Here is a 55,192-nt window from a genome sequence, read left to right as displayed (position 1 = left end):
GCACGAATGAGGAAAACCTCGAAAGCATTGCTGAGAGCGTCAAGGCTGCCGTCGCCGCCGGCAAGGAGGCATTGGTCGACTGCGAACATTTCTTCGACGGTTACAAGGCAAACCCCGCCTATGCTATCGCCTGCGCCAAGACCGCCTATGAATCCGGCGCACGCTGGGTCGTGCTCTGCGATACGAATGGTGGTACGCAGCCGCCGGAAATCCGGACCATCGTCCACGCAGTTATTGCGGCGGGCGTTCCCGGTCACTGTCTTGGCATCCACGCACACAACGACACCGGTCAGGCGGTCGCCAATTCGCTTGCGGCCGTGGAAGCGGGTGTGCGACAGATTCAGGGCACGCTGAACGGCATCGGCGAGCGCTGCGGCAATGCCAACCTCGTGACCCTAATCCCGACGCTGGCGCTGAAGGAAGCGTATTCATCCCGGTTCGAAACCTCGATCGACGCCGAGCGATTGTTGAATCTCACACGACTGTCGCACGCTTTCGACGAGCTGTTGAACCGCTCGCCCGATCATCAGATGCCTTATGTCGGCGCGTCTGCCTTTGCGACAAAGGCTGGCATTCATGCTTCGGCTTTGCTCAAGGATCCGCGCACTTATGAGCATGTGACGCCTGAAAGCGTCGGCAATTTCCGCAAGGTCATGGTCTCCGACCAAGGGGGCAAGGCGAACTTCATTAACGCACTGAAGCGGCGCGGCATCGAGGTCGGCAAGGACGATCCGAAGCTCGACCGCCTGATCGCGCTCGTCAAGGAGCGTGAGGCATCGGGCTATGCCTATGAGGGCGCCGATGCGAGCTTCGAGCTGCTTGCTCGGCGGACCCTCGGAACCATCCCGGAATTTTTCTCGATCGAGGGGTTCCGCGTGATGGTCGAGCGCCGCTTCGATTCCCACGGGCGCGTTAAGATCGTCTCGGAAGCGGTGGTGAAAGTCGTTATCGACGGGCAGACGATCATGTCGGTGGCAGAAGGCGACGGTCCGGTCAATGCGCTCGACCTCGCACTGCGCAAGGACTTCGGCAAATACCAGCACGAGATCGACGATCTGGTGCTGGCCGACTTCAAGGTCCGTATCCTCAACGGCGGTACCGAGGCGATCACCCGCGTTCTCATCGAATCTACCGATAGTGACGGTGTTCGCTGGTGGACGGTCGGCGTGTCTGAGAACATCATCGATGCGTCGTTCCAGGCGCTGATGGACTCGGTGATCTACAAGCTGATGAAGAACCGACAACTAGCCGGCAAGATCGCCGCCGAGTAGGCGTCAGGCACCGAAGACGAGGCCCCAATCCGCCTCCGAATACCACTCCTTGCCCTGTCGCGCGGTCTTCCAGCGCAGGGCGCGGACCTGTTCCACACCGCCCTTGTAGAAGGCGGCCTCCAGCCGCCGGTAACTATCGAACCCACCCTTTACGGCTTCCGCCCAGACAAACGCGACGGGCCCAAGATATTCGGCAGCGTAACCAAGGTCTTCGCGGCGGAACAGGAAGAAGCCAGCGTAAGAACCAAGACCGGTCGGCCCCGCCGCATCGACATCAGGGACGCCCAGCGGCAGGATCAGCCGGCCGCCGACACTCAACCGCTCCACCCAGGCTTCGGCTGGAAAGTGGATGGCAAAGTTCACATAGACGGCATCTGTCGGCTCGCGCGGCCATTCGACCCCATTGCCATGGACAACGCGAACATTCGGATAGTCGCGGAGATTTTCTTCTGCCCGCATCGCCAGTTCGCCATCAAATTCGACGGCGGTGACATGACCGCCGCTGCCCACAAGCAGGGACATGATTGCCGTGTAGTAGCCGCTGCCGGCGCCAACATGACAGACGACATCCCCCTGGCGGAGCGCCAACTTGTGGATTCCCCGGGCGTGAAGGCTCGGGCTGCCGTTGTTGATATGCCGTTCATGCTGAAGCGCAAACAGCACGTCCTGATAGACGACTGAGGGATCTCCCGACGCATCGACATAGCCTCCCCATCCCGCCATCTTCCATGGCGGCGGCCCTAGGAACCGCTCGCGCGGTACCGCTGCAAAGGCCTGTAGCAGCGCGTCGTCGTCTTGCACGCCTTCCTTCGCAAGTACCCGGGAGGCAAATGCTCTGCGGCAGTTCGCAAGAGCTTCTTCGTCCATGGTCTTCACCGTCGCGATGGGCCAGCATCTATTCACCGAAATGAATTGGCCTATTCACGTCCGTTACGTTAAGCGGATCCATAACAAGAACAAATATGGAAACACTCGATGTCCGCCAATGCAAGCGCTCCGATCGTCAAGAACGAAGACAGTCCACGTGGCTTCGCCTTTGCACTGACGGCGTATCTTCTGTGGGGTTTCCTTCCGATCTACATGAAGGCCGTCGCTCATATTTCGCCGGCGGAGGTCATCGCTCATCGCATCCTCTGGTCCTTGCCCTTGGCGGGTCTAGTGCTCATCGTCCTCGGCCGAACGCAAGATATCCGCACGGCCTTGCGGTCGCCGCGGATGCTGGCCATGGCGGCGCTCACTGCTGCGCTGATCACCGTCAATTGGGGCACCTATGTCTGGGCGATCGGCAGTGGCCACGCGATCGATGCGGCGCTCGGCTATTTCATCAACCCGCTGTTCAGCATCTTCCTCGGCGCGGTCGTGCTGAAGGAGCAGCTGCGCCCGGCGCAAATCGCAGCTATTGCGTTGGCTGGCCTTGCGGTCATCGTGCTGGCGCTTGATAGCGGCGGCATTCCCTGGATAGCGCTGACGCTGACGATTTCCTGGGGTCTCTATGCGCTGTTTCGCAAGACGTTGCCGCTGGGCCCGAACCAGGGTTTCTTCCTCGAGGTTCTGATCCTCAGCGTCCCGGCCCTGTTCTACGTTCTCTATCTGGAGCTCGGCAGCGGTGAAGGACACTTCTATCGCACCGGCTGGGCCGATACCGCCCTGCTGCTCGGCTGCGGCATCGTCACCGCCGTACCGCTGATGATCTATGCCAATGGCGCCAAGCTGTTGCGCCTTTCGACCATCGGCATCATGCAGTACATCGCGCCGACGATGATCTTCCTCATCGCGATCTTCGTGTTCCACGAACCGCTCGGCACCGCGCGCATGATCGCCTTCCCACTGATCTGGGCGGGCTTGTTCGTCTACAGCTGGGCGATGCTCAAGGGGAGCCGGGAGCGCTAGCAGGATGCCGCGTCAGTTCAGACTTCAGCCCATCGGGCCTAAAGTCATCCTGATCTAGGGACGGCGTTACATCTTCGAGATCACCGCATCCTCGCCCTCGCGGTCCAGCGATGCGATTTCGGCCGCCTGTGCCATGATGCCGGGGATGATTTCGGATATGTCGTCTATAACGAGCGGCTGGACGCGATGGGCCGTGTGGACGAAACCTTCGTCTGTCATGTGGCGCATGAGCTCCATCATCGGATCCCAGAAGCCGCCGACATTGGCAAACACCATCGGCTTCTCGTGACGGCCGAGCTGCGCCCAGGTCATGATCTCGACGATTTCCTCCAGCGTGCCGATGCCGCCCGGCAGCGCGACGAAGGCATCGGAGCGCTCGAACATGGCATGTTTGCGCGTATGCATATCAGGCGTTACAATCAACTCATTGAGCTGGCCGAGGGAATGGCGCGTTGCCTCCATGTCGATCAGGAACTCGGGGATGATGCCGGTTACCTGACCACCGTTCGAAAGCACGCCGCTCGCCACAGCCCCCATTATGCCCTTGGTGCCTCCACCATAGACGAGGCGCAGGCCATACTCGGCGATTTCCTTACCCAGCGCACGGCCGGCTGCCATATGGCGGGGATCGCTGCCCGGTCGCGAGCCGCAGTAAACACAGATGGAGCGAATGGAATGAGATTGATCTGTCATACGGGCAAACAACTATTCTCTCTGGCTCCAGTCAAGAAAAATGACGGAAAACCTGCGTCTTACATTTGCCCGGCTACTTTGACTGCTTGTGCAAAGCAGCGGGAATCGCTAGCAATTTTAGGAAGTCCGGCAAGATTGCCGCCTGGGGAGACGTGATGATGAGAAACCGTGCCGGCTTGCTGGCCCTTGCAGTGCTTGTAGTCGCAATTCTTTTGATGGTCTTTTTCGTCATGCCCCGCATCGGCGGAGACGCCGCCAAAGTTGGTGACGCAATAAACCAGGCCGGCTCCGAAGTGAAGAAGACGGTCACCGAATCTGCCAAGACTTCACGCCCGTCAGCCCCCGACGATGCCGAAACAACCCAGAAAGTCGGTCGCCTTGCTTCGGAGGCAGGCCAGTCCATTTCGGAACTTAAGGCGCTCTTTGCAGACGGCAATGACCCGACCCAGGAAGTTTTCGAAGCGGCCAAGTCGAAGGCGACGACCTCTTTGCAGACCCTCGCCGATCTTGCAATCCCGGAAGGCACGAACCCGGTGACGGCGGCGGCCGCCACCAAGATCAAGGATGGCGCAGCCAAGGCACTGACCATCATCAAGGCACTGCCGGAAAACACCGCCAACGCGGCAGCCGCGATCGCGAAAGCCGAAGCAGCGCTGACCGCCTCGCCTGAGCTAACAGCACCCGCCAGCCAGCCTCCATCCGCGGCGTCCCCTGCCGAAAACGCCAACAACCTCCCGACCTTCGACGTGCTGCGCGTAGAGCCGGATGGCTCGACGGTTATCGCCGGCTCGGCCGAACCGAACAGCAAGCTTGAAATCATGGACGGGGACAAAGTCGTGACCACGACGGACGTCGGTCCGACCGGCGATTTTGTCGCGGTGCTCGACAATCCGCTTTCCGCCGGCGATCACCAGCTCGTCCTGCGAGCCACCGGCAAGGATGGCAAGGCGTCGACATCGGAAGAGGTTGCAACCGTATCCGTCCCCAAGGATGGCAAGAGCTCCGAGTTGCTGGCGATGGTTTCCAAGCCCGGCACCGCAAGCAGAATCATCACGGCACCCAAGCCGGATGCTGAGGTAGCCTCCACTGCGCCGTCGGGCCAGCCTGCAACTAACGCCAGCCAAGCGCCTGGCTCGACGGATATGGCGAGCGCGCCCGCAGCCGCTGGTGCGCAGCCTGGCCCCGCAACGGCTGCAGACGTTGTGGTCAGCGCTGTCGAGATCGAAGGCGACAAGATCTTTGTTGCAGGCACGGCGAAGCCCTTGGCGAACGTCGTCGCCTATGCCGATGACAAGCTGATCGGCAAGACGAAAGCGGGTCCCGACGGTCATTTCGTTGTCGACGGCGTGATGCCGCTCGCAATTGGCGATCACAAGATTCGCGTCGACGTTCTCGATGACGCCGACAAGGTCGCCGTTCGCGCCTTTGTGAACTTCAACCGCCCGGAAGGAAATCAGGTAACGGTTGCCGCGCAGGGCGCGATCCCTCAGGCCGGAAGCCCGACAGCGATGGTGCCGCTTGACGAGGGTGCGCTCGGAAAGCTGAAGAATGATGCCGCCAAGGCCTTCTCTCTTCTTAGTGGGCTCTTTGCCGATGGCAAGGTGCCAGGAGCAGAACAGCTCGCCGCAGCCCGCTCCGCCAACGAGTTTGCCCTCCGCGCCATCGTGGACTTTCGCACCGCAGCCGATGCCGCAGCCGACGTCAAGCAGCAGGCTTCGACGGCAGCAGAAGCCGCAGCGGGTGCCCTGAAGACGCTGCAGGCGTTGCCCACGGATGCGACGTCCGTCGGCGATGCGCTCGGCAAGCTCGGCGGCGATATAGCCCATCTGACGGGTTCTGCCACTGCGCCGGCCGCGCCGAATGCACTCGCAACCAACGAGATCGCAGGAGCTCAAGGCGGGCCAACGACAATCGAGCAGGCACCGCTCGCTCCGAGTAACGAGACGGTCATCATCCGCCGCGGCGATACACTCTGGCAGATATCGCGGCGCATCTACGGCGCGGGCGTGCGCTATACGACGATCTATGTCGCCAACGAGGACAAGATCACAAACCCGGACCGCATCTTGCCGGGCCAGATTTTCGGTCTTCCCAAGGATGCCCTGCCGAACGCGGAAGAGCTTCATCGCAAGCGGCTTTCGGGCGAGCACCTCTAAGGCGATCATGCCCTAATCGAGCGGCTGGACGGAGATCATGTCCGGCCGCTCTTTTCCTGCAGCGTCCATTTGTTGTATTGCTCCCGCCAACCCCTATATGGCGGTGACGACGATCATGTCCGGCGAGGCCTTTTTGGCATTTCCGCCGCTCCCAAATTTGTCGGCATCGCAGCGCCCTATCGGCGGGAGATTCGCATGGCAAATGACAAAACAGTCTCTGATTCCAACCTCCTGCGGACACTGTTCAATCTCTGGCCCTACATGTGGCCGACCGGTCGGACGGATCTCAAGATGCGAGTGGTCTGGGCGTCGGTCTATCTCCTTGTTTCCAAGTTCGTGCTGCTGCTCGTCCCCTACTTCTTCAAGTGGTCGACGGATGCGCTGAACGGGAAGATGGACCTGGCCGGCAAGGTGCCGGACCTGCTGATCGGCGCGACGGCACTGGTCATCGCCTACAACCTCACTCGCCTGCTCCAACTCGGTCTGAACCAGTTGCGCGACGCGCTATTCGCCAGCGTCGGGCAGCACGCGGTTCGGCAATTGGCCTACAAGACCTTCGTGCACATGCATGAATTGTCATTGCGCTTTCACCTCGAGAGAAAGACCGGCGGGCTCTCGCGTGTTATCGAGCGCGGCACAAAGGGAATCGAAACCATAGTCCGATTCACGATTCTCAACTCCGTACCGACGCTGATCGAATTCTTGCTGACGGCCATCGTCTTCTGGTGGGGCTATGGGTTTTCCTACCTCGCCGTCACCGCATTCACTGTCTGGGCCTATATCTGGTTCACGATCCGCGCCAGCGACTGGCGCATCGCCATCCGTCGCACGATGAACGACAGCGATACTGACGCCAATACAAAGGCGATCGATTCTCTCCTCAACTTCGAGACGGTGAAGTATTTCGGCAACGAGGAGATGGAGGCCCGGCGCTTCGACAGGTCGATGGAACGCTACGAAAAGGCGGCCACCGATGTCTGGACCTCGCTCGGCTGGCTCAACTTCGGTCAGGGGGTGATTTTCGGACTCGGCACGACGGTGATGCTCATCCTGTCGGCGCTCGCAGTCCAGCGCGGCGAGCAGACGGTCGGCGACTTCGTATTCGTTAACGCCATGCTGCTGCAGCTTTCCGTTCCCTTGAACTTTATCGGTTTCGTCTACCGCGAAATCCGCCAGGGCTTGACGGATATCGAGCAGATGTTCGATCTCCTCGAAGTCAAGGCTGAAGTGATGGATGCGCCCGATGCCGCCCCTCTGGACATCAATCAGGGCGCCATCTCCTTCAAGGACGTGCATTTTTCCTACGACCCTGCCCGTCCGATCCTCAAAGGCATTTCCTTCGAGGTGCCGGCTGGGAAGACCGTTGCCGTCGTTGGGCCATCGGGCGCCGGAAAATCGACATTGTCGCGTCTGCTTTACCGTTTCTACGATATCCAGAGCGGTTCGGTCTCGGTTGACGGCCAGGATATCAGGACGGTGACCCAAAAGAGCTTGCGATCGGCAATCGGCATGGTTCCGCAAGACACCGTCCTTTTCAACGATACGGTTGCCTACAACATCCGCTACGGGCGTCCATCGGCCACTGATGCAGACGTAAAGGCTGCGGCCGAGATCGCTCAGATCGCGCACTTCATCGATTTGCTGCCGGAGGGCTTTGATACCAAGGTCGGCGAGCGGGGCCTGAAGCTCTCGGGCGGCGAGAAGCAGCGCGTCGCGATCGCGCGGACGATCCTGAAGGCGCCACCGATTCTGATCCTTGACGAAGCCACGTCCGCTCTCGACACGACCACCGAGCGGGACATCCAGACCGCGCTCGATGTCGTATCCAAGAACCGCACGACGCTCGTCATTGCCCACCGCCTGTCTACGGTCATCAGCGCGGACGAAATCATCGTTCTGAAAAGCGGCGAGATCGCTGAACGCGGCACGCACGCCGCGCTTCTGCAAAAGAACGGCCTCTATGCCTCGATGTGGAACCGCCAGCGCGAAGCCACGCAGGCCGAAGAGCTTCTGAAGCAGGTCCGCGAGAGCGACGACATGGGCGTCGTGAACAGGCTTGCGCCCGCGAGCTAGCCTGGGTGAACGGCAATCCGGCCGCTTTACTATTCAGAAGCCTGTCACAGATGTGGGTCAAGGAGCCGCAGGATTGCCCCGGCGGCGGTTTCCCTGTAACCAGCGGTGAGAAAAGAACGCTAAAGCACGGCGCGATCTTTGAGATTCGCTTGTCGCGCTTTAGTTCTTTGTTTTCACGCATGTCTTTGGCCCGAAGCCGGCTCCCGCCTTTGGGAGACATGCTTTAGGAGAGCGGTATAAATGAGCTTGTTCAATACGGTGCGCAACACGATCGTTCCGGTACACAAGGAAGGTTATCCCTTCATCGCCGCCTTCTTCGTCGCATCGCTGATCCTGGGCTGGATCTTCAAGCCGCTGTTCTGGATCGGGCTGATCCTGACGCTGTGGTGCGCTTATTTCTTCCGTGACCCCGAGAGAATGACGCCTCAGGACGACGATCTCGTCATTTCCCCGGCCGATGGCAGGGTGTCGTCCGTCCAGTTGGTCGTGCCGCCTGCCGAACTGAACCTCGGCAGCGAGCCGATGCTGCGCATCTCGGTGTTCATGAACGTCTTCAACTGCCACGTGAACCGCTCCCCCGTGCGCGGGCGGATCGTCAGTGTCAACTACCGGTCGGGCAGCTTCGTGAACGCCGAGCTCGACAAGGCAAGCGAGGACAACGAGCGCAACGGCCTCGTGATCGAAACCAAGCATGGCCAGATCGGCGTTGTTCAAATCGCCGGACTTGTTGCACGGCGTATCCTGTGCTGGGCAAACCCGAACGAACCTCTGGATGCAGGCGAGCGTTTCGGCCTGATTCGCTTCGGCTCGCGCCTTGACGTATTTCTGCCGGCAGGCGCAGCACCCCGCGTGACACTCGGCCAGACGGCAATCGCCGGAGAAACGGTGCTGGCCGAATTCGGCTCAGCCAAGGGTCCGATCGTCAGCCGCCGAAGCTAACAGTACTGGAGAGCGACATGGAAACGCCCTTCCCGCCCTTCGAACCCAATGGCCCTCCCGATGATTCGGGCCGCGGACCGCGGCTTCGCGAAATCCCGCTTCGCCTCATCATTCCCAACCTCATTACGATATTGGCGATCTGCGCCGGCCTCACGGGAATCCGCCTTGCGTTCGAGAACCGGTACGAGCTGGCGGTCGGCATGGTTCTTCTCGCTGCATTCCTCGACGGCATCGATGGCCGCGTTGCGCGCCTGATGAAGGCGACGTCGAAGTTCGGCGCGCAAATGGATTCGCTGGCGGACATCGTGAATTTTGGCGTGGCGCCCGCACTGGTCGTCTATGTCTTTGCACTGGATCAGGCCCGCTCGATCGGCTGGATCGCCGCCCTGATCTATTCCATTGCGGCGGGTCTTCGCCTGGCTCGTTTCAACGTCATGGCCGAGCGCGAAAACAAGGCAACATGGCAGTCCGAATATTTCGTCGGCGTGCCTGCGCCAGCCGGCGCGATGCTGGTGCTGCTGCCCGTCTATCTCGGCTTCCTCGGCCTGACGGCGGATCGTACCTTCGCCTATATCTCCTCCGCCTACACGGTTCTGATCGCGTGCCTGCTCATCAGCCGTCTGCCCGTATGGTCCGGCAAGTCCGAGGGCAGCAGGCTGCGGCGTGATCTGGTACTTCCTGTCATGCTCGGCGTCGTTCTCTACGTTGCGCTGCTATCGAGTTTCACCTGGGAAGTCATGGTCGTGACCGCGGTTCTTTACCTCCTCACGCTGCCCTTCGGCGCCCGCAAATGGAAGCGCAAATACGGCACGCTGACGATCGAGGAACCCGGCGTCGGCGAAGACGATATCGGCCGTCACATCTGATATTTTCCGACTTTCCTTGCGGAAGAATGCCTGACTCAAGCCTCGCGAATTATGCATGGGATACATAATTCCTGATACGCGGCGCCTCTATTTTGTCGCTATTACAGGCAAAAGAGCAATAAAAATAAGAGTCTAGGGACAGCACGTAAGGAGAGTATTGTGACCCCGAAGAAGACAAGCGTCAAACAGCCGGCAAAGTCCGACCTCAGCGCTAACTACCGCCCGCTCGGCCTTAAGGCCGTCCTTGCGGCCGCCCTGATGCTCAAGAGCAAACCGCCCTTCGTCAAGAAGACTGCCTAGGGCCGGCGCCGCGGGCTGCTGCCGTCAGCCCGCTCTACCTATGCGGACTGATTGAAAATCCGACACGTACCATCATCGTGCGCGACCTGACTACGCCGATTTGTTAGGATGCGTTTGCATCAGCAAGCTCGGAGCTGCGATGACCGACTAAGTCCAAACAGGCTGGGCGCTCATTGGAACCTTACCGGTCTGGCTCATGTCGAAATGGTGCGCGGCAATTATGAAGAGGCGCTGGCTTGGGCGCACAAGTCCATGGCGGCCGACGCCTATTACAGTCCATGCTTTTGGATGCTAATTGCAGCCAATGCTCGGCTCGGGTGCATAGAGGACGCCCGGCGGTACCTTACAGGCCTGCTCGCGTTCTCGCCCGGTGTCACCGTCGCCCGTATCCGCGCCGGCCAAGCAGCCAAGAACCCTGACCGCGTCGAGCCGATCCTCGAGGGATTGTCGCTCGCCGGAATGCCGGAGACCTAAGCAGGGCTGCAGAAGCGAACGAGCAGGCTGATCGCCAGCAACGCCATGACAATGCCGATAATGACATCGAGAACTCGCCAGGCAGCAGGTTTTGCGAAGACCGGTTGCAGCAGGCGTGCGCCGTAGCCCAATCCGAAGAACCAGACGAACGATGCGGTCGCCGCGCCGAGGCCGAAGGCCAAGCGGTCCGCGCCGCTATAGGCCGCGGACAGGCTGCCGAGCAGAACGACCGTATCCAGGTAGACATGCGGATTCAGAAAAGTGAAGGCCAGGCATGTCGCGACGGCCGCCTTCAGGCCCAGAGCCTGCGGAGAACCCGCCTGCATCGCGCCCGGATGAAGTGCACGGCGGAATGCCATAACCGCATATGTGCCGAGGAAGATCGCGCCCCCTATCGTCACGAGCGAGATGAGCGTCGGCGAGCGGGAGACGAGGGTTCCAAGCCCGGCAACGCCGGCGGCAATCAGCACGGCATCTGATAAGGCGCAGATCAGGCACAGGATGAAGACGTGCGACCGCAGCAGTCCTTGACGCAGAATGAATGCGTTCTGTGCGCCGATTGCGATGATGAGCGAGGCCCCAAGGAAGAAGCCCGCAAGCGCGGCCGAGATGGAGATCATGTAATTTCCCGGAAAATGATGCGGTGGGAATGTCGGATTAGAAGAAGCTCAGCTGGCCGTCGTCCGGCTTTTTCTTTTCAGGCAGCGACGGCGGCTTCTCGACCATCACTCTGTCCTGCAGATCGGCTCCCATATTGGTCACTTTGTTGACCTTGTCGGAAACGGGGATTGCCTCGAAAAAATCCTCCTCGACCGGTTTCATCAGGTCGGCTACGTCGCGCGGTTCTTGCGTCTTGCAATCCAACCAGCGCGAAAAGTCCTCCGGTTTGATGACGACGGGCATGCGGTCATGGATGGAAGCGATGGCAGCATTTGCCGCAGTCGTCAGGATCGCGCCGGTGTCGACTTCCGAACCATCGGCAGAGGACCAGGTTTCCATCAGGCCCGCGAATGCGACGACGCCGCCGCGCCGTGGCTTGATCAAATAGGCCTGGGACTTCTCGCCGCTCTCCTTACTCGGGCGATGCCATTCATAAAATCCGGAAGCGGGCACGAGCACGCGCCGATGACGCATGGCCGCGCGAAACGACGCCTTGCCGATCGCTGTCTCGGCGCGGGCATTGATCAAGAGCGGAAACTGCTTAGGGTCTTTCACCCAGCCCGGCGTAAATCCCCAGCGCACGAGGACCGCGCGCCGCTCCGGAAGGTTGCTGCCCTTCTCCCGCGTTTCATCAGAAACGACCACGAGAATGGGCTGGGTCGGGGCAATGTTGTAGCGCGCCGGAAAGTCCTCGAGATCGATGATTCCGAGGATTTCCTTCAATTCTTCGGGGGATATCGTCAGCGCATAACGTCCACACATAGGCATGTCTTTGCACTCCGATCCATTGCGGTCAAGGCTAGCCTAACTCAGCCACGCGGCGCGAACAGGATCACTGCCGTGCCGCACAGGCACACGAGCGCACCGCCGATGTCCCAGCGGTCGGGCACCCGGCTTTCCACCATCCACAGCCATGTCAGGGAAGCCACGATATAGATACCGCCATAGGCGGCGAAGGTGCGGCCGGCGGCCTCGCTTGGCACAAACGTAAGGAGCCATGCAAAAAGCGCCAGGGACACCATGCCCGGTGCCAACCACCAGACGGGCTTTGCCATTCTCAGCCATGCCCAGAAAGCAAAGCAACCGGCAATCTCGAAGACAGCTGCAGCGGCATAGATGATATATGTCACGATAGCTCCTTCGAATCGCCAAACTCAATATCCGGCGGAACGACAGCGGCGCCAAGCACAGCCAACAACAAGATCAATGCGGCATCCCCATGAGTTCTATTCCGAAGGCGGCGTCCTCCGCTATCCTCCAGCGTGGAGACAGGTTCCTCCTCGTGCTCCGGCGCAATCCGCCGTCGGCCGACATGTATGCCTTCCCGGGAGGCCGGGCCGAACCCGGCGAAACGCCTGAGGAGACAGCCTTGCGCGAGTTCGAGGAGGAGACGGGCATAAAGGCGGAGAGCCCTAACCTTCTCGCGACATACGATCTGAAGACACACGCCGCCGACGGGGCTGTCGTCAGCCACTTCTTTCTCTCCGTGTTTCGCGTCGAGGCTGACCGAACGGCTGTCGCCATCGCAGCCGACGACGCCGCCGATATCGGCTGGTTCACTGTTGAGGAGATTCGCCGGCTACCCACCCCTCAAAGCGTGCTTGAATGTGCCGAACGCTTGGCGTCCGGCAGCGAATAAGCGGTGGAAACTCCTGCATGCGCCTTGTTCCTGTCACTGTCAGAGTATCAACTATGGACATGATTGCCGTTCGACGCGTGTTCCTGTCTCTTGCATTGTGCGCAAGCGCCGTCCTACCCGCCCGCGTATGGGCACAGGGTCCAGCGCCGACACCGCTGCCGGAGGAGAATGCGCCAAAAACAGTCACCGTGCCCTACGACGACAAGCTCTCACGGCTTGCTGAAGTGCTGGGCTCAGTGCACTACCTGAGGACTCTGTGTAAAGCGGAAAACGGCGGCGAATGGCGAGGGCGCATGCAGCAATTGCTTGATTCAGAAGCCAAAGACGAGCCGCAGCGCAAGGAACAGCTAACTGCGGCCTTCAATCGCGGCTACCGCGCCTTCGCGTCGGTTTATACGGATTGCACGCAGGCAGCCATCGTGGCAGAAGAGCGATACCGTGCCGAAGGTGCAACACTTGCCACAGAAATTACGTCGCGGTTCGGAAATTAACGGTTAATTAACCTCTTTTCACACCCGGCCGTGTCGTTTTGGGAAAAGGCTGATAAGGTTGTTAACTAGGCAGTAAGGCATGCAGTTTGAGGAAATGACAATGGAACCAAGCCTCAATGACATCGACGACATGATCGTTCATGAGAAGACTCAGGCGGCCTTGGAGTACCATAACGAAGCCTGGGCCGACGGCATGGCAGACGGAATCGAACCCGAGATCATCGCCGATACGGCAATCATCCACGCGCTGCGCGAAACCATTCGCCTACATGGCGAAAACAGTGCAGAAGCGCTGTTGGATTCCTTGCGCGAGCGCATGCTTGCCGGCGAGTTTTCTCCAAGCCGCACCTTGCAATAACAATCACAGAGAGCTTCATGCATACCGCTAGGGACAATGCTTCGCGGCCCGCGATGGTGCCGCTTTTGCTTGCAATCGGCCTTAGCGCCAGCAGCTTTTTGACCGGGACCTCGGCCCTGGCACTGTCCGAGCTGCAGAAGACCCCCGGCCAGGCGGAGCAGAGCGCTCCGGGCCAAAGCGGCGACAAGCCCGCAGCATCGCCAACCGCGCCCGGCGTTCCGATGCCCGACCCGTTGGTCAACTCGCAGGCCGGTCAGGGCAACGACAAGACACCCGGCGCCCAGGACAGCACGAAGCCTGTCGAAATCATCTACGACATCAGCAAAGTCCCCGAGCCCGTTCGCAAGATGCGCGAGCAGATCGTCGAAGCTGCCGCTTCGGGCGATCTCGAGCGGCTGCGGCCTCTGCTCGGCACCGGCTCAAGCCAGACCCAGGTGACTGTCGGCGAGCCGACCGACGATCCAATCAGCGCGCTCAAGGACCTTTCAGGCGATCCCGAGGGCGATGAGATCCTGGCAATTATGCTCGACATTATTTCCACCGGGTTCGTTCATGTTGGCCAAGGTACAGCTGACGAGATGTATGTCTGGCCTTACTTCGCCGAGAAGGACCTGAAGGCGCTGACGCCTCCCGAGCGGGTGGAATTGCTGCGCATCGTGACAGCAGGCGACCTGTCCGACATGCAGGAATTCGGCGGCTATAATTTTTATCGGCTGGGCATCACCCCCGACGGCAAGTGGAAGTACTTCACCGCCGGCGACTGAGGCTTGCGATCCCTTCACTGAAGACATACTTCTGAGCCAGAACGAACGCGACAGGTGCCGCCATGCCAGCCGTATTTCTGAAGAACCGCTCGCTCATCCGGGTCAGCGGCTCGGAGGCACAATCCTTTCTGCAGAATCTGATCACGACGGACCTCGCGGCGCTTTCGGCGGACGAAGCACGACCAGGTGCGCTCTTGACCCCCCAGGGCAAAATTCTCTTCGACTTCATGATCTGGCGAGACGGCGACGGGTTCGTTATCGAGACGGACAACGATCAGTGCGATGCGCTGCTCAAGCGGCTGACGGTGTATAAGCTCAGGGCTGCCGTCGAGCTGTCGCCGGCCGGCGAAGGCGTGACGGTTTCCTGGGAAACTGCAAGCAAGGGGCTGGCAGACAGTCGCTTTGCCAAGGCAGGTATTTCGGTCATCCGGCAACCGGGGCAGCACGGCACCGATGATCTCGAGGCTTACGATGCGTTGCGCATTGCGAACGGCATCGCCGTGTCCGGACAGGATTATGCCCTGCAGGACGCCTTCCCGCACGATGTCCTGATGGATTTCAATGGCAGCCTCTCCTTCAAGAAAGGCTGCTATGTCGGCCAGGAGGTCGTTTCGCGCATGCAGCATCGTGGAACGGCGCGCCGCCGCGTCGTCACGGTGAAGGCCGAGGTGGCACTGCCGCCATCGGGGACGGAGATAACCGCCGCCGGCAAGCCGGTCGGCACGCTCGGTTCGGTCGTCGGAAATGACGGCCTTGCGATCGTTCGCATCGACCGTGCCGGTGAAGCCATGGCGGCACACACGCCGCTGTTGGCGGGCGACACATCCGTTACCCTGGAATTGCCTGCCTGGACGGGGCTGATATTCCCGTCAACGGCGGACGAGGCGAGCGCGTGACGACAAAGGCGCCGCGCGCGTGGCAACGCATGCTCTCGGGCCGCCGGCTCGATCTGCTCGACCCCTCGCCGCTTGACGTCGAGATGAGCGATATCGCGCATGGGCTCGCGCGCGTTGCCCGCTGGAACGGACAGACTTCTGGAGATCACGCCTTCTCAGTCGCGCAGCACTGCCTTGTCGTGGAGGATATCTTCCGCCGTCTCAACGATGCGACAGCCGACCAATGCCTGATGGCGCTGCTGCACGATGCGCCGGAGTATGTCATCGGCGACATGATTTCACCCTTCAAGTCGGTCGTAGGCGGCGGATACAAGGCCGTCGAAAAGCGGCTGGAAGCGGCCATCCACCTTCGCTTTGGGCTGCCGCCTCACCCGACGCGCGAGCTTAAGGAGAGGATCAAGAAGGCCGATACCATCGCCGCCTATTTCGAGGCAACGCAGCTTGCCGGCTTTACCTCGGCGGAGGCGCAGAAATTCTTTGGTCAGCCACGCGGGATCACCAAAGACATGCTGTTGATGACGCCCTTGCCGGCTGTCGAGGCGCAGCGCCTCTTTTGCGAACGCTTCAACGCAATCGAGACCATACGGAGCAGCAAAGCATGACGATGATCGTTGTCGCGCCTCTTGCCCGGATCGCCGAGATGGCAGTCAGGCATGGCGCGCGCGAGATGATCAGCTTGATGGCAAAAGAGCACGCCTTTCACCGTCCCGCGGTGATCCAGGCGCACCGGCATCTTCTCCTCAATATGAATGACATCGCCTTCAAGGGAACCGGTAATCTCGTGGCGCCTGATGAAACCCATGTCCGGGAAATCATCGATTTCGTATGTGGTTGGGACCAAGGCGCGCCTCTACTGATCCATTGCTGGATGGGCGTGTCTCGCTCACCTGCAGCCGCCTTGATTGCCGCTCTCTCATTGTCGCCTGAGCAGAACGACGGTGCGCTGGTTCGCCGGCTGCGTGCCGCGTCACCCTATGCGACACCCAATGCCCGGCTCGTTCAAATCGGTGACGACATGCTCGGTCGCGGCGGACGATTGGTGGATTCGGTTCGCGCCATCGGCAGGGGCGCAGATGCGGACGGAAACGCGCCGTTTACGCTGAACGTGGAAGGGCCGACTACCGGAACGTTTTGAGTCGATACCGGTTAACCTCTTAGAGGAGGTTGATCTATGTCGCTGCAGAATTATCGCGATACGTTTGTAAGCTGTTTGGCCACGCTCAAGGGCCTGAGCAGCGCCTCGGACGCGTATATACGGTTTCGATGGCAGGCGATTTATCTGACGCGTGATCGATTTTCCTATTTCTTTCGCGGCGACCTGAATGTCGGGAAAACCAGCTTCTTCGGCCAGCAGATGGACATGACCACCGGCGCCACAACTCCAGTTCCGACAAGCTCGATCGCGCTCTACGGAGCAACATTTGGGCTCAACGAGACGATCGCCGTCTACAATGGGCCACAGAAGTCGGTGATCGACGTTGCTCATGCTTTCAACGAGGAAGGCATGGAGGATTATCAGGCCGAGTTCTTCTACGTCAGGATGAGCCTGATGCACGTGGGAGACGATGGCCGCATGGGCCTCGCCACCGATCGGCTGCGCGAGAACACAAACATCATATTCGTCGGACTGGAGGATCACGCAACAGCCGACGTGCTCGAAACGAGCAGTGTCGGACAGTGGATCGCGACAGATAAGCCCATGGCATCAAGCGAGTGGTACGCAGAGCGATACTACTATCACTGACCGACCAACGTCGCAGCAGAAATAGCCTACTTAATGACGCCGCATACTAGACTCTCGCCTGCGTCCCCTGCAGGTTGGCTACGATAATCATCGGAATTGGAATGAACGATCAAGGCTCTACCGCGGATGCCGTCGGTCTTGCCGTCGAGGGTGACCATGCTGTCGAACACCTGCGCCCGCAGAACGCCATCCTGGTCAACATACTGATTGGGCATGTCGCCGGTGTGGGGTCCCTTTGCGGACAGCAGACCGTGCTCAGCGTTAGTCGGATTGAAGTGCTTTCCAGCCGACTCGTGATGTCCCGCGGCGTCGCAATTACCGGTCTCGTGGACATGGAATGCGACCCATCTGTTGGAAGGCAATCCAGTTACTTCGACCTCGATCAAGACGCCACCGCTTGCTGCAGCCGTCAGAGTGGCCCGACCGCTTGCCTTTCCATCACCGCCCACGAAGTCCGCAGTGGCCGTTTGCTTATCCTGAGCCAACACGGCTGAAGAGACCGTAATGAACGCCAGAGCGGCAATCGAGAGGACTGTTGCATCGTCGTTTCCAACGTGCGAGGCGTGAAGCTGTTCCTGAATTGGCAACAAAGAAAAGCCGGCCTCGAGCGGCCGGCCTTGACGATTCACACGCGACACAATCAGGCGACGGTATCGAGATCGTACTGACCGTAAGTGCTCTTATACACATCGTAAGACGTGTTTTGCTGAGACTGCTGATGAAAATTGACGCTTCCGCTCTCGCGAGTGCCCATCATGAATGCAAGCACGCCGTCAGACAGCTTGGGTGCAAATTCCTGGATCGTATCTTCTTCGCCCAACTGCTTTAGAATGCCCGGCTTATCATCAGCCGCCCGCTCGCCCCGGCTCAGCACGCCGTCGCCATTTGTGTCCAGCCGCGACAGCGTCGCGAGATACGCGTAGGACGTGTCGCTAACCGATGAAACTTGGCTCATACAAACCTCCATTCACCGCCGTTTCGGTGATGTTTGTACGCAATACGAAGTGGGGAAAATCAAAGACTAATCAGTCGTTAAACTGATTTGCGCACTGCGTCAATAAGCTGTTAACATGCCATTAACCATGATTGACAAAGTGTGATCTTCACGCATCGGCGACGTGTGGTTCGGGCTCAGATGCCCTGCATTTGCGGGCATTTCGGCTGAAGCAGCTAAATATAGTGCCAGGGATATATTCGTTTGCGTTGCAATAGAATTTTAATGCGACCGACGGATTATCTTCGCCACGGCGGCACAACGCCGGTTGAGTTTAAGATTGTATAGACGATATTTTTTCGATTGTTTCAGAAGGTCCTTTCATGTCTGACGCGCCGCGTCGCAATTGCAGATTAGCAAGTGGTCCACTGGCCGCTCACGTTCCTTTCTCTCCCGACGTGGAGATTGCCGCAAATGGACGCTGAAGCCCTTTTTCGGCAACAGTGCACAACCGCTGTCAATGAGGACGGGTCTGCCAACGCCGAGCGCTTGATGACTCTTGTCGTCGAGACATATCGGCTGCAGACAGGAAAGAAGCGGGCCGCCGAGGATCGTTCTCGACTGCTCGTCAAGGAAAACGGTGAGCTGAAGGGCAGCCTCGTCGCCTCAAAGGAAAGTCTCGCGGAGCAAAAGCGCCTCTTCGGGATCGTTCTCGACAACCTGCCTCAGGGCCTGAGTGTCTTCGATTCAGAGCAGCGGTTGATCGTCTGTAACATCCGCTTCCGGCAACTCTTCGGGTTCAGCGCCGAGGAAGCCTCTCCTGGGGCTTCGATGGGATCGTTGATCGCAAAGATCCGCGGCACCGAGCGCGTTGAGAAAAAGGCTTCCCGTTTGCGGGACGCCACCTCGGAGGGCGGACACATCCGTCACCGCGAATGGATGATGGAAGACGGACGTACCATCCAGAGCGTTATCACGGTGCTGCCTGATGGTAGCAATATTTCCATCCACGCCGACATTACCGAAGACCGAAAGGCGGCCGAGCGCATAGCCTATCTTGCTCATCACGATCCGCTGACAGGCCTGCCAAACCGTATCAGCCTACGGGAACGCATCGACGCAGCGCTGGCCGGTCGCAAGCCGGACGAACACATCGCACTCGTGCACCTCAATCTTGATCGCTTCAAATCGATCAACAACACGCTCGGTGTCTCGGCCGGTGACAAGATCCTGCGACAGGTGGCCGAGCGCATTCGCATGTCGGCTGGCGCCGGCAATGTACTGGCGCGCCTTGGCTCCGACGAATTCGCCATTCTCCAATCCGGCCGGCAGCAGCCATGGAATGTCACGGCTCTTGCCGATCAGATCCGGCGGGAACTGTCAGAACCGTTCTTTCGCGGAGACAAGGCCGTTGAACTCAGCGTATCGATGGGTATCGCCATCAGTCCGCAAGACGGAACGGAGACGGATGTCCTGCTGAAACATGCCGGCGTCGCACTGTCGCACGCCAAGAGCAGCGGCGGCAACGGCGGGCGTTTCTTCACCGCCGAGATGGAAGCGCAAATCGAAGCGCGGCATGCACTGGAAGCGGATTTGCGGAAAGCAGTCGAGCGCGAGGAATTCGAGCTTCACTATCAACCGCTCTATGATCTCAGCCAGCAGCGGATCTGCGGTTTCGAGGCGCTCGTACGATGGAACCACCCGACACGCGGTCGGGTGCCGCCACTGGAATTCATCCCTCTTGCGGAAGAGGTCGGTCTCGTGGTCGACATCGGACGCTGGGTGCTGCGCCGCGCCTGCCGCGATGCGGTGCACTGGCCGAAAGATATCAAGGTTGCAGTCAACGTATCAGCCATTCAATTCACGAACAGTGATCTGCCGGCCGATGTCGCCGCGGCACTGGCTGAAGCGCAGCTTCCGGCCGGCCGTCTGGAAATTGAGATCACCGAAAGCGTGCTGATGGAAAATCTCGATGAGGCCCTGCCCATCCTGCACGTGCTCAAGCGAAGCGGCATTCGCATCGCCATGGACGATTTCGGCACCGGCTATTCGTCGCTCAGCTATCTCCAGCGGTTCCCCTTCGACAAGATCAAGATCGACAAGTCATTCGTCGACGGTATCGTCGAAGGCAAGGAAGCCTTTGCAATCATGCGCGCCATCATCCTTCTCGGCGACGCGCTCGGCATGCGTGTAACTGTGGAGGGAGTAGAAACGGCCGAGCAACTGGCCCTGCTCCAGCGTGAAGCCTGCGATGAGATCCAGGGTTATCACATCAGTCCGCCGCGGCCTGCAGCTGACGTGCCTTACCTGCTGGCCCGGCCGCCGCAGGAGCATGCCAGCGCCCGCGCGAGTTAGTGCGCTCGTTGCGACTCGTGGTTCCTGCGTTTATGAAGGACGCCTTCTTTTCAACGCGGTGATCCCATGTTCCAAGCGAAAGCTTTCGCTCCATTTGAAGACCTCGCCACCCTGCTCGGGCCGCATTCGTCGGAGAGCGATGACGGTTCGCATGACATCGCGCATGTCTTGCGTGTCTTCAAGAACGCCATGCGAATCCAGGCTCTTGAGGGTGGTGATGCAAGGATCCTGGCGGCTGCCGTCCTCCTGCACGACTGTGTTGCCGTGGAGAAGAATTCGCCCATGCGGTCGCAAGCGTCAGCGCTGGCGGCAGAGAAGGCATCGGCCGTACTCGCGGAGCTTGGCTGGGATCGTGACGATATCGCAGCAGTCGCACATGCCATTGTAGCGCACAGCTTCTCCGCAAAAGTCCCGCCGGAAACCCTGGAGGCCAAGATACTGCAGGATGCCGACCGGCTCGATGCGATAGGAATGGTCGGCGCGGGCCGATGCTTCTATATCGGCGGTCGAATGTCGTCGGCGCTCTATGATCCGTTCGATCCGGCCGGCAGCAACCGCGAACTCGACGACAAGAGATATGTGATCGACCACTTCCAGACCAAGCTATTCAAACTGGCGGATGGCTTTCAAACGAAAGCCGGCCGGGCGCTTGCGGCCACGCGTGACCAACGGCTGCGCGATTTCCTTGCAGCGTTCATGGACGAAATCTAGGAGCGTACGATGCATATCACCGAGCTTTTCATCTATCCGCTCAAAAGCGCCCGCGGCATTGCCCTACCATCAACCGAGATCGACGCCTTCGGCCTACCGGGCGATCGACGCGCGATGATCACCGATCGGGACGGACACTTCGTTACACAGCGCGAGTTGCCCGAGCTTGCCCGCATTGCCGTACAGCCCGGGTCTTCGGAGCTGCGCCTCACCATGGGTGGCCAGCAGATGGCTGTGCAAACCCCCAATGCCGCGCGGCGGATGAATGTCTCGATATGGAAGTCCATCGTCAACGCCGCAGTTGCCGATGACGCCGTAAATGACGAACTTTCAACCTGGCTTGGGCGAGAAGTGAAACTGGTGTTTTTCGATCAGGACGCTAGCCGTTCCGCAAGCGCGGAATGGGCTGGCGAAGGCTCGCCCGTCACATTTGCCGATGGCTACCAGATCCTGGTGACGACAACCGGCTCGCTGCGGGCGCTAAATGACGACCTTGAAAAGCACGGCGAAGGTCGTGTCGACATGGAGCGGTTTCGGCCGAACATCGTCGTCGCCACCGAGGAAGCCTGGCCGGAAGACCGCTGGGCAGCGGTCGAGATCGGCGGTATTCGTTTCGACCTCGTCAAGCCCTGTGCGCGCTGCATCATGACGACGCAGGACCAATCGACCGGATCGCGCGACGTTCCCAATCCGATGCCGGCCATGGGGCGCATTCGGATGTCTGCGGACCGGCGTGTACCCGGCCCGCTCTTCGGCTGGAATGTCACGCCTCGCGGAACCGGTCGGATTGCGGTCGGTGACCCGGTCAGGATCATAGAGGAGAGGCCCGAAGGCTGGTCTTTCAAGATCCGCGAGCGCGCCTAGGTCCGAAGCTGCGCAAGCGTCTCGTCTATTTCCGTCATGACCGCTGGCGATAGCGGGCCTTTGGCCAACGCGCCGGCGTTTTCTTCAACCTGGGCGAGGGTGCGGAAGCCTGGGATCGGCACAGTTCGAGGCGAGCGCGCCCATAGCCAGGCCAAAGCGCCCTGCGTGAGAGTTCGTCCGTCGGACTTCAGCAGCTCGCCAACCGCCTCCAGCCGTGCTGCGAACTCCGGCGCAATGCGCCCATCCTTGAAATAGATCATCCAGTCGAGGCTCGAGCCGCGAACATCCTTATCGCCGACCTTCGTGTCCGCGCGGAATTTTCCGCTGAGCAACCCCATCGCGAGCGGCCCGCGGTTAATCGAGATCAGTCCATGCCGTTCGATCACCGCGATCATATTCGGCACAGGCTCGAAGACGTTCATCGTATGCTGGACGGAAACGAAACCAGGGCGGTCGGCATGTCGCGCGGCACGATCGGGATAGTCCGTGCTCCAGCCGAAGGCGTCGACCTTGCCCTCGCTGCGCAGTTTCTCCACCGTTTCAAAGACACCATCCGACTGCTCCAGCGGAAAGTCGTTCAGATGAAACTGAAGCAGATCGAGGCGATCCCGCTTCAACCTGCGTAGCGATGTTTCGGCCGAGCGACGAATAAACTCCGGATCGGCGAAGGCGCCTGTTGCCTGCTTCGACTCGGGGTCGGTGGCAAAGCCGAACTTGGTCGCGATGACAATGTCGCTGCGATTGCCGATCGCACGCCCGACGATGTCCTCTGAATGCCCCGCCCCGTAGTTCGAGGCGGTATCGAAGAAACGAATGCCGAGCTCGATTGCGCGATGAATGGCGGCGATGGACTCGTCGTCATCGACCTCGCCCCAGCCGAGCGGCGTATCGCCGGCATAGAACGGTCCGCCGATTGCCCAGCAGCCCATGCCCAATCTGGGTATTTCATAATTGTTCCAGAGATTTATCGTGGTCGTCATATTGGGCTTGGTCAGCATCGTCTACTCCTCCGATCGCTGGCTGCATGCGATCGAAATAGGCAGGAGCGTGAGGCGCGTAAAGCACCTGCTCTGCACGACATTTTTCACCGATGAAAAACGATCGATCAGGTAGACAGTTCGTGCTGCGTAGCGGCTACCTTCAGTGCTTTCAGTGCCGCCTGTACGAAGCCCTCGCGCGCAGCTGCCGCCTCCACTCCGCGTGGCTCATAGACATGGCGATGGAGGAAGAAGGCAGTCAGGCGAAACGCGGCGTTGAGGCTATCGATATCGGCCGCGCGGTTTTCCTCGCTGTTCAGAAATGACGGCAGGAGCAGCATCTTGTCCGCCCAGGGAGCACCTGCTGTCCGGCTGACCGCCCTGCCCGACTTCGGCGATACATAGGCAAGGTCGGAACGTGCGCCCGTAGCAGCGCATTCGGTCAGATCGAGGCCGAAACCAAGGTCGTTCAGAACTGCGAGTTCGAAGCGGACGAAAAGCTCACCGGCATCGGCCGGGTTGTGGAGATTATCAAGGATGACCTCGAGTGCCTCGAAGAGATGCGGATGCGGATCGCGCTCCGGCAGCAATCGCAACAGCGCGCCCATCGCCTGCACACCATAGACGGCCGTCGCCGTTTCCATCAGGCGCGCGGCCCGCAACGTCAATGGCTCGACGCGAAACTCGCCAAGGTGTTCATCAAGGCGCGCGCGCCATGTGACCTCGACTTCGTTGCCGGGCTGAAGGACAGGTTGCATCGCCCGCGACCGGCCGGCACGGACCATGCCCAGATGGCGCCCGCGCTCACGCGTCATCACCTCGGCGATGACGCTCGTCTCGCCGTGGCGCTTGACACCCAAGATGATTGCCCGGTCGTACCACTGCATCGGAAGCGAACCTTAAACCTTACGACTCGATCCTACCGCAACACTGGTACTCTGTCATGAAAAGGCATTCAGACGCTGGCTGGGAAGAGCTTCTGAAGGAAGTCGCGCATCGCCGATTCGCCAAACGGTTTGACGAGCAGCGGCACATTCTGGAGATCTTCGGGAAAGTCCTTCGTGTCCGAATAGCCGCTCACAAACCCGAACGGGATATGGATGTTGGCCAAATGACGGGCGAAATCGAAGCTCATGACTTCGCCGAGGTTGACGTCCAGCAACGCGAAATCGAAGGTTTCGGTCCTGGTCGCCTCCATTGCCTGGTCGAGGCTGCTGACGATACCAATTGTTTCCACGCCCACCTGGCGAAGGATATCCTCGGCTTCCATGGCGATGATCAAACTGTCCTCAAGGACCAGAACACGGTTTGCCTTCATACCCAATACGCCCCTCGCTGAGTGTCATCTAAGACGCTCGGCATTGCATTTCCCGGATTTCCACTCTGACGCCCCATGGCTCATTGGCCGATGACCATTTACCGCTTAACTTGCATAGCCGCTTTTTCGTTTCGCGTCGATAAAAAGCAAAACAGGAAGAAAGATGGCACGGAGGAACTTAGGTCCAGATCGCGTGATGTGCATTTAAATAAGACACATCGGCGACGCGTATCATATGAATGGACGGACTTTCTCCCCAAGCCCCTCCCAGCCGGCAGCAGCCATCAGGCCGTCGCCGTCAATCACCTCGCAGATGCGCTCCTGCCAGCAGATGAGATTACGATTAGCAAGCTTTTTCAATGTCTTGTTGGTATGGACAATCGAAAGCCCCAACGTATCTGCGACGTGCTGTTGCGTGATCGGGATCGACGCCTCACCGTTGAACAGCTTCAGCCGTTTCCCGCGTTCAAACAAAAAGGCGATGAGGTAGGCGGCCCGTTCGAGCGCCGTCCGACGGCCAATGCTCAATAGGTGTTCGTCAAGGATGCGTTCCTCTTGGGCAGCAATCCAGGTGACGTCGAAGGCCAGGGACGCATGCTTGTTATAGAGGGTCATCAGCTTGTCGCGCTCGAAGACGCAAAGAGACACCGGCGACAATGCTTCGACTGAATGCTGCATCTCCCCCATGATCGTTCCCTGAAGACCGATCAGATCACCCGGCATTACATAGTTCAGGATTTGCCGGCGTCCGTCCTCCAGTGTCTTGTAGCGGAAGCCCCAGCCGGAGAGAACGGTGAATAGGTGTGCACTATGTGCGCCCTCGACGAGAATCGTGGCACCGGCATCCACGGCCAGCTCGCCTCTCTTGAACTTCGAGACGAATTCGAGCTCTTCGCTGCTGAACTCCCTGAACGTCGCGATAGCACGCAGCGGACAGCGCTCGCACGGCGTTTTGAACGAGTAAGTGGGGCGCTGGGTCGCCATACAGGCCCTTGTGCTCGACGGAACGGCGCCGCCGGGATTGGCGGCGCTTCACATAAGAACACGCGAACCCCGAGGGCTGTTCCACGCAGAGGCAATTTTTACCATAGAAACAACGCTGCGGAAGCTATCGCTCTACTTCGGGAAATCCAGCCCCATTTCACGGAAGCGCTCGGGGTCATCGCCCCAGTTTTCGCGAACCTTCACGAACAGAAAAAGATGGACCGGCTGCTCGAGGATTTCGGAAAGCTCCCGACGTGATGCCGACGAGATCGCCTTGATCGTTTCGCCGCCCTTGCCGAGCGCGATCTTCTTCTGGCTGTCGCGTTCGACGTAGATCACCTGCTCGATCCGCACCGAGCCGTCCTTGCGCTCCTCCCACTTCTCCGTCTCGACATGCGACGAATAGGGAAGCTCCTGATGCAGGCGAAGGAACAGCTTCTCACGGGTAATCTCCGCCGCAAGCTGGCGCATCGGAAGATCGGAAATCTGGTCTTCGGGATAGTACCAAGGTCCCTCGGGCAGCGTCTTTGCCAGATAGTCCATGACGTCATCACAACCGGAGCCATTCTCGGCCGAGATCATGAAGGTATGGGTGAAGGCAATCTTCTCGTTGGCAGCCGCCGCAAGCGCCAGCAGATCTTCGCGCTTGACCCGATCGATCTTGTTCAAGACAAGAATCTTCGGCTGATGCACCTCCTTGAGGCCCTCAAGAATGGCTTCCGCATCACCGCGCAGACCGCGTTCGCTGTCGATCAGCAACATGATCAGGTCGGCATCCTTTGCGCCGCCCCAAGCAGATGTCACCATCGCGCGGTCGAGCCGCCGGCGCGGCTTGAAGATACCAGGCGTATCCATGAACACAACCTGCGCATTGTCGTGGATCGCGATGCCGCGCACGATGGCACGCGTCGTCTGCACCTTATGGCTGACGATGGAGACCTTGGCGCCGACCAGGCGATTGACCAGCGTCGATTTGCCGGCGTTGGTCGGCCCGATCAGCGCGACGAAGCCCGACCGTGTCGCGCCCGCGGTTTCAGCGGCGTCATCCGCCATATCGTGTTCTTCCGTCATTTATCCCGTCAGTTTCCGGCAGAGGGTTTCTGCCAAATGCCTTCGCGTTCCAGCATTCGTGTGGCTGCGACCTGCTCTGCAGCCCGCTTTGAGCGTTCGATGCCCGTCTCGGGCTGAACACCGGCGACCTCCACCGTCACCGTGAAGCGCGGATCATGATCCGGTCCGGTGCGTTCTTCAACCCGGTAGATCGGCGTGATGCCGAATTTGGCGTGCGACCATTCCTGCAACTCGGTCTTTGCGTCGCGCCGAGCACCGTCGGCGCGTGCTGCCCGCTTTTCCCAGAACTTCAAAATGAAACGTCGGGCGACCTCCAGGCCGCCGTCGAGGTAGATCGCCGCGATGAGGCTTTCGACCACGTCGGCGCGCACATTCATCATGCGCTTGCCGGTCAGCTTCTTGACGTCGGCGCCGGTGCGAATGAACAGGTGCAGGCCGAGCTCGTCGGCAACCTCCGCGCAGGTATCGGCACTGACGAGCTGATTGAGGCGTACCGAAAGTTCGCCCTCGGTCGCCGCGCCAAACGTGCGGAAGAGCAGTTCGGCGACGCAGAGGCCAAGCACACGGTCGCCAAGAAACTCCAGACGCTCGTAGTTCCCGCCCTTCTGCGTTCGGGCACTCGCATGCGTCAAAGCCCGATCGAGCCGCTCTTTCTCGGCGAACTGGTGACCGATCAGGGTTTCAAGCCTTGTTCGATCCGCCGCCGAGAGCGTCTGCGCCTTACTCATTCAACGCCCTTGAAGAGACGATCCCAACGCATGTTCGTCGGCCACTTCCAGATCTCGCGGAATGAAGTGTCGTTGCCGAGCGAGAAGAAGATGACGCTGGCGCGACCGACCAGGTTCTCCGCCGGCACGAAGCCAACATCGAAGCGGCTGTCGAGCGAATTGTCACGATTATCGCCCATCATGAAGTAGTGACCTTCAGGAACGATGAACTCGCGTGTGTTGTCGCCGCGCGAAACCGGGGACTGATCCAGCGTATCGTAGCTAACACCATTATCCAGCGTCTCGCGGAACACGGGCACGTCCTGACCCGGATCCTGGGCGTAGTCGGAATTGAACGTGCCATCCGGTACCTTCGGCACCGGCTTGCCGTTCACGTAGAGCACACCTTCCGTGACCTGAATGTGATCGCCGGGAAGACCTACCAGACGCTTGATGTAATCGACGTCCGGGTTCGGCGGGAAACGGAAGACAACGATGTCGCCGCGCTTCGGCTCGCTCGCGAAGATGCGGCCGCTGAAGAGGTTCGGCGAGAAAGGCAGCGAGTACTTCGAATAGCCGTAGGCGAACTTGTTGACGAAGATGTAGTCGCCGACAAGCAGAGTCGGCATCATGGAGCCGGACGGAATGGTGAACGGCTGAAAAAATACCGTTCGGATAACCATTGCCAAAATCAGCGCCTGGGCGATGACCTTGATGTTTTCCCAGAGGGCGTTCGGCTTGGTTTCGACTTTTTCGGACACGCAGTCTTATTCCTTCAATGCACCCCAAGGGCGCAACTCTTGTTTGCTTCTCTCTAGCGGCTTCGGCCGATTGCGGCAATGGCGCCAACATTAAAAGCGACTCTACGTCGCTGGTCAGGCATTTTCGGGCAAAGCTTCAATGATGACGAAAGCCTGCGCCAAGGGATAATCATCCGTTATCGTCAAATGAATGGCAGCCTTGTGGCCCGCCGGCAGCAGCGATTGCAGCATCTCGGCTGCTGCGCCCGTCAGCTTCATCGTCGGCTTGCCACTTGGCAGGTTCACGACGCCGAGATCCTTCCAGAACACACCTTGCGCCATGCCCGTACCAAGAGCCTTGGAGCAAGCTTCCTTGGCGGCAAAGCGCTTGGCATAGGAGGCTGCGCGATTGGCCCGCCGATCAGACTTTGCCCGCTCGATCTCGGTGAAGCAGCGATTGGTAAAACGCTCGCCGAAGCGTTCGAGGGATTTCTCGACGCGCCTGATGTCGATGAGATCGCTACCGATACCGATAATCATACGGTTTCCTGCGCTGGATGTGACAGCCGTACACGGGCACGCATCATCAGGCGTTCGCGACGGCGCGCCTGAAAGCCCCTCACGATGTAGAAGGTCGCGAAGTAGACAATGACGGAAGTCAAAAGTGCCGGCGGGATGGAGCCAACCAGCATCGGCTCGAGAACGGGTCGCCAGAGCTCGCTGAAATGCAGCTCATGGAACAGGGCGCCGAGATCGATCGAGTGCCCCTGCATCGCATCCTGACGAGCAAGCAGCAGGTGACCGATCTCCCAGGTCGCCCCCCAGATGAACGGATAGGTCAGCGGATTGCCGAAAGCCGCGCAGCCAAGCGCGGCGGCGACCATATTGCCGGAGAAGAGATAACTGAGCACGAAGGCCATGACGAAATGAACGCCAATAAAGGGCGTCCAGGACACAAAGATCCCTGCGGCGACACCCATGGCAACGGCGTGCGGCGATGCTGTCAAGCGCAGAACACGCATCGTGAGATAGCGGAGCGGCCGAAAGAATCCCTTGCGAGGCCATAACAACTCACGCAGCTTTTCACGAAATCCAGCAGGTTTTCGACGTCGGAACAACATGGCGCGTATGTAGTGCAACCCGCACCAGCGTGACAAGAGCGTCAAACCATCTCAGTCATTATTTGATCACGGCGGACTGAGCGCTCACCAGGGGCGCGATATGCAATACGCCCCTTCCATTCTTCAAGTATAGACCCGATATTAACGGGCGCGGAAAAGGCCGCGGTCAACCTGACGCTGACGATATTCAAGATCGATACGGTCAAACGAACCGTTCAGGTAAGCCATTTCGCGCTCTTCAGCAGTCGGAGCGCGCAGTGCGCGGGCGATCTTCTTGATCGGTGTAAACATTTCTTTGCCTCATCTTCTGTTCATTTACTGATGACTGGAAGATAGGCGCTCGCAGCAGCAATTACCAACGCTCTAAGGTCGGCACAGCCATGCACTGTGCGCATAACTAGCCTTATATAAGTGCGACTTTGGTCACGAAACGATCATAAAATGTGCAGACAGCCCCACCAACCGGCTTGGCCGGCCTATTCGTAAAGTCGGCGAACCGTCGCGACGCACTCCAGATCCTTCAGCTGCGCCAGCAGCTGATTCAGTTGCCGAAGGTCCCAAACCTCAACATCGAGCGTCATTTCGGTGAAGTCGGTTGCTACGCGCACCGTGTTGAACACCCGAATATTGACGTCGACGCCAGCAACGGTCTGGGCGAGCTTAGCCAGGGTGCCAGGTTCGTTCAACGCGTTGACCATGATCCGCGCCACGAAGCGCGACTTGTTAGCCTCATCAAGATCCCAGCGAACATCGATCCAGCGGTCCGGCTGATCATCGAAACGCTGCAGCGTCGGCGACTGGATCGGATAGATCGTGATGCCGTTGCCCTTCTCCGTCGTATTCATGATCCCAACGATGCGGTCACCGGGTACGGCGCCCGTCGGCGCAAACTGCACATCGACATTGCTCGAAATGCCACGGATCGGCATGGTATCCATATCGATATCGGCTTTGAGGTCCGCGACCGCGCCGTCGACACCCGACTTCGCCTTGCCCGGTATCTTGAAGATCATGCCCGAGGCACTGCGAACATTGAACCAACCGTCGTCACCGCTCGGCTTGGCCGTCACGCGTTCTTCCAGATGGTCCGGATAAACGGCGCGCAACACGTCGAGCGACGACATCTCGCCACGACCGACAGCGGCGATGGCGTCTTCGACATCCTTCTGCCCAAGCCGATGGAGCGCGGGCTTCATCGCTTCGCGCGAGAAGATCTTGCCGGCCCGTTCGAAGGTGCGCTCCAGAATGCGATGGCCGAGGCCGGCATACTGCTTGCGGATGGCCAATCGGGTGGCGCGGCGGATCGCGGCCCTCGCCTTGCCCGTTACCACAATCTCTTCCCAGGCTGCAGGTGGCACCTGCACGCCGGAGCGAATGATCTCGACCTCATCGCCATTTGCCAGCCGGGTCACGAGCGGCATGATACGACCGTTGATCTTGGCGCCGACCGTCGTGTCGCCGATATTGGTGTGAACCGCATAGGCAAAGTCGATCGGGGTCGCGCCTCGCGGAAGCGCGATCAGCTTTCCCTTGGGCGTAAAGCAGAAGACCTGATCCTGGAACAGCTCGAGCTTTGTATGCTCCAGGAACTCCTCCGGGCTGTCTCCTTCGGCAAGCGCCTCGATCGTGTGTCGCAGCCATGAATAGGCGTTTGACTCACGCGACAGGATATCGTTGTCAGAGGTCGAAGCGGCATCCTTGTAGAGCGTGTGGGCGGCGATACCGAACTCCGCGATCTCGTGCATGCGCCGGGTACGGATCTGCAGCTCGATGCGCTGGCTGGACGGGCCGACGATCGTCGTGTGCAGCGAACGGTAGTCATTCTGCTTCGGCGTCGAGATGTAGTCCTTGAAGCGGCCAGGAACCACGCGCCAGCGGGTGTGAACGATACCGAGAGCCCGATAGCAAGCCGGAATATCATCGACGATGATGCGGAAGCCGTAGACGTCCGAAAGCTGCTCGAAGGACAGTGACTTCGACTGCATCTTGCGGAACACGGAGTAAGGCTTCTTTTGACGCCCCTTGACGATGGCGCCGGTCAGTCCGTTTGCTTCGAGCAGATCGCCCAGTTCGGTCTCGATCTTCTTGACCAGACCTTCGTTGCGCTTGGAGAGTTCCTCAAGCCGCCCAGTGACCGTCTCGTAGGCTTCCGGGTTGATGTGGCGGAACGAGAGGTCTTCCAGTTCCTCGCGCATATCCTGCATACCCATGCGCCCGGCGAGCGGTGCGTAGATATCCATTGTCTCCTCGGAAATGCGCGCACGCTTTTCCGGTGACATGTGATCCAGCGTGCGCATGTTGTGCAGTCGGTCTGCAAGCTTTACGAGCAGCACGCGCACGTCGTCGGAGATGGCGAGGAGCAGCTTGCGCAGATTTTCGGCCTGCTTGGCCTTCTTGGTGACGAGATCGAGCTTCTTGATCTTCGTCAGACCTTCGACCAACCGACCGATGTCTTCGCCGAACAGCTCGTCGATCTCGGCGCGCGTCGCCGTCGTATCCTCAATGGTGTCGTGCAGCAAGGCGACGGCGATCGTCGACTCGTCGAGATGCATGTCGGTAAGAATGGCGGCGACTTCCAGCGGATGCGAGATGTAGGGATCGCCGCTGGCACGTTTCTGTTGTCCATGCTTTTGCATTGCATAGACATAGGCTTTATTCAGCAGGGCTTCGTTGGCGTCGGGCTTATATTTCTGAACCCGCTCCACGAGCTCGTACTGCCGCATCATCCCGAAACCACTCCATTAAAAAAGAAAAGCGCGCCAATCACGGATTGGCGCACATGATATGCAATAATATGCCGAAGCAATAACGGCGCAAGGTTGACGATTAGTAATCGTCGCTCTTTTCCGGCGGCACGAGGCCTTCGATGCCAGCCAGAAGCTCTTCTTCCGACATCTGGTCGAAGGTGATCGTTTCCGGAAGATCCTCCTGCTCTTCGCTATCGACGGCAGCGACGCCGCCGGCTGCGATGAGGCTCGCCGCATCGGGCTCGGGCTCGTCGACTTCGACATGCTTCTGCAGCGAGTGGATCAGATCTTCCTTGAGGTCGTCCGGAGACAGCGTCTCATCGGCAATCTCGCGAAGCGCCACAACCGGGTTCTTATCGTTGTCACGATCGATGGTGATCGAGGCGCCCTGGGAAATCAGCCGGGCACGGTGGCTGGCAAGCAGAACCAACTCGAAGCGGTTCTCAACTTTATCGATGCAGTCTTCTACGGTGACACGGGCCATTGCCTGTCCTTTACGGTCGTGATCTCGGGATTAACACGCCCGATACAATTAAAACCGGACAAATTCAAGTTTTCATTGTGCGAAGCCCCAACGGGCGACGGCGGTGAATTTTGAAACCGAAAGCGGGTTTCCACCAAAAGTTGCTTGGAATATCACGAATCGTGCCCTAAATCTCTCTTATATGAATAGTTCATAAAGTAAGAATTGTTCCAAGCGGCCGCATAACCCATTGTTTCTTTGGATTTTGACGGAAGCACCGAGATTGCTCACATTGGATTGGTACGCGATGTTTGATCCACGCGAAAAAATTGCTCTTTTTATCGATGGCGCTAATCTCTACGCTGCGTCCAAAAGCCTTGGTTTCGATATCGACTACCGCAAGCTGTTGAAGGCATTTCAAAAACGCGGCTATCTCTTACGCGCCTACTACTATACAGCGCTAATCGAAGATCAGGAGTATTCCTCCATTCGTCCGCTGATCGATTGGCTGGACTACAACGGCTACAAGGTCGTCACCAAGCCGGCGAAGGAATTCACGGATTCGATGGGCCGCCGAAAGATCAAGGGCAACATGGACATCGAGCTTGCGATCGACGCGATGGAGCAATCGGAGACCGTCGACCATCTCGTCATCTTCTCCGGCGATGGAGACTTCACGACGCTCGTCGAGGCGCTGCAGCGCAAGGGCCGAAAGGTCTCGGTCATATCAACGATGGCAACACAACCGCCGATGATTGCCGACGACCTGCGCCGACAAGCCGATCACTTCATCGACCTTCTGTCCCTGAAGAGCGAAATCGGGCGCGATCCCTCGGAGCGGCCGCCGCGGCCCACCGAAACCGCCGCGCCAACCGATCTGGAAGCTTAGACCGATCAATGGAGTGCCATTATGTCCCGGCAGAAATGCCGCCGGGATTGGTTAGCCGTTATCCTTGAGAAGACGGCTCTTCTGCCGGTTCCAATCACGCTCCTTCTCGGACTCGCGCTTGTCGTGGAGCTTCTTGCCCTTGGCAAGCGCCAGTTCCATCTTTGCGCGGCCGCGATCGTTGAAATAGATCTTCAACGGGATCAAGGTCATGCCTTCACGGTTGATCCCTGCCCGCAGGCGATTGATCTCGCGGCTGGAAAGGAGGAGTTTGCGGCGCCGGCGCGGCTCGTGATTGAAGCGGTTTGCCTGCAGATATTCCGGCAAGTAGGAGTTGATCAGCCAGATCTCTCCGTCCTCGTCCGAGGCATAGGATTCCGCGATATTGGCCTTACCCTCGCGCAGTGACTTGACCTCGGTGCCCTTGAGCACGAGGCCGGCTTCGTAGGTATCGATGATCTCATAGTTGAAGCGCGCCTTGCGGTTCTCCGCAACGATCTTCTTGACCACGCGCTCGCTGCCTTTGGGGGCCATGACACATTCCAAATGCTTGAGGGCGCGACTGTCGCGCCCATATCTCTTACTTTGTATGTAGGGGAACATCGCCCGCCTGTGAAGGCAGTTCGAGCAGCTGCCTTAGTTCAGCAAGCCGGCATGGCGCATGGCGGCATCGATCGCCGCTTCCGTGGCAGGCTCTAGAGTCGATACCAGCGGCGAACGCACGTTGCGGCTCATCCGCCCCAGCTTTGCCAAGCCATACTTTGCTCCGCAGAGGCCGGGCTCCAGAAAGATTGCCTTGTGCAGCGGCATCAGGCGATCCTGATATTCCAACGCTTTCGCGTAGTCACGGGTAAGCGTCGCTGCCTGGAACTCCGCGCAAAGGCGCGGCGCCACATTGGCCGTCACCGAGATGCAGCCGACGCCGCCATGGGCGTTGAACCCGAGTGCCGTCGCATCTTCGCCGGACAACTGCCTGAACTCCTTGCCGCAGGTCAGGCGCTGCTCGGACACGCGCTCGATCTTGCCGGTCGCATCCTTGACGCCAACGATGTTGGAGTGCAGCTTGGCAAGCGCACCCATCGTCTCCGGTGTCATGTCAATCACCGAGCGACCCGGGATATTGTAGATATAGATCGGCAGCTTCACGGCCTCTGCGATCGCTGAAAAATGCGCGATCAGCCCCTTCTGTGTCGGCTTGTTGTAGTAGGGCGTGACGACGAGGATCGCATCCGCCCCCGCCTTCTCTGCGTGCTGAGCAAGTTCGATCGCTTCACGCGTGTTGTTGGAACCAGCGCCAGCCATCACGGGCACGCGCTTGGCTGCGGCTTCAATGCAGAGTTCCACTACCCGTTTGTGCTCGGCATGCGACAGCGTCGGAGATTCGCCGGTCGTGCCGACCGGAACGAGACCGCTGCTGCCTTCTTTGATCTGCCAGTCGACGTGGCTCGCGAACGAGGCCTCGTCCACCTGGCCAGCATCAGTGAAGGGAGTGACGAGAGCGGGAATGGATCCCTGGAACATGCAGAACTCCTCATGACCGAATTCACGCTTCGGCCGCATTCCTTGAATATTGGTGGGGCACCATAGTGCGGTGAAATCGCCGCGACAAGCGCGCATGGATCGGTTTAGGGCAAATTCCGATAGCAAATGTGAACGAAGTTTACTGACTTCAGTAAGCTTTCGTTAAGATGGCTCCCGCCAAATGGTTGGGTGTGTTTTCGTTGTGAGTGTCCCATGAAGAAAGCAGTCCTGATCCTGTCCGCCCTCGGCTTTACCGCCGCCGCGTGGAGCAGCGTCGCGTCTTCGCTTCCGAACGAGGACGCCCCCGTTCCCGATGTAAAGCCGATCGGTTTTGTCCCGCAAACATCGGTACCGGAATCGATCGTCACCGGTTCGATTCCGCGCAGCCAGGCAATCACACCCGTCAACAGTGATTTGAAGTCAGGGTTGGATGCGCTTTCGGGCAATGATCCACTGCAGGCCCTTTCCATTCGCGACCGCATGGGACGCGGGACGCTTGACCGCCATATTCTGACCTGGGCGATAGCCGTCTCCGGACAAAAGGGCATTCCCTCTACAGAGATTGCTGCCGCCGCACAGGAATTACAGGGGTGGCCGGGGCTCGCGAAATTGCGCGCTTATTCCGAACGCGCCCTCTACGACGAAAACCCTGGCCCAAGCTCTGTTCTGGCCGCCTTCGGGCAGACCGCGCCCGAGACGACTTCCGGCGCGATGATCCTTTCGCGTGCACTCGTTGCAACAGGCAAGCAGAGCCAGGCGGCTAAGTATATTCGCAAGGTCTGGCGCGGTGAAACGTTAGACAAGCCGACCGAAGATAAGATTCTGGCGGAGTTTTCCGGCTTGCTGACGCCCGCCGATCATAAGGCGCGAATGGACTACCTGATGTATCGCAATCGCGCGGCGCAGGCTAAGCGCTTTGGCGACATGGGTCAGGCACAATCGCTCTACAAGGCCTGGGCGGCGGTTATGAGCAAGGCGCCCAACGCCGGCGCGCTTCTTGCCGCTGTCGACGGCCAGTGGAAAGGCGATGCCGGTTATCTCTTCGCACGCATCGAATACCTGCGAAAACAGGACAAGTATGCGGAAGCCGCCAAGCTGCTGCAGAAGGCGCCACGCAATCGCGATGAACTGGTCAATGCAGGCGAGTGGTGGAATGAGCAACGAATCGTCAGCCGCGGCCTCGTCGACCAGGGGGAATTCAAGGCCGCCTATGGGATCGTTGCCAACTATGCAGCAACGACACCGACCGACATCGTCGAGGCCGAGTTCCATGCGGGTTGGTACGCGCTGCGCGGCCTGCAGGACCCCGCGGCGGCACAGGCGCACTTCCGCAAGATCCTCAACTTTTCCAATGGACCGATTTCCGTATCGCGCGCCTGGTACTGGATGGGACGGTCCGCCGAGGCCGGCGGACCCGGGAAGGCTTCCGAGTTCTACGCCAAGGCCGCCAGCTATCCGACGACCTTTTATGGGCAGCTCGCCAGCGACAAGCTCGGCCGCAAGACACTGAATGTGACCTACCCATCGCCCAGCCAGGCCGACCGGCAGCGCTATCTCGCACGCGAAGCGGTACAGGCCATCGCCCGCCTTGATGCGGCCGGCCATGGTTGGCGGGCGCAGAGCCTCTATCTGGCGCTCGCCGAGCAACTGCAGAGCCCCGGCGAACTTGCGGTTTTGAGCGCGCAGGCGGAGCGCTCCGGCGACCACCATCTGTCGCTGCAGGTCGGCAAGATTGCCTATTCGCGCGGCGTCGATGTCGCAGCACTGGCCTTCCCTCTCGGCGTCATTCCGACCAATGCCAACATTTCCGGTTCCGGCAAGGCGCTCGCTTACGCGATCGCCCGTCAGGAGAGCGCTTTCAATCCGGCCGCTGTTTCGGCCGCGGATGCGCGCGGGCTATTGCAGATATTGCCGGGAACGGCCAAGGCCGTCGCCAAGCGCCACAACATCTCGTATTCCAAGGACCGGCTGACGGCCGACGCCGGCTACAATGCGACACTCGGGGCACATTATCTCGGCGAGCAGATCGATGCCTTTGGCGGGTCCTATATTATGACCTTCATCGCCTACAACGCCGGTCCCAAGCGGGTACCCGAATGGATCGGGCGCTACGGCGACCCACGTGGCCAATCGATCGATGCCATCGTCGACTGGATCGAGCGGATACCCTTCCCCGAGACGCGCAACTATGTGCAGCGGGTGATGGAGAACTACGAAGTCTACAAGGCGCGGCTCGGCCAGCCGAGCGACATCGTCCGCGACCTGATCGGCGGTCGCTCCTCCTAGCCGCGATTTGCGAATATTGCCGGCCTCGCTAAGCTGTACCCACTACAGGCGGGAGGACGTGAGCGTGGATACGGCAAGAGACGATGGCTTCTGGGCAATAACCTACCGGAGCGATGATGGACTGACGCTCTATGCGCGAGACTATGGCGGCCCCGAGATCGTGGACCGCCTGCCGATTGTCTGCCTACCCGGATTGACGCGAAACTCGCGCGATTTCCACCAACTGGCGCTGCTACTGTCGACTGATCCAGGGACACCGAGACGCGTCATCACGCTCGATTATCGCGGACGGGGTCGCTCCGACCGGGATGTCAACAAGGCGAACTACAATCTCCGCGTCGAAAGCCAGGATGTCGCATCAGCCTGCCAGCATTTCGCCATCGATCGCGCCATATTCATCGGCACCTCGCGTGGCGGGCTGATTCTTCATCTTCTGGCCGAGATGAGGCCGGATCTGATTGCCGCGGTCATTCTCAACGACATCGGGCCGAAGATCGCGCCAAGCGGCCTCAAGCGCATTCGTGACTATCTCAATTCCACCGTGACGCCGCGCGACTGGCCGGAAGCCGTCGCGTTCCTCAAGGCCTGCCATAGGCAGTATTTCCCCGCCCTCCAAGAGCATGACTGGCAGGAGATGGCCGCGGCGATCTATCGCGACGCCGATGGCATGCCCGTCGCCGATTTCGATCCCGCCATTGCCGCTCAGTTGCAGAGGATTGATTTCGACCAGCCGCTATCGGATCTCTGGCGGTACTACGATCAATTGGCTGCAAAGCCACTGATGGTCATCAAGGGGGAATACTCGGATCTTCTCTCGGACGACACACTTGCCGAGATGAACGCCCGACATCCATCACTCGCGATACTGGAGGCGCCTGGCCAGGGGCACGCGCCGCTGCTTCATTTGGAGCCAATCTTCAGGCATATCCGGCGCTTCGTTGCAGAAGCATAGAGGCGACGCAACCAAGGAGTGCGCAACGTCCCACAAAAAAGCCCGGCTCGAAAGCCGGGCTCTCCTAGTTGACCGAAGTCAGACCAGATTAGAATGCACGCTGCAGGCGGAAGTAGCCAGTCGTAACGTCGTCGATGTCGTCGCCGTCGAGGTAGTTGACAGTGGCCTTGGCGTAGAAGTTGTCGGTGATCTGGTAATCAACCGTCAGACCAACCTTCCAAGCGTCGTCGCTGCCGAAGTCGGCATCGGTAGCGCCGTTAACTACGCCGTAGTTGCCGTACCACTGAGCACCGGGGGTGATCTTCAGCTTGTCGGTAGCCTGGATAGCGTATTCAGCAGCGATTGCCCATTCAGCAGCGTTGTAGTACGCACCCGGATCGCTTGCCCAAACAGCTGCGAGGCCGAACGTGCCCGGACCAACAGCAACCGTACCCATAGCGCGGACGGCACCAGCTTCGTTGTCGGTGTCGTAGCCGGCCGTGACCTGATACGAGAAGGCGCCAGCCTTGCCGCCGAGACCGACAGCAACGCCTACGTTGTTCGGGGTCTCGCCATTGTAGAACGGGCTGTCTTCCAGCTCGTCAACCGAGATACCAGCATAGAAGTCGCCGCTTTCGTACTGATAACGGATCGAGTTATGCAGGGTAACCGGGCTGCCGATGTCATCGGTTTCGCCAGACAGACCATCATCCCACCAGCTGTAGAACAGACCAGCGCGGAAGCCCGCGATGTCCAGGTAAGCCGAGTCGAGGATCGTGTCCTGGAAGGTAGCGTTGTCGGCATTTGCCTGCAGAACGATCACGCCGGTGAGCGGGCCGTACTCGGTGTCGCTCTTGGCCGTGAACTGAACCTGACCACGGGTAAACGCATCCCAGCTGGACGGACCAGATTCATCCGGACCAACGTCAACCTGGAAACGGATGTAACCTTCGATCTTCAGGCAGGTTTCCGTGCCCGGGATGTAGAAGTAGCCGGTGCCGTAAGCGTCGCAGACGCGGACGTATTCAACCGGTTCCGGCTCAGCAGCAACGATAGCGTCAGCAGCCTGAGCACCGGAAACTACTGCGAGAGCAGCAGCGGAGCCGAGAAGAAGGCTCTTGATGTTCATATTGACCTCCAATTCAAAGTTTCGATCGGGTCTGGGTTTTTCGCCGTTAGAGCAGCGTTCCCTGCCCCATCCCCATGTTTCAAGAAGTCGGACGATCAACCGCCCTCGCTTCCGAAGTTGAAAATACAAGACCGGGACTGTCACGCAATCACCAACTTGCCCGTTTGGGGTATTTGCGACAGCCTTCCGCATGCGCTGTTGCTGAAAGGTCACAAATGCGGCATGCGCCCCTCTCGTTTCTTTATACTTTATTAAGAAACCCCTGATTCTGCGGGAGTTTACGGGCGCTGAGCGGCGGCACGCGGCTGTGGATTGTGCCACATTGGAACCAGTTTCTCGCCGGATTCGCGTCTTTTGTGGAAGATGTGGATGACAAGGAGTTGGCGCCTGCCGCGGGCTGCACCTTCAATCGGAGCAGAATCAGTTTTGCTGACTAAGGATGATTCTCAGTTCGATTCTGCTGACGCGAGATTCGGCGCGCGGAGCGCGGAGGTGGCAGCCGTCGTGCAAAAGGATAGCGCCCTATGAGGACGATCATATCAAAACTGATTGTTGCCCGGCTGCTGGAGGGCGAAGGCATGAGCGATGTGTGCCGGGAGTTCGGCATCTCGCGCAAGACCGGCTACAAAATCTTCAATCGTTACAAGGATGACGGCCTGGAGGCGCTGACGGATCGGTCTCGACGGCCGGTGCGTTATGCCAACCAGCTGCCCGAGCCGGTGGAGGCAATGATCGTGCGGCTCAAGAAGGAGAAGCCGCATTGGGGTGCCAGGAAGATCAGAGAACTGCTGGTGAAGCGTCTGGCCGGCGATGTGCGCGTGCCGTCGAAGAGCACGGTGCATGCCGTTCTTGACCGGCACGGGCTGGTCGCCCATGCGCGCAAACGACAACGCCATCGAGCCGAAGGAACAGCCTTGTCTCAGGCATTGCTGCCGAACGATCTGTGGTGTGCGGACTTCAAGGGCGAGTTCAAGCTCGGTGACGGCCGCTACTGTTACCCGCTGACGGTCACCGACCAGGCGTCACGCTACCTGCTTGCCTGCGAAGCCTTTGAGTCGACGCGAGAGCGGGCTGTCTTCGACGCATTCCGCCGATTGTTTGCCGAACATGGCCTGCCAAGCGCGATCCGCAGTGACAACGGCCTGCCGTTCGCCAGCCCCAACGGTCTCTACAATCTGTCGAAGCTGTCGGTCTGGTGGCTGCGGCTCGGCATCGCGCTCGAGCGCATCCGGCCGGGCCATCCGCAAGAAAATGGCCGGCATGAGCGCCTGCACCTGACGCTGAAGAAAGAGGCGACCAGGCCACCTGGCAGAAATATCCTCCAGCAGCAGGCCCGCTTCGACGCGTTCGTCAGGGAATTCAATACCGAGCGGCCGCACGAGGCGCTCAACATGAAGGTGCCGGCAGAGCTCTACGTCGCTTCGTCGCGCCCCTATCAGGGCCTGCCGGAGATCGACTACCCCTTCCACGACCGTGACGCACTGGTGACCCATTGCGGCCGCATCTGCATCTACCGCAAGAAGATCAATATCTCGACCGTGCTGGCCGGACAGAAACTGGGAATCAAGGAGGTCGACGACGGTATTTGGCTCGTCAGCTTCATACACTATGATCTGGGATATATCGACCTGGAGCAGAGGTCCTTGGCACGAGGTTGTCACCCATTGTCTTAGGTACGCTCTGTTACCTATGTCTTCGGTATGGACAAAGATTGTGATGGCGGAGAGGAAGGGATTCGAACCCTCGATACGCTTTTGACGTATACTCCCTTAGCAGGGGAGCGCCTTCGACCACTCGGCCACCTCTCCGGTGGGAGCCTGATAGAGTCATTCGCCAGGTGACGCAAGCGCTTTTTCGGCTTTTTCACCTGATGCGGCAGCGAGCGGCCTCAGCTCAGCAACTGCTTGAGATCGGCGGATGCGTCGGCAAGGAGCGCCTTGTCGGGGTTGCCCCCCGATTCCAGCAGTTTCTTGCCCGTCACGTAGGCTTTCGCATCGTTGATCGCATCTACCGCAATGAGCACGCCGTCCTTGAAATACCAGATCGAATGAGCACCTTCGCGCGAACCCGGACGAAGCAATGTCTCGTCATAGCCGAGGTTGAAGCCGGCGATCTGCAGTTTCACATCATACTGGTCAGACCAGAACCACGGCTTGGGATCGTAAGGTGCATTGCCGCCGGCAATGACCGCTGCCACGGCTTCTGCCTGATCGACGGCGTTCTGCACTGACTCCAGGCGGATGCGGCCATCCTGCCAGGGAAGCGACGTGCAATCGCCGGCCGCAAAAATCGATGGGTCGGAAGTTCGCCCGAATTCATCGACGATGATGCCGTTTCCGACCTCGATTCCCGCATCCTTGGCGAGCTGGTCGTTCGGCGCGACGCCAATTCCCACGATGGCGAAATCGATATCGATGACCGATCCGTCGGAAAGCTCGGCGCCCACGACATGGCCGTCCTTGCCCAGGAGTCGCTTCAAGCCGGTTTTTTCGCGAATGACGACGTCATGCGCTTCGTGAATCACCCGCATGATGTCGGCGGTTTCCTTGGCGGCGACGCGCTGAAGGATCCGGTCGGCCATCTCGATCACCGTCACCTCCAAGCCGCGATGGCGGGCAACGGCTGCGGCTTCGAGGCCGATGTAGCCGCCGCCTATAATAAGGACGCGGCGTCCCGGGCGCATTTCGTCCGCCAAACAATCGGCGTCGCGCTTGTCGCGTGCGACATACACGCCAGCGAGATCTCCGCCGATGGTCGCCGGCAAGCTGCGCGGCGAGGAGCCGGTGGTCAGTGCCAAGGTAGCGTAGTCGAGGACGGAACCGTCCTGCAGCAGGACCTGCTTGCTGTCCGGCTTAATCTGCTCGGCCCATGTGGCAAGCCGAATCTCGACATCATTGTCCGGATACCAGTGCTCAGGGCGAAACAGCAGGCGATCGAACGCCATCTCGCCAAGCAGATATTTCTTGGTCAGCGGCGGACGTTGGTAGGGCAGCACGTCCTCAGCGCCGACGATGGTGATCGGACGCGTATCCTTCAATGCGCGCAGTTTCGCGGCCAGTGCAAAACCCGCCTGCCCGGCGCCGATGATCACCAATCTGTCCGTCACGTTCCCACTCCCAGCATCCATTCGCGCGTTCCAGCAAAGGCCTAGCCCCTGCCCCCAGCGCCGTCAACCGGTAGCGGATCGACCTCAGTCGATCTCGATCCAGCGGCGCTCGTGGAATGACTGTGCCATGGCGTGAACGGACTTCTCTATCCTAAGACCGTCTTCGAATGTCACGATCGACGACGGCTCACCGGAAATTGCGCGGATCAATTCGCGGCATTCTATGATTTTCAGGTCGTTGAAGCCAAGCCCGTGGCCTGGCGCCGGAATAAAGCGATCATAGGGTTGGTGAGCCGGGCCGGCCAGTATCTTGCGGAAGCCCTGTTCGGAGCCGCGGCCTTGCGCTTGATAGAGCTCGAATTCGTTCATGCGCTCTTGATCGTAGGTAATCGAGCCCTTCGAGCCGAATATCTGCAAAGCGATTCGTCCCTTTCGCCCCCAAGCGGCGCGGTTCACCATCAAGACAGCGGAGATACCTCGGCCGAGGCGCATCAAGACGTTGGCAGCGTCGTGATTTTCGACATCGCGGCGACCACCTTCCTTCACTGGCCGGCTACCGTACGGCTTCACCATATCGGTGATGACAGCCTCCACGTGACCGAACAGATACCAAAGTAGTGACAGCGGGTGTACGGCGAAATCATCCAGCGCGCCGTAACCGGCCGAGAGCTCGCTCTTCCAATAGAAGAAGACATCAGGATCAGCCATGAAGTCCTCGTCCATCTCGACGCGGATGTGATTGACGGCGCCAATCGCCCCTTCCTCGATCAGCGCCTTGATATGCCGCATCACCGGATTTTGGATGTAGTTGTAGCCGAGAACGGCAACCTTGCCCGAGGCCCTTGCCGTCTTCAGCATGCGTTCGGCATCGGCATAGGCCGGCGCCATCGGCTTCTCGCACCAGACATGCTTGCCTGCTTCGAGCGCGGCAATCGCCATCTCCGCGTGGAACTGGTTCGGCGTGGTGACGGAAACGACATCGACTTCGGGATCGGCGATCAGTCTGCGCCAATCGGCGGTCGCCTTTTCGAACCCAAATTCGAAGGCGCGCTTGCCAGCAAGCTCGGCATTGGCTTCCGCGAGGTGAACCAAGCGCGGACGCTCGACGTCGCCGAAGACGGTCTTTACCGCATTCCACGCGAGCGCATGGCATTTGCCCATATAGCCGGTGCCGATCAGGCCGATTCCCAGTGATTTCATCGTATCTCCTCCAGATGCCGGCCGGATTTTTGGAATATTTAGATCATTTTGACAAGCGCCCCTTCCCGCATACTTTTGCCGCAACGAGCGCCAAAACTGTTCAAAACGCTTGGATTTCAATGCAATAAAAACAATTGGGCTCGCGGGCGAAAATCATTTATGATCTTCGATATGGAATGTTTATTTCGTTCAACGGACCGCATGCATGGACAGTGACAGCAAAACGACCGCCAGGGTTCCGCGCGACTTCGAGAGCCTACGCAGCATCATCATCGAACGAAAAGCAACCATGCCGAAGCGACTTGCGCAGGTCGCGGCCTTTGCTCTCGGCAATCCTGACGAAATTGCGTTCGGCACGACGGCAAGCATCGCGGCGGCATCCGACGTGCAGCCGTCGACGCTCGTACGCCTCGCGCACCATTTGGGTTATGAGGGCTTCTCGGACCTGCAGAGTATCTTTCGCGAGCGCCTGCGCGACCGCACACTGACATATGAAGAGCGGCTTGTGACGCTGGAGCAGGCAAGCGGCGAGGACGAAGACGCTACCCTGCTTTCCGGCTTCATTTCGGCCGCAAGCCAATCGGTCAACCGGTTGGCAGCCACAGTACAGACGGACACCTTTACCAAGGCTGTCGATATTCTCGCGGCCGCCGAGACGATCTATCTGATCGCCAAGCGGCGTTCCTATCCGTTGACAGCGCATATGACCTATGCCTTCTCGAAGCTGAATATCCGGCACCAGATCGTCGCTTCGCCAAATGGCGTCGATCCGGAGATGGTGCAATTCGCGACGCAGAACGATGCTGCAATCGCCGCAAGCTTCTCGCCGTATGCCGCCGATAGCCTGAGCCAGACGGAAGCGCTGGCCGATCGCGGCGTGCCTGTCGTCGCCATCACCGATTCGGCGTTTTCGCCGCTGGCTGCCCGCGCTACCTGCTGGTTCGAGGTGGCGGAGGCGGACTTTGCCGGTTTTCGCTCGCTCTCCGCCTCTATGGCCCTGACGATGGCGCTGCCGGTTGCCATTGCCGAGCGGCGGCGGAAAAGAACTCACCCAAATCGGTGAAATGAAAAATGGAATAAACATTCCGAATTGACAACAATACGGAACCAATGTTTCATTACCTGCAATCGGCACGCACCAAGCCGTAGCTAAAATTTAGCGGGAGGACATCATGGCACAACCGAACCCGGGCTCGCAGCCGGAGCCACCGCTTGACGTGATCACCATCGGCCGCTCCTCGGTCGACCTCTATGGGCAGCAGATCGGCTCGCGGCTCGAAGACATCGGCTCCTTTGCCAAGTCTGTCGGCGGCTGCCCTGCCAATATCGCCATCGGCACAGCCCGGCTCGGACTCAAGTCCGGCCTGATCACCCGCGTTGGCGACGAGCAGATGGGCCGCTTTATCATCGAGCAGTCCGCACGCGAAGGCGTCGAGACGAAAGGCATCAAGACCGATAGGGAACGCCTGACGGCGCTGGTGCTTCTTGCCGTGGAGGCCGAAGGCGTGTCCCCGATGATCTTTTATCGCTCCGACTGCGCCGACATGGCGCTCGATGAAGGCGATATCGACGAAAACTTCATCAAGTCGTCGCGCGCAGTGCTGGTGTCGGGCACGCATTTCTCCCGACCGAACACGGAAGCTGCTCAGCGCAAGGCGATCCGCATCGCCAAGGCCAACGGCCGCAAGGTGATATTCGACATCGACTATCGGCCGAATCTCTGGGGTCTTGCGGGCCACGCCGAAGGCTTCGAGCGCTATGTGAAGTCCGACCGCGTCTCATCCAAGATGAAGGAAACGCTTCCGGATTGCGATTTGATCGTCGGAACCGAAGAGGAAATCCTGATCGCCTCCGGCGCAGATGACGTGCTCGGTGCGCTCAAGGAAATCCGTCGCCTGTCGCCGGCAACCATCGTTCTCAAGCGCGGCGCCATGGGCTGCATCGTCTATGACGGTCCGATCAGCGACAATCTGGAAGATGGCATTGTCGGCGAAGGTTTCCCCATCGAAGTGTTCAACGTGCTCGGCGCCGGTGACGCTTTCATGTCCGGCCTCCTGCGCGGCTGGCTGAAGAATGAGCCGCTGAAGACTTGTGCCACCTGGGCCAACGCGTGCGGCGCCTTCGCCGTCTCCCGTCTGCTCTGCTCGCCGGAGTACCCGACCTGGGCCGAGCTTGACTTCTTCCTGAAATACGGCAGCAAGCATCGCGCCTTGCGCAAGGACGAAGCGATCAACCACATCCATTGGGCCTCGACCCGCAAGGGCGATATTCCGCTTCTCATGGCGCTTGCGATCGACCATCGCTCGCAGCTTACCAGCGTCTGCGACGAACTCGGTGTCGATTACAAGAAGATCGTTGCCTTCAAGCGTCTTGCGGTGGAAGCTGCCGCCCGTGTTGCCGATGGCCGCAGCGGCTACGGCATGTTGATCGATGAGCGCTTCGGGCGCGACGCCTTCTTCGATGCGGTAACAAAGAACTTTGCGTGGATCGGTCGTCCGGTGGAACTGCCGGGGTCCAAGCCGCTGCGCTTCGAATTCAGCCAGGACATTGGCTCGCAGCTCGTCGAATGGCCGCTCGATCATTGCATCAAGTGCCTCTGCTTCTACCACCCGGATGATCCGGCAGCGCTGAAGACCGAGCAGCAGGAGAAGCTGCGCACGCTCTTTGAAGCCGCCCGCAAGGTCGGCCGCGAACTGCTCGTCGAGATCATCGCGAGCAAGAACGGGCCGCTGACAGACGATACGATTTCGACCGCGATGGAAGAGCTTTATGCGCTTGGCATCAAGCCCGACTGGTGGAAGCTGGAGCCGCAGGCTTCGACGGCCGCCTGGAAGAAAATAGACGCAGTAATCACCAAGAACGACCCATGGTGCCGCGGGATCGTGCTGCTCGGCCTTGAGGCCCCTGCCGATGAGCTGATGAAAGGCTTTGAGGCGACGCTGGCGGCTCCTTCCGTGAAGGGCTTTGCCGTGGGACGCACGATTTTTGCCGAAGCGGCTCGCGCCTGGCTTTCCGGCAAGATGAATGACGAGGAAGCGATCGCCGACATGGCCGGCCGCTTCCGCCAATTGACCGAGGCCTGGTTGAAAACGCGCGGCCTACATTAATTAGAGCATTTGGGAGGTGCCCCATGGGCAAGACTGTACGATTGACGATGGCTCAGGCTGTTACGCATTTTCTCAAGAAGCAGATGACGATCGTCGACAGCAAGAAGGTCCCGATCTTCGGCGGCGTCTGGGCGATCTTCGGGCATGGCAACGTAGCCGGCATCGGCGAAGCGCTTTACCAAGTGCGCGGCGAACTGCCGACCTATCGTGCCCATAACGAACAGGGCATGGCGCATGCGGCGATCGCCTATGCAAAGGCGAATTTCCGCCAACGCTTCATGGCTTGCACGACCTCCATCGGCCCCGGCGCACTCAACATGGTGACGGCTGCGGGCGTCGCCCATGTCAACCGCATCCCGGTCCTCTTCCTGCCTGGCGACGTCTTTGCCAACCGCGCGCCGGATCCGGTGCTGCAGCAGATCGAGGATTTCGGCGACGGCACTGTTTCGGCCAACGACGCCTTCCGTTCGGTTTCCCGCTATTTTGATCGCATCACGCGGCCGGAACAGATTATCTCGGCGCTGAAGCGCGCCATGCAGGTGCTGACCGATCCGTATGATTGCGGCCCGGTCACGCTCTCGTTGTGCCAGGACGTGCAGGCAGAAGCCTTCGATTATCCGGAAAGCTTCTTCGAGGAGCGCGTCTGGACCCTGCGCCGCCCGCGTCCGGACGTCGACGAACTGGCGAACGCCATCGCCCTCATCAAAAAATCCGAAAAGCCGGTCATCATCGCCGGCGGCGGCGTGCTCTACTCGCAGGCCACCAAGGAACTGACGGCGTTTGCCGAGCAACACCTGATTCCCGTCGTTGTCACGCAGGCGGGCAAGTCGGCGATCGACGAGCGGCATCCGCTGGCGCTTGGCTCGGTCGGCGTTACCGGCACATCAGCGGCCAATGCGATTGCAGGCGAAACGGACCTGATCATCGCCGTCGGCACCCGCTGCCAGGACTTCACGACGGGTTCCTGGGCGCTCTTCCAGAACGAGAAGGTGAAGATTCTCGGCTTGAACATTGCTACCTACGATGCCGCGAAGCACGACGGCCAGACGCTGGTGGCCGATGCCCGCGAAGGACTGAAGGCCGTCTCGAGCGGGCTCGCCGGCTGGAAGGCACCGGCTGCGCTGGCAGAGAAGGCCGAACGGGAAAAGAAGGTCTGGGCGGAAGCCGCCGCCAAGGCGATGGCGAGCACCAATGCCGCCCTGCCCTCCGACGCCCAGGTGATCGGCGCCGTCACCCGTTCGATCGACCTCGAAAAGGCAATCGGCCTATGCGCTGCCGGCGGTCTGCCGGGCGAGATGCACAAGCTCTGGCCGGCGACCGCACCCGGCAGCTACCATATGGAATACGGCTTCTCCTGCATGGGCTACGAGATTGCCGGCGGCCTCGGTGCCAAGATGGCGCATCCCGAAAAGGAAGTTTTCGTCCTTGTCGGGGACGGCTCCTACATGATGCTGAATTCCGAACTCGCGACCTCGGTCATGCTCGGCCTGAAGCTCAACATCGTCTTGCTCGACAACCGCGGCTATGGCTGCATCAACCGGCTGCAGATGGCGACCGGTGGCGCGAACTTCAACAATCTGCTGAAGGACGCGCACTACCAAGTGATGCCTGAGATCGATTTCCGGGCGCATGCCGAGAGCATGGGCGCCGTCGCGGTCAAGGTTGCGTCGATCGCCGAACTCGAGAAGGCAATCGCCGACTCGAAGAAGAACGATCGCACCTCGGTCTTCGTGATCGACACCGACCCGCTGATCACGACGGAAGCCGGCGGCTACTGGTGGGACGTTGCTGTTCCCGAAGTCAGCCCGCGCGAACAGGTCAACAAGGCACATGCGGCTTACGTCAAGGCGCGTGCCGCCCAGCGCATCGGCTAATCGATTGATTCCACTTTTCCGGAAGAGCGGGACCGCTCTTCCAACAATGCCTTGAGGAGACTATTGATGAAGGCCAAACTTGGCATGTCGCCGATCGCCTGGTGGAACGACGATCTTCCTGAACTCAGCGACGATGTGTCCCTGGAGGAATGCCTGCGCCAGTCGCGCAGCGCCGGCTTTACCGGCATGGAACAAGGCCGCCGCTTCCCCAACAATCCCGCCGAGATGCTGCCCATCCTGCGCGCCGCCGACGTGACGCTCTGCGGCGGTTGGTTCTCCGGCACGCTGGTTGACGAGGATCTTGCCGCCAACAAAGACCGCATCGCGCCGATGATCGAGCTGTTCAAGGCCGTCAACGCGCCCTGCATCGTTTATGGCGAGGTCGGGCGTTCGATCCAGGGCGACCGCTCCAAGCCGCTCGCGACCAAGCCGCGCCTCTCCGACGACGAGATGAAGGTGTACGGCCGCCGCCTCACCGAATTCGGCGAGTGGTGTGCCCAACAGGGCATGCCGCTTTCCTATCACCATCATATGGCGGCCGTGGTCGAGACCGAGCCGGAACTCGACGCCTTCATGCGAAACTCGGGCGAAGGCATTCCGCTGCTGCTCGATGCCGGGCATCTGGCCTTTGCCGGCGGTGATGTGCTGCGCGCCATCGACAATCACCACGCCCGTATCAACCACGTGCACGTCAAGGATATCCGCAAGGCCGTCGTCGATGGACTCGACCGCAGCAAGCAGTCTTTCCTCGATGCGGTGGCGCTCGGCGCCTTCACCGTACCGGGCGACGGCTCGCTCGATTTCGGCGCGATCGTCCAGCGACTGGCCAACTACGGTTATGAGGGCTGGTTTGTCGTCGAGGCCGAGCAGGATCCGCGCAAGGCTCCGCCGCAAAAGATGGCTGAGATCGGCCATGCCGAACTGATGCGCGTGATGACCGCCGCGGGCTACACCGTCGAAACGGAAGGCTTCCCCAAGGGATAGCGTTCTGCCTGAGATCATTGAGATCGAATGAAGGAAATCAGTTCATGCCGAACCTTCTCGTAAAACCCAAGGGTGACCACGGCCGCGTCACCCATGTCACGCCGGAAACCGCCGGATGGACCTATGTCGGCTTCGACCTGCATCGCCTCAAGCCCGGCGAGACCGTCTCTGGCGAAGCCGGCGACCGCGAAGTCTGCCTCGTCTGGGTGGCCGGCAAGGGTAAAGCAACCGCCGCAGGAGAGGATTTCGGTTCCGTTGGCGAGCGCATGAGCCCGTTCGAGGGTGCGCCGCATTCGCTCTATGTGCCGGCCGGCTCCAGTTGGTCGGTGACGGCCGAAACGGATCTGGAGCTTGCCGTTTGCTCGGCGCCCGGTGGCGGCGCCTACAAGGCAAAGCTCATCCCGCCGGGCGTTCACCCGCAATTCCAGCGCGGTAAGGACTCGAATGTGCGTCTCGTGACCAACATCATGCCCGAGGATGACAACTCCGCCCATTCGCTGCTGGTGGTCGAGGTCATCACGCCAAACGGCAACACGTCCTCTTACCCCTCTCACAAACACGACCAGGACAATGTGCCGAACGAGAGTCTGCTGGAGGAGACCTATTACCACCGCATGAACCCGCCGCAGGGCTTCGCCTTCCAACGCGTCTACACCGACGATCGCTCGCTCGATGAAGCGATGGCTGTAGAAAACGGAGACGTCACGCTGGTGCCGAAGGGCTACCACCCCTGCGCCACTATCCATGGCTATGATCTCTATTATCTCAACGTCATGGCCGGTCCGAAGCGGGTGTGGAAGTTCCACAACCAGCCGGAGCACGAATGGCTGCTGAAATAAGGCGGCGTACGATCGCTAAATAATCTGACAGCGGGCAAGCCGCGCAGATGGTTCACTGCCTCCATCGAAATCAAACCGATGGAGGGACTACCATGCACGGCTCAATCATTATTCTTCGTGCCCACGCTCGCCATACGCCGGAGACGGCCGGTCACGGCTCGTTGCCGCCCTGCTCTCTTTTTATCACTGGAGCGGAGGCAAGACCGTCGAGGTTTGCTGTCAGGAATGTGCTGAGGCCCTGAAGGAGGCCCCAGCCGCCGCAGCCGCCAGCACCCGTGCACGGCAAGGACTAAGTGCCTCGCTAGATGTCGAGCACGAGCTGCGGAACACCGTTCGACGTCTTCCGCGGCGATACGCCGTTGCCGTCGATCTGCGCATTTATGCGCTGACGGAAGGCGGAAAAGCTCTCGAAGGTCACGACGTCCACCGGTTCGTCGAAGTGGATGGTGATCTTGTGACGCCCGCCGCCGTACGCCGAAAGCGCCAGGATCTTGCCGGTGAACGGCTGGTTCAGGTAGCGACCGCGCACCAAGGAGCCAACGGAGATCGCGGCGATCGGCTCCTCGTTCGGCCGCGTCGCGAGTGCGGAAAGCGTGTTCCAGTCGCGAACACCATGCTGTTGGGCAACGAGTTCGAGCGCGGCACTGTGTGAGATCGCTGTGCCGCGTGCTTCCATCGCCTGGCGAAGGCGCTTGGCTTGCGACTTCAGTTCTTCAATTGTCGGATATGCAGTGGTCACGGATTCAGCCTTTCGGAAGGCATGCCATTTCGACCGTTACAAGGGAGCTCGCATTGCCTGCAGTCAGCATGCACCAATGGCTGTGACTGAATGATATCGGGGACTTCACCATGGACTTGTCGTCCGCGAGCGGCCGGCGCCTCGAGCCACGCCCGATATGCTTGAAGGGCGGCGGCGTGTCAAGCCGGACCAATCCGCATGCCCAATATTGAGCCATTTCCCTCTCCAGACAGGCATAAGCTTCGGATTGTAGGGAGATTATTCAGAAGTTGTCAGCAATCTTGCGCTAATCTCGAAGCGTACAACAAGCGGAGGCTACGATGGCCTTTCAGATGCACCTCGACACAGAGCACCCGCAGCCCGAGCAGGCTTACCGGGAATTTTCGCTCGACCGTCCCGGCAAGATCATTTTCGTCGGACATCACCTCAGCACCGGAACGCAGGTCCGCTGCCTGATCCGCACAATCACGCTTGCCGGCGCGGTGCTGGAAGTCAGCCCGAACCTCGAGGTACCGAACCACTTCTTCCTCGAGATCCTCGGCATACACGACGAGATCGGTTCGACGGTGGTCAAGCGCGAGGGAGAACTGGTGACAATCAGCTTCAACATGCTGATCAACCCGGAGTTCCTGCATCATGTCCTGCGGCTGAATTTCGAGAGCTGAGAAGCGGATACGAACGGCGAGGTCCGTATCCACATCCACCGCTTGAAGTCTTACTAGGCCACCAGATGTCGTTCAATCTGATCGACGGGCAAATTGATGTAATCTTTTGGGACTTCAGCCGAAATTGCAGCCTGAACGTCTGGAGTGAGATTGTCGCGCAGCGTGCCGAGTGCCCTTGGTGGCGCGACCAGAACGATGCGACGCGCCTGCTTTACGCGCACAAGCAGGTCCATCTTCGCGGCAACCCGCTTCAGAAACTCCGTTTCGGCCTGCTCATGCCAATCTGTTTGCTGCACGGCGCTGCCGCTCGAGCCATCTGCCGCATGCGTTCGACCGGGTTTGTCCGTGCCAATTTCCCGATCCGGCTCATTCGGCTGGGACAAGGTCTCCTCAACCTTCAGGTTCATATATTCCACATCACCTGCATTTTGCAGGATCAAGGCCTTGGCACCATCGCAAACGACCACCCACGATTTTGACGGAACTCTGACATCTATCATTTTGATTTCCTCGCTCTGCAATTTTGGAGCGTCGGGCGCGCCGCCGACAATTAGGCAAACGTGCAAGCCGACAAAGAGTTCGATGACATTTCGCGACAATTGCGGTGCTTGGAGTTTCAAGCGCCATTCGGTGCGTAAAGGTGATAAAGCCAGAAGGGAATCAATTAGATGAAGATTGCAGCACTCGCCTACGCGGGCTCTTTCATCAGCCTAATGGTCCTGGACGCTATATGGCTGGCGCCGTTGTCGGCGCAGCCGCCTGCGAAGGCTAGGGCGCGCAAGCAGGCGGAAAAAGGCTGCTTCACTAAAATTGTATTTTCTTCTTTGACAATTGCGCAAAGCATTCGTGTGAGGCTCCAATCGAAGAGGACCGGGATTACCTTGGTTCAAGGGAGACACGCGGGATGTCGATGCTTCGCGCCACACACCTTGCGACCGTGAAATCTGCGGTTTACGAGACGCGCTGGGAACAGTTCAACGTAAGGCGCCCAGCCCGAATCGTCGCGGTTCGACCCTGCCTGACCGGCATTTCCATCCGCAGTGCCGAGATCGTCGATATCTCACGCGGTGGCGCCACGTTTGTCGTGTCATCGACCGCAGGCCTGCCAAAGCACTACTACCTCAATATTCTTGGCCTTGCCTACCGGATTGGTTGCGCCGAGGTCTATCGCAATAACGAACGTATTGGCGTGCGGTTCATCAACACAATCGATCCCGAGGTTCTGCGTCGAGTCGTGCGCGCCGATTTCATGGCCGGCAATGTAGAAGCTCTCGAAGCTCGCGGATTCGTGCGTATGTAAATCGCCCCACCCGGGGAATAATGTTTCTTGCCTTGGCGGCAGCACGGCCTATTGTCGGTTCGATTTTTCACAGCATTCAGGAAATCGCTCCAGCATGTCCGCCTTCTTGCGCTTCACGCCGCTTGCTAGCGCCCTCCCCTCAACTGTTCCTTTTGTCGGCCCAGAAGCGATCGAGCGTCAGCGCGGCCTTTGCGTTAAGGCGCGCATCGGAGCCAACGAGAATGGCTTCGGCCCCGCTCCGTCCGTGCTCGCCGCGATGCGCGAGCAGGCTGGCGAGATCTGGAAGTACAACGACCCGGAAAATTACGTTCTCAGAGAGGCCCTTGCCAACCATCTCGGTGTCGGAATCGAATCTATCGCGATCGGCGGCGGCATCGACGAACTGCTCGGCCAGATCGTTCGGCTCGTGATCGAGCCGGGGGCACCTGTCGTGACATCGCTCGGTGGCTATCCGACGTTCAATTTCCACGTTGCAGGCTTCGGCGGACGGCTCGTCACGGCGCCATATGCCAACGATCGCGAGGATCTCAACGGCCTCCTGGAAGCCGTTAAGCGCGAGAACGCGCCCCTGGTCTATTTCGCCAATCCGGACAATCCGATGGGAAGCTGGTGGGATGCCGAAAGTATCGTCGCCTTTGCCCGCGAGCTGCCGGAAACCACGATGCTGATCCTCGACGAGGCCTACAGCGAAACCGGTCCGGCCGGATCTCTGCCCGCGATCGACGCGCTCATTGATCTGCCCAACATCGTACGCACACGCACCTTCTCGAAAGCCTATGGCTTGGCCGGCGCGAGGGTTGGCTACGTCATTTCGACACCCGGAACAGCCCGCGCGTTCGACAAGATCCGCAATCATTTCGGAATGAACCGGCTGGCGACGGTCGCAGCGCTGGCGGCGCTTAAGGATCAGGCCTATCTCGCCGAGGTGGTGGGCAATATTCACCGCGCGCGCGAGCGGATCGCCGGTATTGCCAGGGCCAACAATCTGCTTGCGCTTGCCTCTGCAACGAACTTCGTCGCGATCGACACCGGACGGGACGGAACTTATGCTCGTGCCATCGTCGATGGCTTGATGCAACACGGTGTCTTCATTCGCATGCCGGGTGTCGCTCCGCTCAACCGCTGCATCCGCGTCAGCGTCGGACCGGATGCTGACATGGCGTTTTTCGAGGAAGCGCTACCGCAGGTGCTTAAGACACTGGGCTAACTCAATGCAAGGAGCCGCGCCGGCCTTGTTCCTGCCGGTCACGGTTGCTGTTCATGGCATAGGCCTTCTCCAGAACCTGCCAGCCCCTCTTTTATGGTTGTTGTTGGTTTCGCCCGCGTTGGCGGGGAAACGGTCCTTAGTGGACCGTCATCCATTCGCGAGCAGCCCGTAGCGCCTCTACGATCTGCATTTTGTCCATGCTTGCGGCGACATCAGCGCGAAGCTCGGCGGCGCGGTCGTTGCCTTTTATCGCCGCGATGTTCAACCACTTATGAGCGGCGATCAGATCCACGGCGCAGCCGCGGCCAGTCGCATACATCAGACCCATTTCGCAGAAGATGTCGGCGTTGTTCTCGCCACCCATGGTGGCCATTTCAGCATTTTGCATTTCAAAGCGTGCCATCGGTTTTGTCCCTGTTTAGCCTGTTGTCGACTTACCCTGTTTTACCTTCGGGGCCCTGCCGTCTATCGCGGCTTTAGGACCCTTCGGTTCGGCGGGTTTGCCCCGCTCGTTTGATGGCTCCACTATGCCAACGCGCCTTCAAAAAACGCCTAAAATGCATGATTAATTTGAAACAAACAAAGTGCAAACGCTTGGTAAAATTGGATTTTTGTTAAACATCGCAATCCCTGCTGATTAAGGATTTTCGACACAATTTTACGGAATATTCAGATCTGAAAATTAACCTTCTGTTCACCACGAAATCAGCATCAAATAGCTGAAACGGAAGATTTCGGCGCTTCTGGCTCATGAAAAACGGTTGTCGCGGGCCGCAGAAACACATTTACGTTTACGTTCGCGTCATATATTTTCCCGCCGGGACATTAGGGAGGAACGAATGATCCGCACACTTATTCTCGCCAGCGCATTGATGCTTGCCGCCGGAGCCGCCTCTGCAGACGAACCGATCGTCGGCAACTGGAAGACGGCAGCGGGCGATACGGCCCATATTGCATCCTGCGGCGGCAGCTACTGCATCGTGCTGAAGACAGGCAAGTATGCCGGCAAGAAGATTGGAACGCTCGCAGGAAGTGGCGTCACCTATAGCGGCCAGATCACGGATCCGGCCAACGACAAGACCTACAGCGGATCGGGCAACGTTCTCGGAAACTCGCTGAAAATGAAGGGCTGCGTCCTCAACGTGCTTTGCAAATCGCAGACCTGGACACGCCTGTAGAGGGACGAGTCTCGAAAGGAAGCGCCCGGAAAAA

Annotated in this window: 59 protein-coding genes and 1 tRNA gene (1 of these 60 cut by a window edge); 32 read left to right on the top strand and 28 right to left on the bottom strand. The window is 59.5% G+C overall.

Going from position 1 to position 55,192, the window contains the following annotated elements:
• Positions 1 to 1,271 carry the 3' portion of a citramalate synthase gene (gene cimA / locus K9B32_RS16955; RefSeq protein WP_224564159.1) on the top strand. It extends 346 nt beyond the left edge of the window, so 1,271 of the gene's 1,617 nt are visible here — the last part of the coding sequence; its start codon lies off the left edge, out of view; the stop codon is at positions 1,269 to 1,271.
• Positions 1,272 to 1,274: 3 nt separating this feature from the next.
• Here cimA and K9B32_RS16950 read toward each other — a convergent pair whose 3' ends face one another.
• Positions 1,275 to 2,138: a protein-L-isoaspartate O-methyltransferase family protein gene (locus K9B32_RS16950; RefSeq protein WP_224564157.1), complete on the bottom strand. Its 864-nt coding sequence runs from the start codon at positions 2,136 to 2,138 to the stop codon at positions 1,275 to 1,277.
• A 108-nt stretch (positions 2,139 to 2,246) separates the two neighbouring features.
• Between K9B32_RS16950 and rarD the strand changes: the two genes are divergently transcribed.
• Positions 2,247 to 3,161: an EamA family transporter RarD gene (rarD, locus tag K9B32_RS16945; protein ID WP_224564155.1), complete on the top strand. Its 915-nt coding sequence runs from the start codon at positions 2,247 to 2,249 to the stop codon at positions 3,159 to 3,161.
• Positions 3,162 to 3,227: 66 nt separating this feature from the next.
• Here rarD and K9B32_RS16940 read toward each other — a convergent pair whose 3' ends face one another.
• Positions 3,228 to 3,854: a TIGR00730 family Rossman fold protein gene (locus K9B32_RS16940; protein ID WP_224564153.1), complete on the bottom strand. Its 627-nt coding sequence runs from the start codon at positions 3,852 to 3,854 to the stop codon at positions 3,228 to 3,230.
• A 155-nt stretch (positions 3,855 to 4,009) separates the two neighbouring features.
• Between K9B32_RS16940 and K9B32_RS16935 the strand changes: the two genes are divergently transcribed.
• From K9B32_RS16935 to K9B32_RS16910, 6 genes are all read left to right on the top strand, one after another.
• Positions 4,010 to 6,010 carry an Ig-like domain-containing protein gene (locus K9B32_RS16935; protein ID WP_224564151.1) on the top strand — a complete coding sequence of 667 codons (2,001 nt, stop codon included), beginning with the start codon at positions 4,010 to 4,012 and terminating at the stop codon, positions 6,008 to 6,010.
• 195 nt (positions 6,011 to 6,205) lie between these two features.
• Positions 6,206 to 8,083, top strand: coding sequence for an ABCB family ABC transporter ATP-binding protein/permease (locus K9B32_RS16930; protein WP_224564150.1), 1,878 nt, complete (start codon positions 6,206 to 6,208; stop codon positions 8,081 to 8,083).
• Between the two features lie 240 nt (positions 8,084 to 8,323).
• A complete protein-coding gene (locus K9B32_RS16925) occupies positions 8,324 to 9,022 on the top strand; it encodes a phosphatidylserine decarboxylase (RefSeq protein WP_224564149.1) in 699 nt (232 codons plus the stop codon).
• 17 nt (positions 9,023 to 9,039) lie between these two features.
• Complete coding sequence (gene pssA, locus K9B32_RS16920) at positions 9,040 to 9,888, top strand: CDP-diacylglycerol--serine O-phosphatidyltransferase (RefSeq protein ID WP_224564148.1); 849 nt, start codon at positions 9,040 to 9,042, stop codon at positions 9,886 to 9,888.
• 159 nt (positions 9,889 to 10,047) lie between these two features.
• A complete protein-coding gene (locus tag K9B32_RS16915; RefSeq protein WP_224564147.1) occupies positions 10,048 to 10,188 on the top strand; it encodes a hypothetical protein in 141 nt (46 codons plus the stop codon).
• Between the two features lie 204 nt (positions 10,189 to 10,392).
• On the top strand, positions 10,393 to 10,662 hold the full coding sequence (locus tag K9B32_RS16910) for a hypothetical protein (protein ID WP_224564146.1): 270 nt from the start codon (positions 10,393 to 10,395) through the stop codon (positions 10,660 to 10,662).
• Here the strand turns inward: K9B32_RS16910 and K9B32_RS16905 are convergent.
• From K9B32_RS16905 to K9B32_RS16895, 3 genes are read right to left on the bottom strand one after another with little or no spacing between them, the layout of a single operon-like run.
• A complete protein-coding gene (locus K9B32_RS16905) occupies positions 10,659 to 11,282 on the bottom strand; it encodes a LysE/ArgO family amino acid transporter (protein WP_224564144.1) in 624 nt (207 codons plus the stop codon). The genes K9B32_RS16910 and K9B32_RS16905 overlap by 4 nt on opposite strands.
• A gap of 37 nt (positions 11,283 to 11,319) precedes the next feature.
• On the bottom strand, positions 11,320 to 12,084 hold the full coding sequence (locus K9B32_RS16900; protein WP_224564142.1) for an SOS response-associated peptidase: 765 nt from the start codon (positions 12,082 to 12,084) through the stop codon (positions 11,320 to 11,322).
• Between the two features lie 47 nt (positions 12,085 to 12,131).
• Entirely contained in the window at positions 12,132 to 12,452 is a 321-nt protein-coding gene (locus K9B32_RS16895) for a YnfA family protein (protein ID WP_224564140.1), read from the bottom strand.
• Positions 12,453 to 12,541: 89 nt separating this feature from the next.
• Here K9B32_RS16895 and K9B32_RS16890 point away from each other — a divergent pair, with 89 nt between their 5' ends.
• The 8 genes from K9B32_RS16890 to K9B32_RS16855 all read left to right on the top strand — a co-directional run bounded on the left by K9B32_RS16890 (position 12,542) and on the right by K9B32_RS16855 (position 17,214).
• On the top strand, positions 12,542 to 12,961 hold the full coding sequence (locus K9B32_RS16890) for an NUDIX hydrolase (protein WP_224564138.1): 420 nt from the start codon (positions 12,542 to 12,544) through the stop codon (positions 12,959 to 12,961).
• A gap of 17 nt (positions 12,962 to 12,978) precedes the next feature.
• The gene (locus tag K9B32_RS16885) at positions 12,979 to 13,452 is read left to right on the top strand and encodes a TIGR02301 family protein (RefSeq protein ID WP_224564136.1); all 474 of its coding nucleotides are present in this window, start codon (positions 12,979 to 12,981) and stop codon (positions 13,450 to 13,452) included.
• A gap of 100 nt (positions 13,453 to 13,552) precedes the next feature.
• Positions 13,553 to 13,810, top strand: coding sequence for a hypothetical protein (locus K9B32_RS16880; protein ID WP_037082203.1), 258 nt, complete (start codon positions 13,553 to 13,555; stop codon positions 13,808 to 13,810).
• A 17-nt stretch (positions 13,811 to 13,827) separates the two neighbouring features.
• On the top strand, positions 13,828 to 14,574 hold the full coding sequence (locus K9B32_RS16875) for a hypothetical protein (RefSeq protein ID WP_224564133.1): 747 nt from the start codon (positions 13,828 to 13,830) through the stop codon (positions 14,572 to 14,574).
• A gap of 62 nt (positions 14,575 to 14,636) precedes the next feature.
• Positions 14,637 to 15,470: a YgfZ/GcvT domain-containing protein gene (locus tag K9B32_RS16870; RefSeq protein ID WP_224564131.1), complete on the top strand. Its 834-nt coding sequence runs from the start codon at positions 14,637 to 14,639 to the stop codon at positions 15,468 to 15,470.
• Positions 15,467 to 16,072, top strand: coding sequence for a YfbR-like 5'-deoxynucleotidase (locus tag K9B32_RS16865; protein ID WP_224564129.1), 606 nt, complete (start codon positions 15,467 to 15,469; stop codon positions 16,070 to 16,072). The genes K9B32_RS16870 and K9B32_RS16865 overlap by 4 nt, the downstream gene beginning before the upstream one ends.
• A complete protein-coding gene (locus tag K9B32_RS16860) occupies positions 16,069 to 16,605 on the top strand; it encodes a tyrosine phosphatase family protein (protein ID WP_224564127.1) in 537 nt (178 codons plus the stop codon). Before K9B32_RS16865 ends, K9B32_RS16860 begins: the two co-directional genes overlap by 4 nt.
• A gap of 36 nt (positions 16,606 to 16,641) precedes the next feature.
• Entirely contained in the window at positions 16,642 to 17,214 is a 573-nt protein-coding gene (locus tag K9B32_RS16855; protein WP_224564125.1) for a hypothetical protein, read from the top strand.
• Between the two features lie 26 nt (positions 17,215 to 17,240).
• Here the strand turns inward: K9B32_RS16855 and K9B32_RS16850 are convergent, their stop codons facing one another.
• Positions 17,241 to 17,738, bottom strand: a complete 498-nt coding sequence (locus tag K9B32_RS16850) for a superoxide dismutase family protein (protein WP_224564373.1) — start codon at positions 17,736 to 17,738, stop codon at positions 17,241 to 17,243.
• Between the two features lie 116 nt (positions 17,739 to 17,854).
• Positions 17,855 to 18,169, bottom strand: a complete 315-nt coding sequence (locus tag K9B32_RS16845; RefSeq protein ID WP_224564122.1) for a hypothetical protein — start codon at positions 18,167 to 18,169, stop codon at positions 17,855 to 17,857.
• A gap of 453 nt (positions 18,170 to 18,622) precedes the next feature.
• Between K9B32_RS16845 and K9B32_RS16840 the strand changes: the two genes are divergently transcribed.
• The 3 genes from K9B32_RS16840 to K9B32_RS16830 all read left to right on the top strand — a co-directional run bounded on the left by K9B32_RS16840 (position 18,623) and on the right by K9B32_RS16830 (position 22,078).
• Positions 18,623 to 20,503: a putative bifunctional diguanylate cyclase/phosphodiesterase gene (locus K9B32_RS16840; protein WP_224564119.1), complete on the top strand. Its 1,881-nt coding sequence runs from the start codon at positions 18,623 to 18,625 to the stop codon at positions 20,501 to 20,503.
• Positions 20,504 to 20,569: 66 nt separating this feature from the next.
• Positions 20,570 to 21,214 (top strand): HD domain-containing protein, encoded by a 645-nt coding sequence (locus tag K9B32_RS16835; RefSeq protein WP_224564116.1) that lies wholly within the window; start codon positions 20,570 to 20,572, stop codon positions 21,212 to 21,214.
• 9 nt (positions 21,215 to 21,223) lie between these two features.
• A complete protein-coding gene (locus K9B32_RS16830) occupies positions 21,224 to 22,078 on the top strand; it encodes an MOSC domain-containing protein (RefSeq protein WP_224564114.1) in 855 nt (284 codons plus the stop codon).
• Here the strand turns inward: K9B32_RS16830 and K9B32_RS16825 are convergent.
• The 12 genes from K9B32_RS16825 to rpoZ all read right to left on the bottom strand — a co-directional run bounded on the left by K9B32_RS16825 (position 22,075) and on the right by rpoZ (position 32,227).
• Complete coding sequence (locus tag K9B32_RS16825; RefSeq protein ID WP_224564112.1) at positions 22,075 to 23,076, bottom strand: aldo/keto reductase; 1,002 nt, start codon at positions 23,074 to 23,076, stop codon at positions 22,075 to 22,077. The two genes, K9B32_RS16830 and K9B32_RS16825, sit on opposite strands and share 4 nt — an antisense overlap.
• Before the next feature lie 107 nt (positions 23,077 to 23,183).
• Positions 23,184 to 23,942 carry a DNA repair protein RecO gene (recO, locus tag K9B32_RS16820; RefSeq protein WP_224564110.1) on the bottom strand — a complete coding sequence of 253 codons (759 nt, stop codon included), beginning with the start codon at positions 23,940 to 23,942 and terminating at the stop codon, positions 23,184 to 23,186.
• Positions 23,943 to 24,010: 68 nt separating this feature from the next.
• Positions 24,011 to 24,373, bottom strand: coding sequence for a response regulator (locus tag K9B32_RS16815; RefSeq protein ID WP_007790496.1), 363 nt, complete (start codon positions 24,371 to 24,373; stop codon positions 24,011 to 24,013).
• 231 nt (positions 24,374 to 24,604) lie between these two features.
• On the bottom strand, positions 24,605 to 25,357 hold the full coding sequence (locus tag K9B32_RS16810; RefSeq protein ID WP_224564109.1) for a Crp/Fnr family transcriptional regulator: 753 nt from the start codon (positions 25,355 to 25,357) through the stop codon (positions 24,605 to 24,607).
• 132 nt (positions 25,358 to 25,489) lie between these two features.
• Positions 25,490 to 26,428: a GTPase Era gene (gene era / locus K9B32_RS16805; RefSeq protein ID WP_037082192.1), complete on the bottom strand. Its 939-nt coding sequence runs from the start codon at positions 26,426 to 26,428 to the stop codon at positions 25,490 to 25,492.
• 8 nt (positions 26,429 to 26,436) lie between these two features.
• Positions 26,437 to 27,156 (bottom strand): ribonuclease III, encoded by a 720-nt coding sequence (gene rnc, locus K9B32_RS16800; RefSeq protein ID WP_224564108.1) that lies wholly within the window; start codon positions 27,154 to 27,156, stop codon positions 26,437 to 26,439.
• Positions 27,153 to 27,896, bottom strand: a complete 744-nt coding sequence (gene lepB / locus K9B32_RS16795) for a signal peptidase I (protein WP_007790507.1) — start codon at positions 27,894 to 27,896, stop codon at positions 27,153 to 27,155. Before lepB ends, rnc begins: the two co-directional genes overlap by 4 nt.
• Positions 27,897 to 28,010: 114 nt before the next feature.
• A complete protein-coding gene (acpS, locus tag K9B32_RS16790) occupies positions 28,011 to 28,415 on the bottom strand; it encodes a holo-ACP synthase (protein WP_224564107.1) in 405 nt (134 codons plus the stop codon).
• Positions 28,412 to 28,996: a DUF2062 domain-containing protein gene (locus tag K9B32_RS16785; protein WP_224564106.1), complete on the bottom strand. Its 585-nt coding sequence runs from the start codon at positions 28,994 to 28,996 to the stop codon at positions 28,412 to 28,414. Before K9B32_RS16785 ends, acpS begins: the two co-directional genes overlap by 4 nt.
• Before the next feature lie 141 nt (positions 28,997 to 29,137).
• The gene (locus tag K9B32_RS16780; RefSeq protein WP_007790517.1) at positions 29,138 to 29,287 is read right to left on the bottom strand and encodes a DUF3563 family protein; all 150 of its coding nucleotides are present in this window, start codon (positions 29,285 to 29,287) and stop codon (positions 29,138 to 29,140) included.
• A 185-nt stretch (positions 29,288 to 29,472) separates the two neighbouring features.
• The gene (locus K9B32_RS16775; protein ID WP_007790519.1) at positions 29,473 to 31,722 is read right to left on the bottom strand and encodes a RelA/SpoT family protein; all 2,250 of its coding nucleotides are present in this window, start codon (positions 31,720 to 31,722) and stop codon (positions 29,473 to 29,475) included.
• Between the two features lie 100 nt (positions 31,723 to 31,822).
• Positions 31,823 to 32,227, bottom strand: a complete 405-nt coding sequence (gene rpoZ, locus K9B32_RS16770; RefSeq protein ID WP_224564104.1) for a DNA-directed RNA polymerase subunit omega — start codon at positions 32,225 to 32,227, stop codon at positions 31,823 to 31,825.
• A 286-nt stretch (positions 32,228 to 32,513) separates the two neighbouring features.
• Between rpoZ and K9B32_RS16765 the strand changes: the two genes are divergently transcribed.
• Positions 32,514 to 33,095 (top strand): NYN domain-containing protein, encoded by a 582-nt coding sequence (locus K9B32_RS16765; protein WP_007790525.1) that lies wholly within the window; start codon positions 32,514 to 32,516, stop codon positions 33,093 to 33,095.
• A 51-nt stretch (positions 33,096 to 33,146) separates the two neighbouring features.
• Here K9B32_RS16765 and smpB read toward each other — a convergent pair whose 3' ends face one another.
• Together smpB and dapA are read right to left on the bottom strand one after the other, a co-directional pair.
• A complete protein-coding gene (gene smpB / locus K9B32_RS16760; RefSeq protein WP_113574774.1) occupies positions 33,147 to 33,626 on the bottom strand; it encodes an SsrA-binding protein SmpB in 480 nt (159 codons plus the stop codon).
• A 102-nt stretch (positions 33,627 to 33,728) separates the two neighbouring features.
• Positions 33,729 to 34,613, bottom strand: a complete 885-nt coding sequence (gene dapA, locus K9B32_RS16755) for a 4-hydroxy-tetrahydrodipicolinate synthase (protein WP_224564102.1) — start codon at positions 34,611 to 34,613, stop codon at positions 33,729 to 33,731.
• A gap of 213 nt (positions 34,614 to 34,826) precedes the next feature.
• On the opposite strand from dapA, the gene K9B32_RS16750 reads away from it, so the two are divergent.
• A complete protein-coding gene (locus tag K9B32_RS16750) occupies positions 34,827 to 36,899 on the top strand; it encodes a transglycosylase SLT domain-containing protein (protein ID WP_224564100.1) in 2,073 nt (690 codons plus the stop codon).
• Positions 36,900 to 36,963: 64 nt separating this feature from the next.
• Positions 36,964 to 37,851, top strand: a complete 888-nt coding sequence (locus K9B32_RS16745) for an alpha/beta fold hydrolase (RefSeq protein WP_224564097.1) — start codon at positions 36,964 to 36,966, stop codon at positions 37,849 to 37,851.
• 88 nt (positions 37,852 to 37,939) lie between these two features.
• On the opposite strand, the gene K9B32_RS16740 is transcribed toward K9B32_RS16745, so the two are convergent.
• Positions 37,940 to 38,959 (bottom strand): porin, encoded by a 1,020-nt coding sequence (locus K9B32_RS16740; protein WP_224564095.1) that lies wholly within the window; start codon positions 38,957 to 38,959, stop codon positions 37,940 to 37,942.
• Positions 38,960 to 39,483: 524 nt separating this feature from the next.
• Between K9B32_RS16740 and K9B32_RS16735 the strand changes: the two genes are divergently transcribed.
• Positions 39,484 to 40,632, top strand: a complete 1,149-nt coding sequence (locus K9B32_RS16735) for an IS481 family transposase (protein WP_224564093.1) — start codon at positions 39,484 to 39,486, stop codon at positions 40,630 to 40,632.
• Between the two features lie 44 nt (positions 40,633 to 40,676).
• Here the strand turns inward: K9B32_RS16735 and K9B32_RS16730 are convergent.
• From K9B32_RS16730 to K9B32_RS16720, 3 genes are all read right to left on the bottom strand, one after another.
• Positions 40,677 to 40,767, bottom strand: a tRNA-Ser gene (locus K9B32_RS16730).
• 80 nt (positions 40,768 to 40,847) lie between these two features.
• The gene (locus tag K9B32_RS16725; protein ID WP_224564092.1) at positions 40,848 to 42,065 is read right to left on the bottom strand and encodes an NAD(P)/FAD-dependent oxidoreductase; all 1,218 of its coding nucleotides are present in this window, start codon (positions 42,063 to 42,065) and stop codon (positions 40,848 to 40,850) included.
• 84 nt (positions 42,066 to 42,149) lie between these two features.
• Positions 42,150 to 43,265, bottom strand: a complete 1,116-nt coding sequence (locus K9B32_RS16720; protein ID WP_224564090.1) for a Gfo/Idh/MocA family protein — start codon at positions 43,263 to 43,265, stop codon at positions 42,150 to 42,152.
• A gap of 205 nt (positions 43,266 to 43,470) precedes the next feature.
• On the opposite strand from K9B32_RS16720, the gene K9B32_RS16715 reads away from it, so the two are divergent.
• The 5 genes from K9B32_RS16715 (at position 43,471) to iolB (ending at position 50,069) form a co-directional block, all read left to right on the top strand.
• The gene (locus K9B32_RS16715; protein ID WP_224564089.1) at positions 43,471 to 44,328 is read left to right on the top strand and encodes a MurR/RpiR family transcriptional regulator; all 858 of its coding nucleotides are present in this window, start codon (positions 43,471 to 43,473) and stop codon (positions 44,326 to 44,328) included.
• A gap of 109 nt (positions 44,329 to 44,437) precedes the next feature.
• Positions 44,438 to 46,372: a bifunctional 5-dehydro-2-deoxygluconokinase/5-dehydro-2-deoxyphosphogluconate aldolase gene (locus tag K9B32_RS16710; RefSeq protein ID WP_224564088.1), complete on the top strand. Its 1,935-nt coding sequence runs from the start codon at positions 44,438 to 44,440 to the stop codon at positions 46,370 to 46,372.
• Between the two features lie 23 nt (positions 46,373 to 46,395).
• Entirely contained in the window at positions 46,396 to 48,246 is a 1,851-nt protein-coding gene (gene iolD, locus K9B32_RS16705) for a 3D-(3,5/4)-trihydroxycyclohexane-1,2-dione acylhydrolase (decyclizing) (protein WP_224564087.1), read from the top strand.
• A 66-nt stretch (positions 48,247 to 48,312) separates the two neighbouring features.
• Complete coding sequence (gene iolE, locus K9B32_RS16700; RefSeq protein WP_224564086.1) at positions 48,313 to 49,230, top strand: myo-inosose-2 dehydratase; 918 nt, start codon at positions 48,313 to 48,315, stop codon at positions 49,228 to 49,230.
• A gap of 44 nt (positions 49,231 to 49,274) precedes the next feature.
• The gene (gene iolB / locus K9B32_RS16695) at positions 49,275 to 50,069 is read left to right on the top strand and encodes a 5-deoxy-glucuronate isomerase (RefSeq protein ID WP_224564085.1); all 795 of its coding nucleotides are present in this window, start codon (positions 49,275 to 49,277) and stop codon (positions 50,067 to 50,069) included.
• Positions 50,070 to 50,370: 301 nt separating this feature from the next.
• On the opposite strand, the gene K9B32_RS16690 is transcribed toward iolB, so the two are convergent.
• Positions 50,371 to 50,808, bottom strand: coding sequence for a glyoxalase superfamily protein (locus K9B32_RS16690; RefSeq protein ID WP_224564084.1), 438 nt, complete (start codon positions 50,806 to 50,808; stop codon positions 50,371 to 50,373).
• A 332-nt stretch (positions 50,809 to 51,140) separates the two neighbouring features.
• On the opposite strand from K9B32_RS16690, the gene K9B32_RS16685 reads away from it, so the two are divergent.
• Positions 51,141 to 51,473 (top strand): hypothetical protein, encoded by a 333-nt coding sequence (locus K9B32_RS16685; protein ID WP_037084548.1) that lies wholly within the window; start codon positions 51,141 to 51,143, stop codon positions 51,471 to 51,473.
• Between the two features lie 53 nt (positions 51,474 to 51,526).
• Here K9B32_RS16685 and K9B32_RS16680 read toward each other — a convergent pair whose 3' ends face one another.
• Entirely contained in the window at positions 51,527 to 51,973 is a 447-nt protein-coding gene (locus K9B32_RS16680) for a host attachment protein (RefSeq protein ID WP_224564372.1), read from the bottom strand.
• Positions 51,974 to 52,377: 404 nt separating this feature from the next.
• Between K9B32_RS16680 and K9B32_RS16675 the strand changes: the two genes are divergently transcribed.
• Positions 52,378 to 52,773, top strand: coding sequence for a PilZ domain-containing protein (locus K9B32_RS16675; protein ID WP_224564083.1), 396 nt, complete (start codon positions 52,378 to 52,380; stop codon positions 52,771 to 52,773).
• A 94-nt stretch (positions 52,774 to 52,867) separates the two neighbouring features.
• The gene (locus K9B32_RS16670; protein ID WP_224564081.1) at positions 52,868 to 53,980 is read left to right on the top strand and encodes a pyridoxal phosphate-dependent aminotransferase; all 1,113 of its coding nucleotides are present in this window, start codon (positions 52,868 to 52,870) and stop codon (positions 53,978 to 53,980) included.
• Between the two features lie 136 nt (positions 53,981 to 54,116).
• On the opposite strand, the gene K9B32_RS16665 is transcribed toward K9B32_RS16670, so the two are convergent.
• Positions 54,117 to 54,383, bottom strand: coding sequence for a sel1 repeat family protein (locus K9B32_RS16665; RefSeq protein WP_224564078.1), 267 nt, complete (start codon positions 54,381 to 54,383; stop codon positions 54,117 to 54,119).
• A 436-nt stretch (positions 54,384 to 54,819) separates the two neighbouring features.
• On the opposite strand from K9B32_RS16665, the gene K9B32_RS16660 reads away from it, so the two are divergent.
• Complete coding sequence (locus K9B32_RS16660; protein ID WP_224564076.1) at positions 54,820 to 55,158, top strand: DUF2147 domain-containing protein; 339 nt, start codon at positions 54,820 to 54,822, stop codon at positions 55,156 to 55,158.
• The last annotated feature ends 34 nt before the right edge of the window (positions 55,159 to 55,192 follow it).

Source organism: Rhizobium sp. 3T7, assembly GCF_020166565.1.
Lineage (GTDB): Bacteria > Pseudomonadota > Alphaproteobacteria > Rhizobiales > Rhizobiaceae > Rhizobium.
Note: the sequence above shows the minus strand (reverse complement) of the source record. Positions and strands in the feature narration are given on the sequence as shown.

Excerpts from the sequence above, each read along its gene's own strand:
- K9B32_RS16950 (WP_224564157.1), bottom strand. The coding sequence starts at position 2,138 with ATGGACGAAGAAGCTCTTGCGAACTGCCGCAGAGCATTTGCCTCCCGG.
- rarD (WP_224564155.1), top strand. The coding sequence starts at position 2,247 with ATGTCCGCCAATGCAAGCGCTCCGATCGTCAAGAACGAAGACAGTCCA.
- K9B32_RS16940 (WP_224564153.1), bottom strand. The coding sequence starts at position 3,854 with ATGACAGATCAATCTCATTCCATTCGCTCCATCTGTGTTTACTGCGGC.
- K9B32_RS16935 (WP_224564151.1), top strand. The coding sequence starts at position 4,010 with ATGATGAGAAACCGTGCCGGCTTGCTGGCCCTTGCAGTGCTTGTAGTC.
- K9B32_RS16930 (WP_224564150.1), top strand. The coding sequence starts at position 6,206 with ATGGCAAATGACAAAACAGTCTCTGATTCCAACCTCCTGCGGACACTG.
- K9B32_RS16925 (WP_224564149.1), top strand. The coding sequence starts at position 8,324 with ATGAGCTTGTTCAATACGGTGCGCAACACGATCGTTCCGGTACACAAG.
- pssA (WP_224564148.1), top strand. The coding sequence starts at position 9,040 with ATGGAAACGCCCTTCCCGCCCTTCGAACCCAATGGCCCTCCCGATGAT.
- K9B32_RS16910 (WP_224564146.1), top strand. The coding sequence starts at position 10,393 with ATGGTGCGCGGCAATTATGAAGAGGCGCTGGCTTGGGCGCACAAGTCC.
- K9B32_RS16905 (WP_224564144.1), bottom strand. The coding sequence starts at position 11,282 with ATGATCTCCATCTCGGCCGCGCTTGCGGGCTTCTTCCTTGGGGCCTCG.
- K9B32_RS16900 (WP_224564142.1), bottom strand. The coding sequence starts at position 12,084 with ATGTGTGGACGTTATGCGCTGACGATATCCCCCGAAGAATTGAAGGAA.
- K9B32_RS16890 (WP_224564138.1), top strand. The coding sequence starts at position 12,542 with ATGAGTTCTATTCCGAAGGCGGCGTCCTCCGCTATCCTCCAGCGTGGA.
- K9B32_RS16885 (WP_224564136.1), top strand. The coding sequence starts at position 12,979 with ATGCGCCTTGTTCCTGTCACTGTCAGAGTATCAACTATGGACATGATT.
- K9B32_RS16880 (WP_037082203.1), top strand. The coding sequence starts at position 13,553 with ATGGAACCAAGCCTCAATGACATCGACGACATGATCGTTCATGAGAAG.
- K9B32_RS16875 (WP_224564133.1), top strand. The coding sequence starts at position 13,828 with ATGCATACCGCTAGGGACAATGCTTCGCGGCCCGCGATGGTGCCGCTT.
- K9B32_RS16870 (WP_224564131.1), top strand. The coding sequence starts at position 14,637 with ATGCCAGCCGTATTTCTGAAGAACCGCTCGCTCATCCGGGTCAGCGGC.
- K9B32_RS16860 (WP_224564127.1), top strand. The coding sequence starts at position 16,069 with ATGACGATGATCGTTGTCGCGCCTCTTGCCCGGATCGCCGAGATGGCA.
- K9B32_RS16855 (WP_224564125.1), top strand. The coding sequence starts at position 16,642 with ATGTCGCTGCAGAATTATCGCGATACGTTTGTAAGCTGTTTGGCCACG.
- K9B32_RS16845 (WP_224564122.1), bottom strand. The coding sequence starts at position 18,169 with ATGAGCCAAGTTTCATCGGTTAGCGACACGTCCTACGCGTATCTCGCG.
- K9B32_RS16840 (WP_224564119.1), top strand. The coding sequence starts at position 18,623 with ATGGACGCTGAAGCCCTTTTTCGGCAACAGTGCACAACCGCTGTCAAT.
- K9B32_RS16835 (WP_224564116.1), top strand. The coding sequence starts at position 20,570 with ATGTTCCAAGCGAAAGCTTTCGCTCCATTTGAAGACCTCGCCACCCTG.
- K9B32_RS16830 (WP_224564114.1), top strand. The coding sequence starts at position 21,224 with ATGCATATCACCGAGCTTTTCATCTATCCGCTCAAAAGCGCCCGCGGC.
- K9B32_RS16825 (WP_224564112.1), bottom strand. The coding sequence starts at position 23,076 with ATGCTGACCAAGCCCAATATGACGACCACGATAAATCTCTGGAACAAT.
- recO (WP_224564110.1), bottom strand. The coding sequence starts at position 23,942 with ATGCAGTGGTACGACCGGGCAATCATCTTGGGTGTCAAGCGCCACGGC.
- K9B32_RS16815 (WP_007790496.1), bottom strand. The coding sequence starts at position 24,373 with ATGAAGGCAAACCGTGTTCTGGTCCTTGAGGACAGTTTGATCATCGCC.
- K9B32_RS16810 (WP_224564109.1), bottom strand. The coding sequence starts at position 25,357 with ATGGCGACCCAGCGCCCCACTTACTCGTTCAAAACGCCGTGCGAGCGC.
- era (WP_037082192.1), bottom strand. The coding sequence starts at position 26,428 with ATGACGGAAGAACACGATATGGCGGATGACGCCGCTGAAACCGCGGGC.
- rnc (WP_224564108.1), bottom strand. The coding sequence starts at position 27,156 with ATGAGTAAGGCGCAGACGCTCTCGGCGGCGGATCGAACAAGGCTTGAA.
- acpS (WP_224564107.1), bottom strand. The coding sequence starts at position 28,415 with ATGATTATCGGTATCGGTAGCGATCTCATCGACATCAGGCGCGTCGAG.
- K9B32_RS16785 (WP_224564106.1), bottom strand. The coding sequence starts at position 28,996 with ATGTTGTTCCGACGTCGAAAACCTGCTGGATTTCGTGAAAAGCTGCGT.
- K9B32_RS16780 (WP_007790517.1), bottom strand. The coding sequence starts at position 29,287 with ATGTTTACACCGATCAAGAAGATCGCCCGCGCACTGCGCGCTCCGACT.
- K9B32_RS16775 (WP_007790519.1), bottom strand. The coding sequence starts at position 31,722 with ATGATGCGGCAGTACGAGCTCGTGGAGCGGGTTCAGAAATATAAGCCC.
- rpoZ (WP_224564104.1), bottom strand. The coding sequence starts at position 32,227 with ATGGCCCGTGTCACCGTAGAAGACTGCATCGATAAAGTTGAGAACCGC.
- K9B32_RS16765 (WP_007790525.1), top strand. The coding sequence starts at position 32,514 with ATGTTTGATCCACGCGAAAAAATTGCTCTTTTTATCGATGGCGCTAAT.
- smpB (WP_113574774.1), bottom strand. The coding sequence starts at position 33,626 with ATGGCCCCCAAAGGCAGCGAGCGCGTGGTCAAGAAGATCGTTGCGGAG.
- dapA (WP_224564102.1), bottom strand. The coding sequence starts at position 34,613 with ATGTTCCAGGGATCCATTCCCGCTCTCGTCACTCCCTTCACTGATGCT.
- K9B32_RS16750 (WP_224564100.1), top strand. The coding sequence starts at position 34,827 with ATGAAGAAAGCAGTCCTGATCCTGTCCGCCCTCGGCTTTACCGCCGCC.
- K9B32_RS16740 (WP_224564095.1), bottom strand. The coding sequence starts at position 38,959 with ATGAACATCAAGAGCCTTCTTCTCGGCTCCGCTGCTGCTCTCGCAGTA.
- K9B32_RS16735 (WP_224564093.1), top strand. The coding sequence starts at position 39,484 with ATGAGGACGATCATATCAAAACTGATTGTTGCCCGGCTGCTGGAGGGC.
- K9B32_RS16720 (WP_224564090.1), bottom strand. The coding sequence starts at position 43,265 with ATGAAATCACTGGGAATCGGCCTGATCGGCACCGGCTATATGGGCAAA.
- K9B32_RS16715 (WP_224564089.1), top strand. The coding sequence starts at position 43,471 with ATGGACAGTGACAGCAAAACGACCGCCAGGGTTCCGCGCGACTTCGAG.
- K9B32_RS16710 (WP_224564088.1), top strand. The coding sequence starts at position 44,438 with ATGGCACAACCGAACCCGGGCTCGCAGCCGGAGCCACCGCTTGACGTG.
- iolD (WP_224564087.1), top strand. The coding sequence starts at position 46,396 with ATGGGCAAGACTGTACGATTGACGATGGCTCAGGCTGTTACGCATTTT.
- iolE (WP_224564086.1), top strand. The coding sequence starts at position 48,313 with ATGAAGGCCAAACTTGGCATGTCGCCGATCGCCTGGTGGAACGACGAT.
- iolB (WP_224564085.1), top strand. The coding sequence starts at position 49,275 with ATGCCGAACCTTCTCGTAAAACCCAAGGGTGACCACGGCCGCGTCACC.
- K9B32_RS16685 (WP_037084548.1), top strand. The coding sequence starts at position 51,141 with ATGCACCTCGACACAGAGCACCCGCAGCCCGAGCAGGCTTACCGGGAA.
- K9B32_RS16680 (WP_224564372.1), bottom strand. The coding sequence starts at position 51,973 with ATGATAGATGTCAGAGTTCCGTCAAAATCGTGGGTGGTCGTTTGCGAT.
- K9B32_RS16675 (WP_224564083.1), top strand. The coding sequence starts at position 52,378 with ATGTCGATGCTTCGCGCCACACACCTTGCGACCGTGAAATCTGCGGTT.
- K9B32_RS16670 (WP_224564081.1), top strand. The coding sequence starts at position 52,868 with ATGTCCGCCTTCTTGCGCTTCACGCCGCTTGCTAGCGCCCTCCCCTCA.
- K9B32_RS16665 (WP_224564078.1), bottom strand. The coding sequence starts at position 54,383 with ATGGCACGCTTTGAAATGCAAAATGCTGAAATGGCCACCATGGGTGGC.
- K9B32_RS16660 (WP_224564076.1), top strand. The coding sequence starts at position 54,820 with ATGATCCGCACACTTATTCTCGCCAGCGCATTGATGCTTGCCGCCGGA.